Annotated in this window: 41 protein-coding genes, 3 tRNA genes and 1 pseudogene (1 of these 45 running past the window's edge); 29 read left to right on the top strand and 16 right to left on the bottom strand. The window is 58.2% G+C overall.

Annotation, left to right across the window (positions count from 1 at the left end):
* From LW884_00225 to LW884_00185, 9 genes are all read left to right on the top strand, one after another.
* A protein-coding gene (locus tag LW884_00225) for a restriction endonuclease (protein MCE3006763.1) crosses the window boundary here: on the top strand, positions 1-395 show its end. It extends 436 nt beyond the left edge of the window; only the last 395 of its 831 coding nucleotides appear in the window; its start codon lies off the left edge, out of view; it ends in the stop codon at positions 393-395.
* 81 nt (positions 396-476) lie between these two features.
* Entirely contained in the window at positions 477-1,559 is a 1,083-nt protein-coding gene (locus LW884_00220; protein ID MCE3006762.1) for a hemin-degrading factor, read from the top strand.
* A gap of 34 nt (positions 1,560-1,593) precedes the next feature.
* Positions 1,594-2,829, top strand: a complete 1,236-nt coding sequence (locus LW884_00215) for a glycosyltransferase (GenBank protein MCE3006761.1) — start codon at positions 1,594-1,596, stop codon at positions 2,827-2,829.
* Between the two features lie 9 nt (positions 2,830-2,838).
* Positions 2,839-4,539 (top strand): RecQ family ATP-dependent DNA helicase, encoded by a 1,701-nt coding sequence (locus tag LW884_00210; protein MCE3006760.1) that lies wholly within the window; start codon positions 2,839-2,841, stop codon positions 4,537-4,539.
* A 30-nt stretch (positions 4,540-4,569) separates the two neighbouring features.
* Positions 4,570-4,642, top strand: a tRNA-Thr gene (locus LW884_00205).
* A gap of 1 nt (position 4,643) precedes the next feature.
* Positions 4,644-5,693, top strand: coding sequence for a DUF4421 domain-containing protein (locus LW884_00200; GenBank protein MCE3006759.1), 1,050 nt, complete (start codon positions 4,644-4,646; stop codon positions 5,691-5,693).
* A 116-nt stretch (positions 5,694-5,809) separates the two neighbouring features.
* A complete protein-coding gene (locus LW884_00195) occupies positions 5,810-6,484 on the top strand; it encodes a YdcF family protein (protein ID MCE3006758.1) in 675 nt (224 codons plus the stop codon).
* Positions 6,485-6,506: 22 nt separating this feature from the next.
* Entirely contained in the window at positions 6,507-7,073 is a 567-nt protein-coding gene (locus tag LW884_00190) for a Maf family protein (GenBank protein MCE3006757.1), read from the top strand.
* A 295-nt stretch (positions 7,074-7,368) separates the two neighbouring features.
* On the top strand, positions 7,369-8,535 hold the full coding sequence (locus LW884_00185; GenBank protein MCE3006756.1) for a hypothetical protein: 1,167 nt from the start codon (positions 7,369-7,371) through the stop codon (positions 8,533-8,535).
* A 60-nt stretch (positions 8,536-8,595) separates the two neighbouring features.
* Here the strand turns inward: LW884_00185 and LW884_00180 are convergent, their stop codons facing one another.
* Positions 8,596-9,498, bottom strand: coding sequence for an ABC transporter substrate-binding protein (locus tag LW884_00180; GenBank protein MCE3006755.1), 903 nt, complete (start codon positions 9,496-9,498; stop codon positions 8,596-8,598).
* A gap of 217 nt (positions 9,499-9,715) precedes the next feature.
* Here LW884_00180 and LW884_00175 point away from each other — a divergent pair, with 217 nt between their 5' ends.
* The 3 genes from LW884_00175 (at position 9,716) to LW884_00165 (ending at position 14,135) form a co-directional block, all read left to right on the top strand.
* Positions 9,716-11,272 (top strand): Ppx/GppA family phosphatase, encoded by a 1,557-nt coding sequence (locus LW884_00175; protein MCE3006754.1) that lies wholly within the window; start codon positions 9,716-9,718, stop codon positions 11,270-11,272.
* A gap of 112 nt (positions 11,273-11,384) precedes the next feature.
* Entirely contained in the window at positions 11,385-12,923 is a 1,539-nt protein-coding gene (locus LW884_00170; protein ID MCE3006753.1) for a YifB family Mg chelatase-like AAA ATPase, read from the top strand.
* A gap of 132 nt (positions 12,924-13,055) precedes the next feature.
* A complete protein-coding gene (locus LW884_00165) occupies positions 13,056-14,135 on the top strand; it encodes a type I restriction enzyme HsdR N-terminal domain-containing protein (protein MCE3006752.1) in 1,080 nt (359 codons plus the stop codon).
* 151 nt (positions 14,136-14,286) lie between these two features.
* Here LW884_00165 and LW884_00160 read toward each other — a convergent pair whose 3' ends face one another.
* From LW884_00160 to LW884_00135, 6 genes are all read right to left on the bottom strand, one after another.
* Positions 14,287-14,733 (bottom strand): glutathione peroxidase, encoded by a 447-nt coding sequence (locus LW884_00160; GenBank protein MCE3006751.1) that lies wholly within the window; start codon positions 14,731-14,733, stop codon positions 14,287-14,289.
* Between the two features lie 128 nt (positions 14,734-14,861).
* Positions 14,862-15,356, bottom strand: a complete 495-nt coding sequence (locus LW884_00155; GenBank protein ID MCE3006750.1) for a glutathione peroxidase — start codon at positions 15,354-15,356, stop codon at positions 14,862-14,864.
* 142 nt (positions 15,357-15,498) lie between these two features.
* Complete coding sequence (locus LW884_00150) at positions 15,499-16,806, bottom strand: aminotransferase class I/II-fold pyridoxal phosphate-dependent enzyme (protein MCE3006749.1); 1,308 nt, start codon at positions 16,804-16,806, stop codon at positions 15,499-15,501.
* A gap of 70 nt (positions 16,807-16,876) precedes the next feature.
* Positions 16,877-18,229 (bottom strand): TolC family protein, encoded by a 1,353-nt coding sequence (locus LW884_00145; protein ID MCE3006748.1) that lies wholly within the window; start codon positions 18,227-18,229, stop codon positions 16,877-16,879.
* The gene (locus LW884_00140; GenBank protein ID MCE3006747.1) at positions 18,201-21,464 is read right to left on the bottom strand and encodes an efflux RND transporter permease subunit; all 3,264 of its coding nucleotides are present in this window, start codon (positions 21,462-21,464) and stop codon (positions 18,201-18,203) included. The genes LW884_00145 and LW884_00140 overlap by 29 nt, the downstream gene beginning before the upstream one ends.
* On the bottom strand, positions 21,461-22,534 hold the full coding sequence (locus LW884_00135) for an efflux RND transporter periplasmic adaptor subunit (GenBank protein ID MCE3006746.1): 1,074 nt from the start codon (positions 22,532-22,534) through the stop codon (positions 21,461-21,463). Before LW884_00135 ends, LW884_00140 begins: the two co-directional genes overlap by 4 nt.
* 201 nt (positions 22,535-22,735) lie before the next feature.
* On the opposite strand from LW884_00135, the gene LW884_00130 reads away from it, so the two are divergent.
* Positions 22,736-26,086, top strand: a complete 3,351-nt coding sequence (locus LW884_00130) for a S8 family serine peptidase (GenBank protein MCE3006745.1) — start codon at positions 22,736-22,738, stop codon at positions 26,084-26,086.
* Between the two features lie 310 nt (positions 26,087-26,396).
* On the opposite strand, the gene LW884_00125 is transcribed toward LW884_00130, so the two are convergent.
* A complete protein-coding gene (locus LW884_00125) occupies positions 26,397-27,467 on the bottom strand; it encodes a TerC family protein (protein ID MCE3006744.1) in 1,071 nt (356 codons plus the stop codon).
* Positions 27,468-27,627: 160 nt separating this feature from the next.
* Between LW884_00125 and LW884_00120 the strand changes: the two genes are divergently transcribed.
* From LW884_00120 to LW884_00075, 10 genes and pseudogenes are all read left to right on the top strand, one after another.
* A complete protein-coding gene (locus LW884_00120; protein MCE3006743.1) occupies positions 27,628-28,554 on the top strand; it encodes an SPFH domain-containing protein in 927 nt (308 codons plus the stop codon).
* Positions 28,555-28,718: 164 nt separating this feature from the next.
* Positions 28,719-29,858 (top strand): tRNA 2-thiouridine(34) synthase MnmA, encoded by a 1,140-nt coding sequence (gene mnmA / locus LW884_00115; GenBank protein ID MCE3006742.1) that lies wholly within the window; start codon positions 28,719-28,721, stop codon positions 29,856-29,858.
* Between the two features lie 95 nt (positions 29,859-29,953).
* A complete protein-coding gene (locus LW884_00110; protein ID MCE3006741.1) occupies positions 29,954-32,092 on the top strand; it encodes a S9 family peptidase in 2,139 nt (712 codons plus the stop codon).
* Between the two features lie 126 nt (positions 32,093-32,218).
* Positions 32,219-34,945 carry a PD-(D/E)XK nuclease family protein gene (locus LW884_00105; GenBank protein ID MCE3006740.1) on the top strand — a complete coding sequence of 909 codons (2,727 nt, stop codon included), beginning with the start codon at positions 32,219-32,221 and terminating at the stop codon, positions 34,943-34,945.
* A gap of 157 nt (positions 34,946-35,102) precedes the next feature.
* Positions 35,103-35,849: pseudogene (locus LW884_00100) on the top strand (peptidylprolyl isomerase).
* A 12-nt stretch (positions 35,850-35,861) separates the two neighbouring features.
* Positions 35,862-37,784, top strand: a complete 1,923-nt coding sequence (locus LW884_00095) for a M23 family metallopeptidase (protein ID MCE3006739.1) — start codon at positions 35,862-35,864, stop codon at positions 37,782-37,784.
* Between the two features lie 55 nt (positions 37,785-37,839).
* Positions 37,840-39,450 (top strand): RNA-directed DNA polymerase, encoded by a 1,611-nt coding sequence (locus LW884_00090; protein MCE3006738.1) that lies wholly within the window; start codon positions 37,840-37,842, stop codon positions 39,448-39,450.
* A gap of 256 nt (positions 39,451-39,706) precedes the next feature.
* On the top strand, positions 39,707-40,726 hold the full coding sequence (gene gap / locus LW884_00085) for a type I glyceraldehyde-3-phosphate dehydrogenase (protein ID MCE3006737.1): 1,020 nt from the start codon (positions 39,707-39,709) through the stop codon (positions 40,724-40,726).
* A 78-nt stretch (positions 40,727-40,804) separates the two neighbouring features.
* Positions 40,805-41,992: a phosphoglycerate kinase gene (locus LW884_00080; GenBank protein ID MCE3006736.1), complete on the top strand. Its 1,188-nt coding sequence runs from the start codon at positions 40,805-40,807 to the stop codon at positions 41,990-41,992.
* Between the two features lie 70 nt (positions 41,993-42,062).
* Complete coding sequence (locus LW884_00075; protein ID MCE3006735.1) at positions 42,063-42,725, top strand: hypothetical protein; 663 nt, start codon at positions 42,063-42,065, stop codon at positions 42,723-42,725.
* Positions 42,726-42,771: 46 nt separating this feature from the next.
* On the opposite strand, the gene LW884_00070 is transcribed toward LW884_00075, so the two are convergent.
* Together LW884_00070 and LW884_00065 are read right to left on the bottom strand one after the other, a co-directional pair.
* Positions 42,772-45,009 carry a TonB-dependent receptor gene (locus tag LW884_00070; GenBank protein MCE3006734.1) on the bottom strand — a complete coding sequence of 746 codons (2,238 nt, stop codon included), beginning with the start codon at positions 45,007-45,009 and terminating at the stop codon, positions 42,772-42,774.
* Between the two features lie 270 nt (positions 45,010-45,279).
* Positions 45,280-45,657 carry a hypothetical protein gene (locus LW884_00065; GenBank protein ID MCE3006733.1) on the bottom strand — a complete coding sequence of 126 codons (378 nt, stop codon included), beginning with the start codon at positions 45,655-45,657 and terminating at the stop codon, positions 45,280-45,282.
* A 271-nt stretch (positions 45,658-45,928) separates the two neighbouring features.
* Between LW884_00065 and LW884_00060 the strand changes: the two genes are divergently transcribed.
* Positions 45,929-46,792, top strand: coding sequence for a CAP domain-containing protein (locus LW884_00060; protein ID MCE3006732.1), 864 nt, complete (start codon positions 45,929-45,931; stop codon positions 46,790-46,792).
* Between the two features lie 13 nt (positions 46,793-46,805).
* On the opposite strand, the gene LW884_00055 is transcribed toward LW884_00060, so the two are convergent.
* Complete coding sequence (locus tag LW884_00055) at positions 46,806-47,546, bottom strand: sulfite exporter TauE/SafE family protein (protein MCE3006731.1); 741 nt, start codon at positions 47,544-47,546, stop codon at positions 46,806-46,808.
* A gap of 279 nt (positions 47,547-47,825) precedes the next feature.
* Complete coding sequence (locus tag LW884_00050) at positions 47,826-49,310, bottom strand: Do family serine endopeptidase (GenBank protein MCE3006730.1); 1,485 nt, start codon at positions 49,308-49,310, stop codon at positions 47,826-47,828.
* 260 nt (positions 49,311-49,570) lie between these two features.
* Here LW884_00050 and LW884_00045 point away from each other — a divergent pair, with 260 nt between their 5' ends.
* Complete coding sequence (locus LW884_00045) at positions 49,571-50,464, top strand: DnaJ domain-containing protein (GenBank protein MCE3006729.1); 894 nt, start codon at positions 49,571-49,573, stop codon at positions 50,462-50,464.
* 9 nt (positions 50,465-50,473) lie between these two features.
* Here LW884_00045 and LW884_00040 read toward each other — a convergent pair whose 3' ends face one another.
* The 4 genes from LW884_00040 to LW884_00025 form a co-directional block, all read right to left on the bottom strand.
* A complete protein-coding gene (locus LW884_00040) occupies positions 50,474-50,629 on the bottom strand; it encodes a hypothetical protein (GenBank protein MCE3006728.1) in 156 nt (51 codons plus the stop codon).
* Positions 50,630-50,685: 56 nt separating this feature from the next.
* Positions 50,686-52,707: an FAD-dependent oxidoreductase gene (locus LW884_00035; GenBank protein MCE3006727.1), complete on the bottom strand. Its 2,022-nt coding sequence runs from the start codon at positions 52,705-52,707 to the stop codon at positions 50,686-50,688.
* Between the two features lie 222 nt (positions 52,708-52,929).
* A tRNA-Glu gene (locus LW884_00030) sits at positions 52,930-53,007 on the bottom strand.
* A 255-nt stretch (positions 53,008-53,262) separates the two neighbouring features.
* Positions 53,263-54,120 carry a universal stress protein gene (locus LW884_00025; GenBank protein MCE3006726.1) on the bottom strand — a complete coding sequence of 286 codons (858 nt, stop codon included), beginning with the start codon at positions 54,118-54,120 and terminating at the stop codon, positions 53,263-53,265.
* 141 nt (positions 54,121-54,261) lie between these two features.
* On the opposite strand from LW884_00025, the gene LW884_00020 reads away from it, so the two are divergent.
* The 4 genes from LW884_00020 to LW884_00005 all read left to right on the top strand — a co-directional run.
* A complete protein-coding gene (locus tag LW884_00020) occupies positions 54,262-54,990 on the top strand; it encodes a superoxide dismutase (protein MCE3006725.1) in 729 nt (242 codons plus the stop codon).
* Positions 54,991-55,084: 94 nt separating this feature from the next.
* A complete protein-coding gene (locus LW884_00015) occupies positions 55,085-55,516 on the top strand; it encodes a peptidylprolyl isomerase (protein ID MCE3006724.1) in 432 nt (143 codons plus the stop codon).
* Positions 55,517-55,590: 74 nt separating this feature from the next.
* Positions 55,591-55,662: transfer RNA gene (locus LW884_00010), tRNA-Met, on the top strand.
* A gap of 219 nt (positions 55,663-55,881) precedes the next feature.
* Positions 55,882-57,671, top strand: a 1,790-nt coding sequence (locus tag LW884_00005; GenBank protein MCE3006723.1) for a class I SAM-dependent DNA methyltransferase, incomplete at its 3' end; no start/stop codon positions are given.

The raw sequence follows: 57,671 nt of genomic DNA, 5'->3' as shown, positions 1-57,671 counted from the left end.
GTGCTTTCAAGCAGATAGGAGATTTTAATTTATATGGAAAAGAAATTGTTGTTGGTGTATTTTATGGAAATGAATCCTCACTTACTAACAAGTATGAGATATTAAGGGGTATAAATCCAAGGCAACAATCACAATTTGTAGTTCTAGACTATGTCCGGGTTTTGGCAGGAAAGGATTTTTGGTCTTGGCTAAACGGGGGTGAGGAAAGAACCCAAGAGTGGGTACTAGAGGGAACCCAAGTTGGTTCGTCAAAGGTATTAAGTTCTAATGAGGATGTGGCAAAAATTGTCCGGAATGCTCCGGAACGACTAAAATATGAGCTCCAGGAGAAATATGATCTTGATTTTGATAGCGAAATAGATTGGCTTAAAATTCTATTCGCCATCAATAACTAGCCGACCAAAATCAGTATAGAGAATTCTGAGTAATTAATGCTTCTTCAAGATTCATCTTTTGAGCTATAATTTCCTTAGTGTATGGCTACCCCCCTATCCCCCGACCCCAACCAGCTGGCAGCCGCCTGGCAACAGCTGGCAGCTGCAAATACGCGCCTGCGCATACGCGATGCTGCCGATACGCTGGGGGTAAGCGAGGCCCAGCTGCTGGCCACCCAGGTGGGTGGGCAGGCTGTGCGCCTGCTAGCTACCGACTGGAAAGAGGTGGTGGCTGCCCTGCCAGGCCTGGGCGAGGCAATGGCCCTGACACGGAATGAGGCCGCTGTGATAGAAAAGGTGGGCACCTATGCCTCCCCCAGCTTCATGGGGCAGGTGGGCCAGGTGGTAGGGCCACACATAGACCTGCGGCTCTTTATGCAGCACTGGGCCCACGGCTACGCCTGCCAGCTGCCCATACACGGGCAGATGACCTCTAGCCTGCAGTTCTTTGACGCGCAGGGGAATGCCCTGCACAAGGTATATGCGCGCCAGCCCGAGCACCAGGCTGCCTGGCAGGCACTGGTAGATCGATTTCGGCACCCGCAGCAGGCGCGGAGCCTGCAGCCAGCTGCCGCACCCCCGCCGGTGCCCGCCCGCCCGGATGCCGAGGTGGAAGCCGAAGCCCTGCTGGCAGGCTGGGCTCAGCTGCAAGACACGCACGACTTCTTCCAGCTGCTCAGGGCACACGGGGTAGGCCGGCTGCAGGCCCTGCGGATCGCCCAGGGTCGCTTTGCCTTCCCCATTACCCCCGAGGGATTTTATCAGGCTGCTACAGGGGCGGCAGACCAGGCGGTGCCGGTTATGTTCTTTGTAGGAAACCCCGGGGTGATTGCCATCCACACCGGCCCCATCCGGCGCATTGTGCCCATGGAGGGGTGGTTTAATGTGATGGACCCCGGCTTCAACCTGCACCTGCGCACCGACCTCGTGGCCCAGGCTTGGCTGGTGCTAAAGCCCACCCAAGACGGCCTGGTAACCTCTATCGAGCTGTATGACGCACAAGAGGCGCTCATCCTGCAGATGTTTGGCACCCGAAAGCCCGGCCATGCCGAGCTGGCCGAGTGGCGTAGGCTGGTGCAGCAGGCTACGCAGCACACCTTTTCCTACCCCAATCCCGTAAACTAAGTACCACAATCGGCTAAACCTCAGGGATTTTAACATGCCCAATCGCGTCCTCTATATCTCCACCGATGGCATGACCGAGGCACTGGGCCAGAGCCAGGTGCTGGCTTATCTGCGCGTATTGGCCACATACGGCTATCAGTTCCACCTCATCAGCTTCGAAAAGCCCGAGTACTACGAGCAGGAGCGCGCGCACGTGCTAGGCCTGCTGGAGGGCACTGGCATCCACTGGCACCCCCTGCCCTACCACAACCGCCCACCCATACTGGGCACCCTGAGAGACCAGCGCGCGGGCTGGCAGCTGGTCCGTAGCCTGTGGGCGCAGCACCCTTTTCAGCTGGTGCACTGCCGCAGCTACCTGCCCGCACTGCTAGGCCTGCGGGCCCAGAAGAAGTGGGGAGCCCGGTTCATCTTCGACATGCGGGGCTGGTGGCCCGACCAGCGGCTGGAGTCCGGGGCCTGGCGTTCGCCCCTCTTCCGGCCCGTGTATCGTTATTTCAAACAGAAGGAGCGACTCTTTTTCAGCAAAAGCGACCTTACCGTAAGCCTCACTTACGCCGGCCGAGACGAGATTGTGCGGCTGGGCTACCGCCTGCCCGAAGACATCCTGGTAGTGCCCACCTGTGTAGACTTTCGCAGCTTCCCGCCGCCCACCCTGGCAGATAGGCTGGCCATACGGGCACAATACGGCATATCGGCAGAGCAGTATGTGGTGATAAACAGCGGCAGCCTGGGTGGCAACTATCCGGTGCGCGAGGTATTCGATATTTTTCAGGGCATCCGGCTGCAGCGGCCCGATGCGCACCTGCTGCTGCTGACCAAGACTCCGGCCGAGGAGGCACAGGCCGCCTATCGTGCCTATGGCCTGCCAGACCAGGCGGTAACCGTGGCCAGCGTGCGCTACCACCAGGTGCACCGCTACCTGGCTGCTGCCGATGTAGGCCTGTTTGTATACCGCCCCCTGTACAGCAGCCTGGGCAGCAGCCCCACCAAGCTGGGTGAATACTGGGCCATGGGCCTGCCGGTACTCTCCACCAGCGGCGTGGGCGATGTAGACCAGATACTGGCCACACACCCGGGTAGTGGTGTATCCATGCCCCTGGGGCTCAGCCCGGCTGAGATAGCCCCCTATGCAGCCCGGCTGGAGGCCGAGCGGGCAGGCGCAGCTACCCTGCGGCAGTATGCGGTGCAATACTATAGCCTGGAAGCAGGCTGCCAAAAATACAGCGAAGAATACGCGCGCATGCTGGCGTTGCCCCCACGCAGGACGTAACTTGCTGCCATGCAAGCCCTGGATCAGCTGCTGCACCAGTACTGGGGCTACCCCCACTTCCGCCCCCTGCAAAAGGAGATTATCCTGAGCGTGCTACAGGGCCAGGATACCCTGGCGGTGCTGCCCACCGGCGGCGGCAAGAGCCTGACCTACCAGCTAAGTGGCCTGGTGCTTGAGGGCCTTACCCTGGTTATCAGCCCCCTGATTGCCCTGATGGAAGACCAGGTAGCCGACCTGCTACGGCGCGGCATACCCGCCACCGCCATCAATAGCCAGCTAAGCCCGGAAGAAACCTGGGCGCGGCTGAACGACTGTCTGGGTGGGCACTACCGGTTCTTGTACATGAGCCCGGAGCGGCTGGATAGCCAGCTGATGCGCCAGCTGCTGCCCCAGCTGCCCATCCGCCTGCTGGCCGTAGACGAGGCCCACTGCATCAGCCAGTGGGGCTACGACTTCCGGCCCGCCTACCGCAAGGTGCAGCAGATACGCCCCTACCTGCAGGCACCCGTGCTGGCACTGACCGCCACCGCCACCGCCGAGGTGCGCCGAGACATAGCCCGCCAGCTGCAGCTACGCAAGCCCCGGGTGCACCTGCAGAGCTTTGCCCGCCCCAACCTGAGCTTTGCCCTACAGTATACCGAGCACAAAGCCCAGGCCCTGCCGGCGCTACTGCGGCCAGACGAGTGCGCCCTGGTGTATGTGCGCAGCCGAAAGGGAGCCGAGCAGGCCGCCCGCTACCTGCAGGCACAGGGCTACAGGGCCGAGGCCTACCATGCCGGGCTGGCTGCAGCACGGCGCAGCGAGCTACAGCAGGCCTGGATGCGCAACGAGCTGCCCATCCTGTGCGCCACCACGGCCTTTGGCATGGGGATAGACAAGCCCGATGTACGCACCGTGGTGCACTGGCAGCTGCCCGCCGAGCTGGAGAGCTACTACCAGGAGGCCGGACGCGCAGGCCGAGACCAGCTGCCCGCCCGGGCCATTGCCCTACTGGGCCCGGATGAGCCCGCACGTATGTGGCAGTTTCTGCACATGCAGCATCCGCCCGTTGAGCAGGTGCAGGCCCTGTACGAGGCCCTGTGCGCCCACTACCGGATATCCAATGTGCAGGCCCCCGCAAGGGACTACCCGCTGGACTGGGAGCTGATAAGCCTGCAGGCCGATCTGCCCCAGCTGGCCTGCCACGCTGGCCTGCAGGCCCTGGCACAGCAGGGCTACCTGGCCTACCAGGAGCAGGCGGGGCCTAACCCCCAGGTGCAGTTTCGGATGGCTGCCACCCGCCTGACACAGTGGAAGCTGGAATACCCACAATACCTGCCTACGCTGGACGGGCTGCTGCGCCTGCTGGGCGGCGAGCTGTTTGAGCGGCCCCTGCCGCTGGAGCTAAAGGCCCTGGCCAAAGCCTGCGAACAGAGCAAGGCTGAAACCGAAACCCTGCTGATCCGGCTGGATGCACTGGGTGTGCTACACTACCTGCCTGGTGCCCAGGGGCCGGGCCTGCGCTTCCTGCGGCCCTACACCCCCCTGGTGGATACCGACCCCGCCTGGCAGGCATACGCGCACCGGCGGCACCAGGCCGAGGTGCGGCTGCAGGCCGTGCTGGACTATGCGGCCAATACCACCCTGTGCCGCCAGCGGCAGATATCGGCCTACTTTGGCGAGGAACTGACAACCAACTGTGGGCGGTGCGACCTGTGCCATTCAGACTAAGAATCCTGCTATATTTGCCCCCTCCAAGCAGCCACCTTAGCTCAGTTGGTAGAGTGGTACTTTCGTAAAGTATAGGTCGCCGGTTCGAGTCCGGCAGGTGGCTCATGCACTGGCTATTTACAACCCTGACGTGCCTTCTGTGCCTGCCCGTGCTGGCACAGACGCGGGTGGAGCTGAGTGCAGAAGACCGGCTGGCGAAACGGAACGCTTTCGACAGCACCTACATACAGCCCTACTACCGGGGCCTAACCCTGAGGCCGCGTACGCAAGGCTACGGGCATGCCATTAATATAGCGTCGCGAAGAGCTGGCACATCCAGCTTTTTATACGAACCCAACCTGCTTGCCACCATCGGGCTACACGGTAGCTACAATGGGCTGGGCTTTGGCATAAGCTACAAGCTACCCAATAGTGCCTATGAGCCGGCAAAATATGGCCGTACCAGGAAACTAGACCTGAGCCTGGACTTTACCTCGCGTCGCTGGCTTGGCGAACTCACGTTTACGGGCATACAGGGTTTCTACCTGCCCGACCCTGGCCGCTTTTATCAGCCCGAGCGTGCACTACCCCCCCTGGTGCGCCCCGACATGTTTACGGCCCAGATTGGCTTTGGATATACACGCATCTTCAATCCTAAGCGGTTTACCATCCGTGCCCTCTTTGGCCAGACCGAGGTGCAAACCCGATCGGCGGGCAGCTTTTTGCTACAAGGGCAGGCCAACGTGTTTGGCATCACGTCAGACAGCAGCCTTGTTCCAGGCCCACTCCGGCCCTCCTATCCCGAGCTGGACAGTGCCACCAACATTAACCTATCCAGCCTTGGCGTCTCCCCTGGTTATGCGCATACGTTTGTTTTGCATCGGTTTAGCCTGGGCGTGATGGCCCTGCTTGGGCCAGGCCTGCAGCGTAGTGTGGTAAAAGACGGGGAGGATGTCCATATATATGGGCGGCTGTACTACAACTTGGAGTGGCGCACCGTGCTGAATTATGCCCGGCCGCGCTGGTTTGCCGGCTTCAGCATCTCCGGTCGATCCAGCACCTTCAGGCTGCATGGGGCAAACCTTACACACGGCCGGGTGCAAACCGAACTTTACTTTGGCTATCGCTTCCCGCAGGTGCGCCTGCTCAAAAACTGGCGGTGGCTGGATAGCTAGTACCCCGGCCCATACTGGCCACCCTCCCCCCCCCTCAGACTGTGGGGCAGCCGGTAAGGGACTAGCGGTGGAGGGCAACTTTCTGTATATGCAAAATACCCTATATTTGCCCACCAATGCGTGTACGGGCCATTCTCTCTTATCCACGTGGCTGGCGTAGGGCTCTCCGCCTACTCAGCTTGCTGTGCCTCCTGCTGCTTGGCCTTGCGCTAGCCAGCTACTACTGGGTGCAGGCACAGGCCGAGCCGTACCTGTACCGGCAGATAGAACAGGTGCCCTACACCCGCATAGCCCTATTGCCAGGCACAACCCCCTTGCTACGCAGTGGCAAGCCCAATCCCTACTTTCAGTACCGCATCCAGGCGGCAGCGGCGCTTTTCCGGGCTGGCAAGATTGGGCGGATACTCGTGAGCGGGGATAACCAGACCCGCTACTACAACGAGCCCAGGGCCATGCGCAAGGCCCTGGTGCAGGCCGGGGTTCCGCCAGACTCGATTGTGCTGGACAAGGCCGGCCTGCGCACCCTGGACAGTGTGCTGCGCAGCCACCAAGTGTTTGGCCACCGGCGGGTGCTCTTCATCAGCCAGGGCTGGCATGCGGCACGGGCCCTGTACATAGGGCGCGCACACGGCCTGCACACCTGGGGCTTTGCTGCCCAAAACCCCGCCGACCACTGGCAGCGCAGCACCTGCTACCGTGAGTATCTGGCACGGGTACGGATGCTACTGGACGTACACCTGCTGGGCACACGGCCTACCTACACAGGCCACCCCGATGGCCTGGCCCGCTAGCTTTTGTGCGTATCTTGCCACTATGCAGCTCCCTCCCCTCATTCTGGGTTCCAAAAGCCCCCGCCGCCAGCAGCTGCTGGCAGCGGCAGGTTTCCGGTTTCGTGTGCAGGTGCAAGACGTGGAGGAGGTATGGCCCCCCCACCTGCCACTGGCGGAGATTCCGGCCTACCTGGCCCGGCTAAAAGCCGAAGCCCTGGAGCCGCTTAGCCAGGATGAGCTAGTGATTACGGCAGATACCACCGTCATACTAGGGCAGCAGGTGCTAAACAAGCCCACCAGTGCCGAAGAAGCCATACAGATGCTGCTGGCCCTGAGTGGGCAATGCCACACCGTAGTAACGGGTGTGCATCTGCGGTATCGGGGTAGGCAAACGGAATTCTCGGCCCACACACGGGTATACTTTAGGCCCCTGGAGCTGGAGGAGATTACCCAGTATGTGGCGCAAAGCCCTCCGCTGGACCGGGCCGGCGCATACGGCATTCAAGACACGATAGGCCTGCGGGGCATACGGCGTATAGAGGGAGACTACTACAACGTGATGGGCCTGCCAGTGTGCCAGCTGGTAGAGGCACTACAGCAGTACAGATAAGGCTACGGCTCTACCGCCAGGCATCCGGTGGGTAGGGCCGGGCGGTCTCGCTTCTTCGGCCATTTGCATCAGCAGGGTGTATGTCTTTCATGCGTAAATTCCGAAGTATGAAAGGCCGTGTAGCTACTATACACGCGGAGAACTGGGACGTATGCAAAGTGGGCCCGCCTCCGCTGTGTACTGTTATTGGGCTGCGTAGTCATTTTTTTAGCAATTTTTCTATCCGTGTCCCACAGGCAGTGGGGGCCGGGCTAGGCCCCTGTTGTGCCGGGCACCACCTTTTTCCACCTTCGCTATGGCAAAGATACTTCTACTCCTACTACTGGCCCTGCATGGGCTGATACACCTGCTGGGAGCCGCCCGCTGCTGGGGCTGGGCCCGTATACCCCAGCTCACAGGCCGCAGCCTGTGGCCCATGGGCTGGCTGCCCGACTGGGTGCAGGGCATGGCCTGGGGCCTGGCAGCCAGCCTGCTGCTACTTGGGGCTGCCCTGCTGCTGGCCGATACGCGGACGTGGCCCTGGCTGGCAGCGGTGGGCATAGTGCTGAGCCAGCTGCTGGTGCTAGCCTACTGGCCCGAGGCCAAATGGGGCACACTGGCCAACGTGCTACTGCTGCTACCCGTAGCTGCCGGACTGGGCGAGGCCCGGATGGAAAGAGAAACAGAGCAGTATGCATACCACCTGCTACACAAGCACCAAGAGCAGGCTCTTGCTACGGTATCTGCGGCAGAACTGGCCACCCTGCCGCCCTGTGTGCAGCACTGGCTGAATGCCGCCGGTGTGACTGGCCACCCCAGGGTACGCAGCGCATACCTGGTGCAGCGGGGACGCATGCGCCTGAAACCTGATGCCAGCTGGATGCCGTACGAAGCACGGCAGCTCACTACTACCAGCGTACCCTCCTTCCTATGGAACGCACGGGTGCAGATGCTGCCTGGGGTACAGCTGCTGGGTAGAGACTACTACACCCAGGCGAAAGGCCACATGTACATCCGCCTGCTGGGCCTGCTCCCGGTGGCAGATGCCCGTGGCCCCTACATAGACCAGGGCAGCCAGCTGCGCTACTTGGCCGAAATGGCCTTTTACCCTACCGAGGCCCTGCAGCCCTACCTGCGCTGGGAACAGCTGAATGACAGCACAGCCCGGGTGTATATGACCCAGGGCGCTGAGGAATGCCATGCCGACTTCATCTTCAATGCCCAAAATGAGCTTTGCCGCATAACAGGGCCCCGCTACTACGAAGAGCAGGGAAAGTGGACCAAACGCCTATGGCAGATAGACCTGGAGGGGGTGCAACAAGCAGACGGGCTGAGGGTACCCGCACGGGCCACCCTGAGCTGGCAGCTACCTGAGGGGCTGTTTACCTGGGCAGAAATGACGATAACGCAGCTACAGTATAATGTCGACCAAAAGCCCCTCTTTGTTCGGAGCCTGCCGAGCCTGCTGGGTCTGTACGAATGAAGGCAGGACACGGCCTGGCACTGTGCGCGGGGCACACACAGCACAGAACCCACAACAAGGCTAGGGCCGTGCACCTGCCTGCAGCTCTGGGTGCAGCTGGTGGATCAGCTGCTTCAGAAAGCGGCCTGTCTCGGCATTGGGGCCGAAAAGGTGTACGCGCTCAATGACCACCACCTGGCCTTTCTGGGCTGCGGGGCTATTCTTCAGCAGCGGATGGGCTCGTATGCCGGCTATTCCCCCCAGGTATTGCTCGGTCTCTCGGTCTATCAGCAGGTAGTCTGGGCTGGCAGCCAGCAGGCTCTCCTTGCCTATCTCCTTCACCCCTTCTACCACCAGTGCAGGGCGGGCCTGGGTTTCGTCTAGCAGGAACTGCACCGCCGTGCCCGTGCCGTTAATGAACAGGCTACCACCCCGTGCGCGGCTGTGGAAGCTGAGCACCTGGGGGATCTGCGTACAGGCGCCCTTCAGGCTGTCCAGTTCGGCATACTCGGCCTGCAGGCTTCGTATCAGCGAGTCGGCCTCCGTCGGCTTGCCAATGAGGCCACCCAGCGTGCGCATCTTGGCCAGCAGGGCCTTTCTATCCATTTTATTGTCCAGCACCTCCACCTTCAGGCAGGCGTGCTGCAGCTTGTTTATCACGGGTGCAGGGCCATTTTCAGGCGTTAGCAGCAGCAGGGTGGGGTTCAGGCTCAGTATGCCCTCATCACTCAGGGCGCGCATGTACTTTACGCTGGGGATGCGCCTGGCGGCCTCGGGCCAGGTGCTGCTTTGGTCTCGCCCCACCAGCTTGTCTTCGGCCCCCAGGGCATAGATCATCTGCACCAGGGTGGGGTGTACGGCCACAATCCGCAGGCTATCGGCGGCGGCCCTGTCCGGGTCGCAGTCCTTTACCAGCCGGGCACAGCCCAGCAGGGTCAGGGCGGGCAGCAGCAGGGCACAGCATAGGTTCCGGCTAGGTGTCATATACAAGATGGGGAATGCGTGCGCAAAGGTAAAAAAGATCGTGTGGTAGGCTGCCCCAGCCGCTACCCTTTTGTAGCGGGATGTACACCCCTGGCAGCACATTTCCGTATCGTTGCGCTCGCACCCCCAGGCAGGGCCACCCTGCGGCATCGCCCGGAACAAAAGCGCAAAAGCACATGGCCCGGGGGGGCACATTTTTGTACCTTAGCTGCCTGGTATGCAGCCCGAAAACATCGCCATCATAGACCTGGGAACCAACACCTTTCACCTGCTGGTGATTGAGCTGACAGGGCACACCTACCGGATACTGGAGAAGTACAAGGAAAGCGTAAAGCTGGGCGAAGGAGGCATCAGCAAAGGCTTTATTGCCCCCACTCCCTATGCGCGGGGCATACGGACGATGCAGAACTTTCGCAAGATCCTGAAGAGTCGACACGTAACCCATGTGCTGGCTAATGCCACCAGTGCCCTGCGCTCTGCCGAGAATGGGCCGCAGTTTATGGCCGAGGTGCAGGCAAAAACCGGCATACAAATCCGCGTAATTAATGGCTATGAGGAGGCTGTACTGATCTATGACGGTGTGCGGCACGGCCTGCACCTAAGCCCGCGCACGGACTACCTGTTTATGGACATAGGCGGCGGCTCGGTAGAGTTTGTGGTGGGAGACCGACGCTACCCCAAGCTGATACGCAGCCTGAACCTGGGCGGGGCCCGCCTGCTGGAGCACCTACAGCCACAGGACCCCATGACGCGCCAGGACATCATACAGGCCGAAACCTACCTGGCAGAGCAGCTGGACCCGCTGATGCAGGAAGTTCGCAGCTTTGGCATCAAGCAGCTGATTGGCAGCAGCGGCACCTTCGAAACCCTGGGCACCGTCATTGCCCACCAGTCGGGCAATAGGCTGATGGCTGATATGGTGAATGCCTACCAATTTTCGGTGCCCGACTTTTTGCGCCTCCACCAGGATATGATCCGGCTAGACCGTACTGCCCGGCTAGCACTGCCCGGCATGGACCCTGTGCGCGTAGAGATGATCAACATGGGCAGCCTGCTGGTGCAGCACGTGGTGCAGAGCCTGGGTATAGAGACCATTACGGTAAGCACCTTTGCCCTGAAGGAGGGCATCCTCTTCAACTTTATAGCCGAGCGCACCAGCCAGCAGGTGCAGGACCCCCAGCAGATGAATGTGCGCAGCAGCGCAGTGGAGGCCCTGGCAGAGAAATACAAATACGATGCCGCACACGCCCGGCAGACCAGCCAGCTGGCCCTGCAGCTGTTTGACCAACTGGCGGGCCTGCACCACTACAGCACCGAAGAGCGAGAACTGCTGCACTACGCCGCCCTGCTGCATGATATTGGGCACTTTGTAGATCGGAGCGGCCACCACAAGCACGGCCAATACATCATTATGAACAGCAAGCTGCCAGGCTTCAGCAGCGATGAGCTGCTGCTGATGGCAAACATGGTGCGCTACCACCGCAGGAGCATACCCAGCTACGAGCACATGCACTACAACCTGCTGTACAAGGAGGACAAGCAAAAGGTAATGGTACTGGGTGGCATGCTGCGCCTGGCCGTAAACCTGGACCGCGCACACCGGGGCCTGGTGCAGCGGCTGGAGCTACGCCTTAGCCCCAGCAAGCTATCCATCACCGTCTACTCGCCACAGGATGTGGAGCTGGAGATACGCCACGCACGCGAGGCTACCGACATGCTGCAGCAGGCCCTGGACCGAAAGATAGAGCTGCAGGCCCAGCTGCTAACCGCCTAGCTGGCGCACACGGGCACAGTCTCACACCCATTGCCAGGATGGGCAGCAGGATGCTCCCCGCTTTTCGCCCCCTCAACCTTGCCGCACGGGTGCAGATAGCGTAATTTGCAGCATGCTGGTAAAAGCCTTTGCGAGCGCAGTAAGTGGCGTGGATGCCCTCACCATCACCATAGAGGTGAACCTGGGGGGTATGCACGGCTTTGCCCTGGTGGGCCTGCCAGACAATGCCGTGAAGGAAGCCCGCGAGCGTGTAGAGGCTGCCATCAAGAACAGCGGCTATGACTACCCCCGGGGCAAGCTGGTGATCAACATGGCACCGGCCGACGTGCGCAAGGAAGGTGCTGCCTACGACCTACCCCTGGCCCTCGCCATCCTGGCGGCTAGTGGCCAGGTGGATGCCGACCGCCTGGGCCACTTTGTGGTAATGGGAGAACTAAGCCTGGATGGCGGCATAAAGCCGGTAAAGGGCTGCCTGCCCATAGCCATACAGGCCCGGAAAGAGGGCTTTGAGGGCTTCCTGCTGCCTACCGAGAATGCCCGCGAAGCGGCCATTGTAAACCAGCTGAATGTGCTGCCCCTCACCAACCTGATAGAGGCCGTAGACTACCTGAATGGCAAAGAACTGCTGATGCCCCTGCACATAGACACACGCGAGATTTTTCAGGCCGCTAGCACAGACTATGCCCAGGATTTCTCGGACGTGCGCGGCCAGGAGCATGTAAAACGGGCCCTGGAGGTAGCAGCTGCCGGCGGGCACAACGCCATTATGATAGGCCCCCCGGGTGCCGGCAAGACCATGCTGGCCAAGCGCCTGCCCACCATACTGCCGCCCCTCACGCTGCAAGAGGCCCTGGAGACCACCAAAATCCACAGCGTGGCGGGCCACATGGGCGGGCACATGGGCCTCATTGCCACCCGCCCTTTCCGCAGCCCCCACCATACCGTGAGCGACGTGGCCCTGGTGGGCGGGGGAAACCACCCCCAGCCGGGCGAGATCAGCCTGGCACACCATGGCGTGCTCTTCCTGGATGAGCTGCCCGAATTCAAGCGCACAGTGCTGGAGGTGCTGCGCCAGCCCCTGGAGGAGCGAAACATCACCATCAGCCGGGCCAAGTTCAGCGTGGAATACCCCGCCAGCTTTATGCTGATAGCCAGCATGAACCCCTGCCCCTGCGGCTACTACAACCACCCGGATAAAGAGTGCCTGTGCCCCCCGGGGGCGGTGCAGAAGTATCTGAGCCGCGTGAGCGGCCCGCTGCTAGACAGGATAGACCTGCACATAGAGGTAACGCCTGTACCCTTTGACGAGCTGGCCGAAAACCGCCCGGCAGAGCCCAGCAGCCAGGTACGCCAGCGGGTAATGGCAGCCCGAGAGCGCCAGCAGGCCCGCTTTGCCGACCAGCCCCAGCTGTATGCCAACGCGCAGATGAGCACCCAAATGGTGCGTAGCCTATGCCGCATCAGCAAAGCCAGCGAGACACTTCTGAAGGCAGCCATGACGCGCCTCCAGCTCAGTGCCCGCGCCTACGACCGCATCCTGAAGGTATCGCGCACCATAGCCGACCTGGCCGACAGTGCCGACATACTGCCCGAGCACGTGGCCGAGGCCATCCAATACCGAAACCTGGACCGAGAGGGCTGGGCTGCCTAGGGCACAGACGGTATTTCGCCCATCTCCCCAAGCACGGGTCGCCTTTTCTTGCCTATACTGTCCCCAGTCAGGAGTCCCTCCCTAGCCACCGTATGGCTCAAAAAAAAGATTAATTTTGAAAAAAAACTGACCATGGAGTTTAAAGACCAAATCAAAACACTCAGCGAGCGTGCCAAAACACTGAAAGACCAGGTAGCCACCGAGGAGGCGACCAAGAATGCGCTCATCATGCCATTCCTGCAAGTACTTGGCTACGATGTATTTAACCCGCAGGAGATTGTGCCCGAGTATGTGGCCGATATAGGTACCAAAAAGGGGGAGAAAATAGACTACGCCGTCTTAAAGGATGGCCAACCCATCATCCTGGTAGAGTGCAAGCACATAGCCCAAAACCTGGATATACACGATGGCCAACTGCTACGCTATTTTCATGTTTCCAAGGCACGCTTTGCCATTCTTTCCAATGGCCTGCTCTATCGTTTCTATTCCGATCTGGTGGAGCCAAACAAGATGGACGAAAAGCCCTTTCTGGAGTTCAATATTCTGGAGATAAAAGATAATCAGGTAGAGGAGCTGCGCAAATTTCATAAGGCCAGTTTCGACGTAGAAAGCATTACCAGCACCGCCAGCGACCTGAAGTATACCAGCGAGCTGAAGGCCCTGCTGAACCAGGAATTCGCTAACCCCTCCGATGACTTTGTACGTTTGCTTACCCGACAAGTGTATCCCAAGACCATAACCGCCAAAGTGCTGGAGCAGTTTTCCAAGCTGGTGAAGCGCTCCGTGCAGCAGTACCTGAGCGATACGGTAACCGAGCGCCTAAAGACCGCGCTGAGCAAGGAGGATGAGGCTGATAAAGCAGAGGCACTGGCGCTGGCAGTAGAAAAGGAGGAAACCAGGAATAAGATTGTAACCACCGAAGAGGAGCTGGAAGCCTTTGTAATCGTAAAAAGTATTCTTCGTCAAAAGCTGAACGTGAATCGCATTGCCCACCGGGATGCGCAAACGTACTTTACCATTCTGCTAGACGACAACAACCGCAAGACCCTGTGCCGCCTGTACCTGAACGGGGGCAAAAAGTACCTGGCTGTGCTGGATGCAGACCGAAAGGAAATACGTAAAGAGCTAACCACCCTGGACGACCTGTACCAATATGCAGACCTGCTGCTGGAGGTAGCCGACAGCTACGAGCAGGCAAAAACAACCGCCTAGGGAGGAATAAGCCCACGCCCACACAGGAGCAGATACCCGACCTGCCTACTTGGCCCAGCAGGTAGGCAGAGGTGGGTTATTTACAGAAACAGAATTTATCAAGCACTAGCTGCCTAATGAACCGCCAGTGTGCGGGGTTAGGAATTTGGCACTACAGCAGCTTGGCCACCGCCTCATCAAATTCGGGATCGCCGGGCTTTACGCCACTCTTGAAGTGCGCCACAGGCTTGCCATTTTTGTCGATCAGGATCTTGTTGAAGTTCCAGCTGATAGACGCACCCACGGCCTCGGTCAGATAGGCATACAGGGGGTGGATATCCTTGCCCTTCACACTAATCTTGCTAAACATGGGGAAGGTAACGCCATAGTTTTTCTGGCAAAAGCTCGCTATCTCTTCGTCCGTACCCGGCTCCTGGCCCATGAAGTTATTGGCCGGGAAACCCAGCACCACCACACCCTTATCCTTGTTTTGGGTGTAGAAGCGCTCCAGGTCGGCATACTGGGGGGTATAGCCACACTTGCTGGCCACGTTTACCACAATCACCACCTTGCCCTTATAGGCGCTTAGCGGCTGTTCTTTGCCATCCAGGGTAGTCATGCTGAAGTCGTAAAAGCTGGTTGCCGACTGAGCGGCCTGGGGCTGATCTGCGGTAGTGTGGCTCGGGCCTGGCTGCGAGCTGCAGCCGGCTGCCACCAGGCAGAGGGCTAGTAGGGATGCGAGTAGTTTCATGGTCGGAGTAATTGATCGATTTGACGGGTAATTCTTTGACTGGTGGGCTTTACAAAGGGTAGGTATACCCGCTGTAGGCGGCCCTGCTTATCTATCAGGTATTTTGTAAAATTCCAGAACGGGCGGAAGCCATTTCGTCCGTTCAGTGCCCGGCTGGTGAGGAACTGAAACACGGGCTGCGCCTGCGGGCCACGCACATGGCCTTTGGCGAACATCGGGAAGCTAACCCCATAATTACGCTGGCAGTAGGTACCGATCTCGGTATCGGTGCCCAGCTCCTGGTTTTTGAAGTCGCCACTGGGGAAGCCCAGCACCTCAAAGGCCTGGTCCTTATAGCGCTGGTGCAGTTGCTCCAGCTCCTTCAGCTGCGGGGCAAGGCCGCAGTGGCTGGCCGTGTTTACCAGCAGCAGCACCTTGCCCCTGTACTGATCCAGCGGAACAGGGGTGCCCGTTATCAGGTGGGCGGTGTAGTCATGCAGGGTTTTTCGCATACGGGGGTTCGGTAGGGGCCTCTGCCTTGCAACGGGATTTCGCTCTTCAAGATTCCATCCCGCCGCATTTTGTTACCGGAGGCGGGTTCTTCGGGTCCGTTCGGTCTCGGTTGGGGGCCTCTGCCTTGTATACTCCGTTGTACTATCGGTTGCCGGTCCAGCTTAGCTGCTCCAGGGCCTTGGGCAGGCGCTTCAGGGCCTCGTCTATGTCCGCATCAGATAGGCCCCCGACCGAGAGGCGGCACCAGCCCTCGCTTTTCCGGTCTCCGAAGGCCTCGAAGGGCACCACGGCGGTATCTGCCTGGTGCAGCAGGTAGGCGCGCATCATCTCTGCATTTTTTATAACGGCACCATCGGGCTGCCTGTATCCCTTTATGTTGAATAGCACGCTCAGGTACAGGCCTCCCATAGGCTCCACACTGTCTACCGGCAGGCCTGCCAGCTTCCAGGCCTGAAAAGCCTGGTGTATTTTATTCAGTCGGGCACTCACCTTGGCGTTCAGCTGCCGGATATAGCCGCGCAGGCTGTCCTCCATCTCCAGAAAGGTGCCCACGGCTAGCTGCTCAGGCCGGGGTGCCCATGCACCCATGTGGCCCAGCAGGCTGCTCATTTTCTGGATGATATTAACCGGGCCAATGGCCCAGCCTACGCGCACGCCCGTGGCAGCCAGGTACTTACTTATCCCGTCTATGTAGATGGTATAGGGTGCCATCTCGGGCCGCAGGCCCAGGGGATGCACATGGCGGTGGTTGCCATAGGCCATCAGGTAGTACATCTGGTCAAACATGACGTATACGGGCTTGGCCCCACGCCGCTCGCGCTGCTCATTCTCGGCCAGAATCAGGTCGCAGATGTCGGCCAGCTGGGTGGCCGTGTACAGGGTGCCCGTTGGGTTGCTGGGGGTATTGAGGGCCACCAGCACCACCTCCTCTATGTACGGTGCCAGCTCTTCGGCCGTGAGCAGGAAGTTGTTTCTCCGCTGTGTATCTACCTGCCGGGGCACTGCACCGGTTATGTGGCAATAGTGATTGTTGTTCCAGCTGGGCACGCCATACACCACTATATCGCCGGGGTCTAGCAGGGTGGTGTATAGGCCAAAGATGGCGGGGCGGCTGCCGCCTGTTATCAGCACATGGTCTTGGGTATACTCCAGTCCCAGCTCATGGTTTACAAAGCGGGCTACGGCCTGGCGCAGGCTAGCCTCGCCTGTGCTGGGCGGATAATTGGTATGGCCCGCCTTGTAGTGTTGAATAATCAGATCCGTCAGGGGGTCGGGGATGCGGAATTCCCCTGCCTGAAAGTCGCCTACCGTAAAGTTCAGAATATGCTTGCCCGCAGCCTGCAGGGCTTTTACCTCCTTGGATATGGCGAGTATCTCGCTGCCTATCAGGTTGTAGGCCATCATGCTGACCTGTACTTTTCGGGTGTGGGCTTCGGGCGCTTCACTCATGGCTAGGGGGCTTTGTCAAAATATCCTCAAACTAAGTAAAAAAATACCGTTTGCCGGGTAGGCGCGTAGTTCAGGGCAGATTCTCCAGCTCGGCTGCCAGGGTTCCGGCCAGGGTCTTCATCCGTATTTCATACAGCTTCAGGGTGTAGCGGGCCATCAGTTCCTCATTGGCAGCCTGCAGTACGCTGATCTGGGCCGTGCGCAGGTCCAGCTGGCTGGCCCGGCCCAGTCGGTATCGTTCCAGGGCAATATCCAGGTTCTCTGCAGCCAGGCGGATGTTGCTGCGGGTTATTTCCCATTGGTCCAGGCCACGCGTATAGCCCGCCCAGGCCTGCCACAGCTGGCTCTCTACGGCTATTTGCTGCTCGCCCAGGCTCAGCTGCTGGATGTCTGCCGCCACCTCGGCAGCCTTCATCTGGCGCTGCAGGTTGCGTCCGTCCCACAGGGTTACGCTGGCAGTCAGGCCATAGTTCAGGGCTATGTTTCGGTTTTCGGTAACGAAGCTGGCGGGGTTGCTACTGTTCAGGTAGCCCGGGCCCAGGTTCAGCTGCAGCTCGGGCAGGCGGCGGGCGCGTGCCTCGTTCAGTGCGCGGATGCTGATCTGGCGGTCATTCTCGGCCAGCAGCAGGTTGGGGTTCTGGCTGGTAGCCAGCTCCATCAGGCGCTGCAGCAGCAGGGTGGTATCGGGCTGCAGGGGGCTCAGGGGTAGTATCTCCAGGCTATTGCGCTCGCCCAGCAGCTGTGCCAGGGCCAGCTGGGCCTGTGCCACGGCCAGCTGCTGGCGTGTTTGGGCTGCGCGTATGCTGTTTAGGTCTACCTGTGCCTGCAGCCAGTCCGACTTTCCGGTTCGGCCGCTTTCATACTGCGCCTGGCTCAGCGCCGCCCGCAGGCTGCCCACTGCCAGGTTGCTATCCAGTATAGCCTGGGCCTGCCGGGCCTGCACCAGCTGGTAGTAAGCCGTAGCCACCTCCGATGCCAGGTCGTTCTCCCGGCGGGTATAGCCCAGCTGGCTGCTGCGTAGCTGTAGCTGCTGGCGGGCGAATAGCTGGCGGTTGGCACCAAAGCTATAGAGCGTCCAGTCCAGGTTCAGGCTGGCGCCGTAGCTGGTGGCATTGGCCCCATTGTTTTCAATGGTCTGTCCGTTGGCGAGGCCTAGTTTGGTGTAGTTAACCGCGTTGCGCGTAAATGCCTCCAGGTTCACCTCGGGCTCCAGGCCTGCAAAGGCCGGGCTGGTAAGCAGGGCAATGCGTGCACGCTCCAGCCCGGCTATTTTCAGGCCTATATTCTGGCTGCGTGCCAGCTGCCACAGCTGGCCCAGCGCCAGCGGCTGCTGGGCATGTAGCCCCAGGGCAAGGCTGCACCCCAGCAGGATGAGCAGGGCCCTATGCCCATGGCTACTTCTCTTTTCGCGGACTGTCGTCATCCTTCTGCTTTCCTTTTTTTGCCTTTTCGGATTTTTGCTTCTCTTTCTTCGGCTTGTCCTGTTTTTTGGGCTTCCTTTTCTTTTTCTTCCCGGGAGCCTGTTCATCGGCTGGCGGGGTGGTTGCAGTTTCTCGTGTTTCTGGCCACACATCGGGCAGGCCTGGGGCCATGGCCACGGTGGCAGGTGGCCGCTGGCCACGGCTGAGCAGCAGGTACATGCCCGGAACCAGGAAGAGGGAAAGGAAGCTGCTAATGCTGACCCCCCCCACTACGGCTATGCCCATACCGATGCGGCTCTCGGCCCCGGCACCCAGGGCCAGGGCGATGGGCAGGAAGCCCAGGGCCGTGCAGAGCGAGGTCATGAGAATGGGGCGAAAACGCGCCACAGCAGCCTCGCGCACGGCATCCAGGCGCGAGTGGCCATCTCGCCGGCGCTGGTTGGCAAACTCAACGATCAGGATGCCATTCTTGGTTACCAGCCCGATGAGCATGATGATACCGATCTGGCTGAAGATATTCAGCGTCTGGTGGAAGTACCACAGGCTGAGGACGGCCCCCATAAGGGCGGTGGCAACATTCAGCAGAATAATGACCGGGTCGCGCCAGCTTTCAAACTGGGCTGCCAGCACCAGGTATACCAGCACCAGGGCCAGCACAAAGCTGAGTAGCAGGTTGTTGTTGCTGTCCTGAAAATCTCTGGAGGTGCCGCTCAGGCTGGTCTGGAAGTTTTCGGGCAGCACCTCTGCCGCTATTCGGTCCATCTCGGCCAGTGCCTCGCCCAGTGTGTAGCCGGGTGCGGGGTTGGCGCTGAAGGTGGCCGATGGGTAGCGCTCGTAGCGAAAGCGAGAGGGGGTGGTGGCACTCTCCTGGGTGGTTACCACGTTGTCCAGCTGAACGAGCTTGCCTGCGGCGTTTGCCACATACAGGCTTCGGATGTCGGCGGGGTCGTCGCGGTCAGTCCGCTGTAGCTGGCCAATCACCTGGTACTGCTTGCCATTTTTCTGAAAGAAGCCGTACCGGCTGCCACTCAGGCCCAGCTGCAGGGCCTCGCCTATGTCTCTCACGCTCACGTCCAGGTCTCGGGCACGCTGGCGGTCGGGCGTAATGGTCAGTTCGGGTTTGTTCAGCTTCAGGTTTACATCCACAAAGGCGAAGTGGGGGCTGCGGCGGGCACGCTGCAGAAAGGGGTCGAGCGCGGCCCGCAGGGCCTCGTTACTAGGTGCCTTGAGCACATACTCTACCGGCGCGCCAAACCTGCCGCCAAAGGTCTGCTGCTGGATAACGGTGGTACGGGCACCGGTAAAGGGCTGCAGGGCCTGGCTAAGCCTGTCGGCCACCTCGGCTTGTGTAGTGCCTGGCCTGCGCCGGGCGGGGTCCAGCAGGTTTACAAACATGAATCCCGAGTTGGCCGAGCTGTTTGCCCCAAAGGCGGGAGAGGTAACCGAGATGGTGGCATCGCGCACACCCGGCGGCACCTGCCGGCGGATTTCGTCTATCAGCGCATCCATATACCGGTCCATATACTCATAGGTGGCACCCTCGGGGCCTTGTACATTTACCAGCACGCGGCTACGGTCTTCCATGGGGGCCAGCTCGCTTTTCAGCTGGCTACCCAGCAGCAGGAAGAGCGCTAGGGAGGCAGCCAGCAGCACGGGCGACAGCCAGGGGCGGGCCAGCACGGCCTCTAGCCAGCGGCCGTAGCCTTCGTTCAGCTGTATAAACAGGGGCTCTGTCTTTCGGTACAGCCAGTTGTGCTGCGCCAGCGGGCGTAGCAGCCGGCTACTCGCCATGGGCGTAAGGGTGAGGGACACAAAGCCGGATATCAGTACCGTAACGGCCAGCACCACGCCAAACTCGAAAAACAGCCTGCCCACCAAGCCCTGTAGGAAAAGCACGGGCAGAAAGACCACCACCAGCGAAATGGTGGTGGCAATAATGGCAAAAAACACCTCGCGGCTACCGGCTATGGCAGCCGCCTGCGTCGGCTCGCCCCGCTCTATGCGGCTATAGATGTTTTCCATCATCACAATGGCATCATCTACCACAATGCCGATGGCTAGCACCAGGGAAAGCAGCGTGAGGATGTTGATGGAAAAGCCCATCAGATACATAACAAAGAAGCTGCCCACCAGCGAGATGGGAATAGCCAGCACGGGTATGAGCGTGGTGCGCCAGTCGCGCAGAAAGAGGAAGATGATGAGGGTAACGAGCGCAAAGGCCACAAATAGTGTCTCGGTTACCTCATCTATGGCCTGGGCTATGAAGCGGGTGGTGTCGAAGCCAATGCCGATCTGAATATCTGCGGGTAGGTCCTTGCGTACCCGGTTCAGCCGGTTGTAAAACTCGTTGGCGATCTCCAGGTGGTTTGCCCCGGGCTGTGGGTACAGGGCTACACCCACCATCTGTATACCGTCTCGCTTCAGGCGGGTGCGCTGGTTCTCGGCATCCAGGGCGGCACGGCCAATGTCTCTCAGGCGGATGGTGCGCTGGCCTACCTGGCGGATAGGCAGGTCGTTAAATGCTTCTACGGTCTCCAGCCGGCCCAGGGTACGCACCGTAAGTTCGGTGCTATTGCCTTCCACACGGCCCCCGGGCAGCTCTACATTCTCTCTTGCTACGGCCTGCTGCACATCTCGGGGGGTAATGCCCTGGGCAGCCATGCGCTCGCGGTCTAGCCACAGGCGCATGCTGTACAGCTGGCTGCCCCAGATGGGTACCAGGCTTACGCCCCGGATGGTCTGTACCTGCTGTTTGAAAATCCGGTCGGCCACCTCAGTCAGCTCCATGGGGGTGCGCTGGCTGCTCTGTACGTTCAGGAAGATGATGGGGCTGTTGTTGTCATCCTCCTTGGCCACAATAGGCGGGTCGGCATCGGGTGGCAGCTGGCGGAGCGACCGGGTTACTTTCTCGATCACATTGTTCGCCGCATCATTCAGGTCTACCCCCAGCTCAAACTCTACGCTGATGGTGCTGCGCTCCTCGCGGCTGATGGAGCTGATCTGGCGGATGCCATCTATGCCACTTATGTATTCCTCCAGGGGTTCGGTTATCTGGCTCTCTATCACCTGGGCGTTGGCGCCGGTGTAGTTGGTGGTTACGGAGATAACGGGCCGGTCTGTAGTAGGAAACTCACGTATGCCCAGAAAGAACAGGCCGATGACACCCAGCAGCACCACCAGCAGGTTGATTACCAGCGTAAATACGGGCCGGCGGATGCACAGTTCGCTCAGGTTCATCGTTTCACTACTTTGGCCTGTACACGGGCACCGGGGCGGGCCTGCAGTATGCCGCTCACCAGCACCTGCATACCGGGCTTCAGGCCTTTCACGATCTGCACACGGGCGCCGGTGCGCACACCGGTTACCACAGGCTGGGGCTGCAGGCTGTCGCCCTGCACCAGCCACACCAGGTCTCCGGTGCTACCGGGCACCACGGCCTCGGTGGGCACCATAATGGCGTTCTCCAGGGTCTCGAGTGGCAGCAGCACATCGGCAAAGGCGCCGGGCTTTAGCAGCCCCTGCGGGTTGGGCACCTGTGCGCGTGCGCGGATGCTGCGGGTTTCGGGGTCTATGCCTGGCTCCAGCGCGTATATACGTGCGGTATGCTGGCCGGGCTGGCCGGGCGTGGCAAAGCGCACGCTGCGACCTGTATGAATGCGGGGGCCATATTTCTCGGGTAGCTCAAACTCCAGCTTCATGGGGTGGGTGCGCTGCAGGTTGGCCATATTGGTGCCGGGGCTTACGTATGCGCCGGGGCTTATGCGCCGCAGGCCTATGCGGCCCGAGAATGGGGCGCGTATGTGCAGTTTATCTAGCTGGGCCTGCAGTAGTAGCAGTTCGCTCTCGCGCACGGCCACTTCGGTTACAGCCTGGTCGTACTCCTCCTGGCTCACGGCCTGCTTCTTCAGCAGGTCAGCTATGCGCTGCTGGGTGGTCTTGGCCAGCTTTAGCTGCTGCTCGGCCTTGGCCTGCTGGGCCAGCAGGTCCTGGTCGTTCAGCTTTACCAGCAGCTGCCCCTGCTGTACATAGCTGTCCTCGGCAAAGTAGATGCCCACTACCCGGCCTGCCGTCTCGGTACTAAGGGCCACCCCCTCGTCTGCCAGCAGGCTGCCGCTCACCGTCAGCTGGTCCGTCAGGGTGTCGTAGCGGGTCTGTATTACCTCTACCTGCAGCGGGGGGGCTCCGGCAGCACCCTTGGCTCCGGCAGCGCCCTTGTCTGCCTGTCGGCTATCCCACAGCCGGGGCACGAGTAGCACCAGGAAAAGTGCCATGAGGGCAATGGGGGTGAGATATTTTCTTATCTTCATAGCCGGTACCTTAACAATGTGCTACCTATTCCGTTCAAATTCCGGGAGTCTTTTGTACCGAAATCCGGAACTGCCGGGCCTTTCATCCGTACCATACCGAGTGAAAGCCCGTTCTGCTGCAAAATAAAGCGGAAAGTGGTGCATTTTTGTGCTGAATAGCGTTAAAGGGTTTTACAAAAGGAATTAAGAAGCTGAATCTGCATGCGAATCAATACCTGCCTATACATTTCCTTGCTCTGGATCATCGGGTCGTACACTTCTATATCCCGGGCGCAGCAGCCCGACCAGCAGCCTGGGTGGATACCCGGCATGGCAGTGCTGAAGGTTAGGCCCGAACACCGGAGCCATTGCGCCCTGAATGACATTTCGCTCCCTGCCGTTCAGCTTGCATTTCAAAAGCTGGGCGTAGTACGGGTGGAGAAAAAGTATCCGAGGGCACCAGCGATTAGCGATATCCAGCTGAAGCGGAACCCCCGGCTGGTAGACCTGACGCTTACCTACAACATCTACTTTGACGAGCAGGCTGATGTGCTGCGGATCTGCCAACAGCTGACCAAGCTGGGGGTCCTTGCCTACGCAGAGCCGGAATACATAAGCTACCCCCTGGCCTATGTGCCAAACGACCCACTGGTGGGGTCTAGCGGGCAGGCATGGCTGAATGTGGTGCAGGCCACGCAGGCGTGGGACCTGGCCCGGGGCGACACAAACATTGTGATCGGCGTAGTGGATGCAAGCTGTAACTGGGACCACGAGGACCTGAACGGATCGCTGAAGCGCAACAGCCTGGACCCCATAAATGGGACAGATGATGATAACGATGGCTACATAGACAACTACGCCGGATGGGACTTTGTGGGTACCGATGCAAGGGCCGTACCGGGTGCGTTCATTACCATTTTGCCCGACAACAACACACGGGTGAACCCCACACCGCCTGCCGGTAGCACGCTGTCGCCAGTAGTAAACCATGGCACCGCCACTACCAGTATTGCAGCCGCAAAGACAGACAACGGCATCGGCATGGCGGGTGCAGGCTTCAACTGCAAATTTTTGCCCACCAAGCACATGCACGACTACAACGGAGGGGGGCTGTATTTCACTACCGACGGCATCTTCTATGCCGCTACCCATGGGGCACATGTCATCAACATGTCTTATGGATCCCGTGCTTATAGCCAGAATACCCAGGACGTGGTGAACTTTGCCACCTTCAACGAAGACTGCGCCCTGGTAGCAGCTGCCGGAAACAGCATAACGGAGCAGGTTACCTATCCGGCTTCGTACGAGAACGTGCTCTCTGTTACCTCCACCGATAATTCGGACGTGCTGACCAATGCGTACGGCCCACGTGTGGATGTGAGTGCCCCCGGGGGTACCACCACAGCGGGCTTCAACAATGGCTACGGGGGGGGCGGCGGCCAGTTCACCTCCTTTTCGGCACCTGTGGCAGCCGGCCTGGTGGGCCTGGTGCGCGCCCGGTTTCCCACATACACCGCCCTGCAAGCCCTGGAGCGGGTGCGGGTTACGAGCGATGATGTATATGCCCTGAACACCAACCCCGCCTATGCAAACAAAATGGGAAAAGGAAGGGTAAATTTCCTGAAAGCCCTAACCCTGAGCTCGCCCAGCATTCGCCTTATCCAGCACGCGTTTCGGGATGGAAACGACAACTATATACAGCCCGGCGAGGCTTTTGAGATACGGGCCACCTTCAAGAACTTTCTGGACCCGGCAAGTAATGCCACCATACAGATAACCACCACCGACCCCTACGTAAGCGCCCAAAGCACCAGCTACACTGCCGGGGCCTTTGCCGCGCTGGCCGAAAAGGTAAGTCCAAACGGAACCTTCGCCTTCACAGCAGCGGCCAACACGCCCCGCAATCATTCGGTTACCTTCCGCATCACGTATCAGGACGGGTTTTATACCGATTTCGAGCTGGTTACCCTCCGGATCAATGAGGTTTTCCAAACCGTTGCCTCGCGCAACGTTTCCACCTCTGTGGGGGTGGACGGAAAATGGGGGCAAAACCCTTACAGCCCGAATCAATGGCTGGGACGGGGATGGCAATACGAGGATTTTTCGGACTACCTGTGGGAAGGTGGCTTCCTGCTAGGCACCGGCCCTACGGAACTGGCGAACAACCTGCGCATAACCGGCGGGAAAACCGATAGCCACTTTGTGGCGGCGGGCAACCCCCTGCCGGTGCTGAACCCGCTACGCTCGGACGTAGAGATCCGGACGCAGTGGAATGACAGCCGGCTACCTACAAACCCGAAGGAATTCCAGGTATCGCACTACGCCTATGGCTTTGACGAAGAGGTGTTTGGCCGGATGGTGCTCTACCGCTACGTGATAAAGAACCCCAAGGTATTCAGTATCAGCAATGTGTATGCTGCCCTGGCTGCCGACTGGGACTTTAACAGCAACGCCCTGCAAGACACTGCCGGCTACGACGCGGGCAGGCGCCTGCTGTACAGCTGGGGGGTGGACAACATTGGCCAGCGCGAAGGCTGTAATGCCTACATGGGCATGGTGCTGCTAACAGATGACTACCCGGTACAGGCCCGCACGGTAGACGTGAGCACCTTTTCCTTCAATATGGCAGACAAGTTTGCCGCCATCAGCAGTGGTACCAGCCAGGCCAGCCGGCAGGGTGTGGATGTATATCAGTTTTTGGGGGTAGGGCCCACCACAGTCTTTGCCAACGACAGCATAGAGCTGGCCTATGCCCTCATATCGGCCTGTAGCCTGGCCGAGCTGCAGGACCTGGCCGATACAGCCCTCTTCCGATACGGCTGCCTGTTCAAGCAGAACGCGCTGACGGTAGTGGTGCCACAAAACCCCACAGGCTGCGAAACTGTGACCGTGCAAATGAACACGCCCGGTGCCACCCGCCACACCTGGAGCCCGGGTACGCTGCCCGAGGGGAATACCCAAGTGTTTCACACATCGGGCATCTACCGGGTTCAGGCCCACGACGCAGCCGGGTGTGTGGTAGAAAAGGAAATACAGGTAACCGTATTGCCCACGCCACAGCCCAGCATTACACTGAATGACACCCTGCTTAGCATGGCCGATGGAGCTGTGCTCAACTTCTCCGAAGGGGCAGACCCCTCGCTGAGCCGTACCTGGAGCTTTGGCAATGGCTTTGGCTTCTCGGGCAGGAGTGGCAGCTACGCGTTCTCAAGGCCGGGCAGCTACACCGTAGCCGTAACCGTAGGCAATGGCACCTGCACCGCTATGCGCGACACCACGGTGCGTGTAGTACTGAGCAAGACGACAAGCCGAACCAATGCCACAGGGGCACGCAGCCTGCAGCTGTATCCCAACCCTACGCAGCAGCGTAGCTTCTTCATACAGCCCCCGCTGCCCGGTGCCGAGGCTACCATGCTACTGGTAGACGCGCTGGGGCGGGTAGCCTACCAGCAGGTACTAGCCCCTGCCACACACCACGAGATCCAGCTGCCGGGGCAGGTGGCCGCAGGGGTGTATCAGGTAGTGGTGCGTCAATCGGGCATACAGGAGCAGGCCCGGCTGGTGGTGCAGTAGGCAGATGCTGGATGAGAACACAGGGGGGAAATCGGGCATTCGGCCCGAAGAACGGGCTCGTGTGTAGCCCAATGTTACGCCAAAAAGCGTAGGGCCAAGCGGATTTAGGCCTGCTCGGCCCTACGTTGTTGGTTTAGTCCTGCATTTTTAGCCGGCAGAATTTGGGCACAGCGGGGCCGCGTTGATCGTCCGGAGCCACCCGCACCGCCAAAGCAGGCAGCGCCACAAGCCGGATAAAACAGCCAGCCACAACCAGCAACCGTAAGCAGAGGGGGAGAGAAACCCGGCACCGTGCAGGGCCCGGCACCCGCTAGTTCTTAACCTGGGCAGACTCCGAAGGCTTTGGCAGCGGCTCTGCGTCCGGGTCCTGCTCGGGCAGGGGCTCGGGCAGCAGAGAGCCCTCTTCGTCCTTTTTGAGCGGATTCAGTACGCTGGCCAGAATAGCCACCGCCAGGATACTACCCACAACCAGAAGGGAATAATGGGTGTCGATCTTGTACCCAAAGCCCCGTTCTATCAAAAAGTCCATGGCCAATATCATCTTGAGGCCAATGAATATCAGGATGACAGAAAGTCCGATGTTCAGGTAACGGAAATAGCGCATAATGCCAGCCAGGGCAAAATAGAGGCTCCGAAGCCCCAGTATGGCCATAATATTGGAGCTGTAGATGATCAAAAAGTCATTTGACATGCCCAGTACGGCAGGAATGGAGTCCAGGGCAAAAAGCAGGTCGGTGCTCTCTACCAGGATAAGAACGAGAAACATGGGTGTGGCGTGGCGCACCCCATTGTAGCGGGCAAAGAAACGACCGCCGGAATACTCTGTAGTGAGGGGCATAATGCGCCGCGCCAGCTGCAGAAAGGGGTTTTTCTCCAGATCTATCTCGGGCTCGCTCTCCTTCAGCAGCTTGAAGCCCGTGTAGATCAAAAAACCGCCGAAGATATACATCAGCCACTCAAAGCGGTGGATGAGCTCCACACCGGCAAAGATGAAGGCCACCCGCATGATAATAGCGCCCATAATGCCCCAGAACAGCACCTTGTGCTGATAGGCAGTTGGGAGGCGAAAACGGGAGAAAATGATGAGGAAGATGAAGAGATTGTCTACGCTCAGCGATTTCTCTATCAGGTAGGCAGCCAAAAACTCATGGGCTGCATCCTGGCTGGTACGCCCCGGCTCCAGTGCCACCCAGTCTCCGTAGTAGAAATAAATAAGTACGTAGAGCCCCAGAGACAGCACGATCCAGAAAGCGGTCCAAATAAGGGCCTCGCGCACGGAAACAACATGACTCTTACGATGGAAAACAAACAAATCCAGCATAAGCAGGGTAAAGACCATCACATTGAAGAAGCCGAATAACTCTAGATGCTGAATATCCATGAAGACAAAATATGGCTAAATATATGGAGACGAGATGGTTTTCTTATTCGATCGGCCCAGCGAGAGAGCGTACACTTCCCCCACGGCCCGTACGGTGCTCCAAATTTCGTACCAAATAATTAATTAATTTTGACTAATAAAAATTTTATAAGCCATACCTATGATCGAACAAATTGTTGTATACGCACTGCTGGCTCTTCTGGGCCTTATTGTTGTTTTTGGCAGCTTCTACATCGTTACGCAGCAGACGGTAGCCATCGTGGAGCGCTTCGGACGCTTCCGGGCGATAGGGCGGCCAGGGCTAAACCTGAAGCTCCCGCTGATAGACCGCGTAGTAGCCCGCATGTCCATGCGGGTAATGCAGCTGGAAGTAACGGTGGAGACCAAAACCCGGGACGATGTGTTTGTAACCATACAGGTGAGCGTGCAGTACCTGGTGATGCCCGAGCGTGTGTATGATGCCTACTACCGCCTGAGCAATGTGCACGACCAGGTAACGAGCTATGTATTCGACGTAGTGCGTGCCCGTGTACCCGAGATGCCGCTGGACGACGTTTTTGGCAAAAAAGACGAGATAGCCACCGCCGTGAAGGCAGAACTGGAAGAAACCATGAACGACTTTGGCTACCGCATCCTGTATGCCCTGGTTACGGACATCAATCCGGACGATAAGGTGAAGCAGGCCATGAACGAGATAAATGCGGCTACCCGCCTGCGCATAGCCGCCAATGAGAAAGGCGAGGCCGACAAGATCCTGAAAGTGAAGGCCGCCCAGGCCGATGCCGAGAGCAAGGCCCTGCAGGGAAAAGGGGTGGCAGACCAGCGAATGGCCATCATAGAGGGCCTGCAGCAGAGCATACAGGAGTTTGAGGCTACCATAAAGGGCAGCAACGCCCAAGAGATCATGACCCTGGTGCTGATGACCCAGTACTTTGACACCCTGCAGGCCGTGGCCGAGCACAGCAACAACACCACCATCATGATACCCAGCACGCCCGGTGGCCTGGGAGACCTGACAGAGCAGATCCGTAGCACCCTCATCATGGCAAACCAGGTGCCTGGGCCAGGCACAGCGGGCAAAGCCTAGCGGGATAGGAGGGGTGGGCCTGCGGCCCTGCGTTGCGCAAGGGCACCATCCTGCCTACCTTTGTGTATAATTACGCGTAGAGATACACGAAACGGAACGAGGCAGGGGCAGAAGCCCCATTACAAACGCGTATAATGCGCGTATAACAGAGGCAAGAGAGCTACATGAAAGGGAGAGTACTGGTAGCCATGAGCGGGGGCATAGACAGCAGCGTAACCGCTGCCCTGCTACACCACGCCGGCTATGAGGTGATCGGCATCACCATGAAAACCTGGGACTATGCCCAGAGCGGGGGAAACAAAAAAGAAACCGGCTGCTGTAGCCTGGATAGCATAAATGATGCGCGGCAGCTGGCTGTGGATCTGGGTTTTCCGCACTACATCATAGACATCCGCGAGGAGTTTGGCGACTCGGTCATCCAGAACTTTGTAGACGAATACATAGCTGGGCGAACCCCAAACCCCTGTGTGCTATGCAATACCCATATAAAGTGGGAAGCCCTGCTGCGGCGGGCCGATAAACTGGGGTGCCACTACATAGCCACCGGCCACTACGCACAGCTGAAGGAGATAGACGGCCGTATAGTAATCCACAAGGGCGTAGATGCTGCCAAAGACCAGAGCTATGTGCTCTGGGGCCTCGGCCAGGCTGTTCTGCGGCGCACCCTGTTCCCCGTAGGGGGATACGAAAAGACCAAAATACGCCAAATGGCCGCCGACTGGGGCTATGCGGCCCTGGCCAGCAAGCCCGATAGCTACGAAATCTGCTTTATCCCCGACAATGACTACCGGGGCTTCCTTCGGCGGCGAGAGCCCGAGCTCGCCAGGCTGGAGGGCGGCCCGCTGGTGCGGGTAGATGGTAAGCCGATGGGCACCCACATGGGCTACCCCTTCTACACGGTGGGGCAGCGCAAGGGCCTGCCTGCCCTGGGCGAACCCTACTACGTGGTGCGCATAGAGCCAGACAGCAATACCGTGGTGGTAGGGAAGGAAGAAGACCTGCTGGACCATAGCCTGACTGTGCGGCGGCTCAACCTGGTTAAGCTGGCCGAGATTCCGGCAGAGGGCCTGGCCACCCGCACCAAGATCCGCTACAACGACCCCGGTGCCGCAGCCACACTCTATCCGGGTGCTACGCCGGATACCGCCCGTGTCGTCTTTGAGGAACCCGTAAAGGCTATTACCCCCGGCCAGAGTGCCGTATTCTATGCCGGAGACCAGTGGGACGAGGTGGTGGGCGGCGGCTGGATTGAAAACAGCACGCGGGTAGCCCGCCCCCACCTAGGGCAGTATGTGCAGCAGTAGCCGCCGGGGGTGGAGATTGGCACAGAGGTTGTATCTTGTGGACCAGAAGACCATTCGCCATGAGACAATCCGTTTGCCTAGTTTGCACACTTTGTATGCTCCTGCCCGGCATACTACCCGCCCAGTCCAACCGCATGCAGCTGCCGGACATATTCAACCCCCAGCTGTATCCCCGGGGCCTATCGCAGCTGGGCTGGCGGGCGGATACAGATGCCTATAGCTACCAGCAGGGAGACAGCCTGCTGTGGTATATGGCAACCGACAAGGCCGTGCCGGGCAAACCCGCTGGCACACTCAGCCTGGCCCAGCTAAACGCGGCCCGCAAGGGGAAGGCCATGCCAAACCTGCCTGTGCTGAGCTGGCTGGATGCCCAGCGGCTCCAGTTCAGCTTCCAGGACACACTATGGGTATACGACCTGACCACCCAGGCACTTCGTTTCGTAAATACCGTGCCGGCAGCTGAGCAGCCCGACCTGCACCCACAGACCCTGGCCTACGCCTATGTGGATGGGGCAGACCTGTACATACAGGAAGCCGGACAGGCACGAAACCTGACGCAAAACCAGCTGGAAGGGGTAAGCTACGGCAGGGCCGCGCACCGGCAGGAGTTTGGCATCACCAAGGGCACCTTCTGGAGCCCCAGGGGCAGCCTCCTGGCCTTCTACCGCATGGACGAGCGGCCCGTGAGCGACATGCCGATGATAGACATTACCCAAACACCGGCCTTAAACAAGCCATTCAAATACCCCATGGCCGGGCAGGCTACCCAGCTGGTGACTGTGGGCGTATATGCCCTAAAAAGTGGACAGACCGTGTATCTGCAAACACCCGACCCCAAAGACACCTACCTGACCAACATAAGCTGGGACCCGGAAGAACGCTATGTGTACATAGCCGAGCTGAACCGAGACCAAAACCACCTGCAGCTGGTGCAGTACGATGCCCGAAGCGGACAGCGGCTGCGGGTGCTGCTGGAGGAGCGCGATGCCAAATATGTGGAGCCCGAGCACGGGCCCATCTTCTTCCCCAATGATCCTACCCGCTTCCTCTGGTTTAGCGAGCGCGATGGCTGGCAGCACCTGTATCTATACACCACCGAGGGCAAGCTGCTGAACCAGCTGACGGAGGGTAGCTATGAAGTAACCGAATTCCTGGGCTTTGCCAACGGGGGCGAAACCCTGGTGTACACCTGCACCGCCAACCGGGGGATGGATAGGCAGCTACACTACCTGCCCCTGAAAGGACGGCCACAGGCAGAGAGTACAAACAGGCAGCCACAGTCTATAACAAGTAAAGCAGGTGTACACAGCGGACAGCTAAGCCCCAGCGGGCAGTTCCTGCTCGATACCTATTCCGGCCCGGAGATGCCCCTACAGCAGCAGCTACTAAGCCTGCAGGGTAGGCAGCTGAAAAGCCTGAAGGAGGCAAAGAACCCACTGGCCAACTTTGCACCCTGCGAGGTATCGCTGCTAGACGTGGAGGCCCCGGATGGCACCCAGCTAAATGCGAAGATCCTGCTACCCGCCGGCTTTGACCGAAACCAGCGCTACCCGGTGCTGGTGTATGTATACAACGGGCCGCATGTGCAGCTGGTGCAGAATAGCTGGCTCGCAGGTTTTAACTACTACCTCTATTTCCTGGCCCAGCAGGGGTACATAGTGTTTACGGTAGACGGCCGGGGCAGCCAGTACCGAGGGCTGAACTTTGAGCAGGCCACCTTCCGCCGGCTAGGCCAAACGGAGGTAGACGACCAGCTGGCCGGGGTGAAATTCCTGAAAGGGCTGAGCTATGTAGACAGCAGCCGGATAGCCGTGCATGGCTGGAGCTATGGGGGCTACATGACCACCCGCATGCTTACCCGGCACCCAGGGGTATTTGCCTGTGGCATAGCGGGCGCACCGGTTATAGACTGGAAGTACTACGAGATTATGTACACCGAGCGGTACATGGATACACCCGAAGCCAACCCCAAGGGCTACGAAGCCGCGAGCAACCTGGTATCGGCCACCGGGCTACAGGATCCGCTGCTGCTGATACACGGCACGGCAGACGATGTGGTGGTGTGGCAGCACACACTCAGCTTTCTGCAAACCTGTATTTCGGCCGGGGCTACGAATGTAGACTACATGGTATACCCCGGGCATGGCCACCATGTGGGGGGGCCAGACAGGCGGCACCTGTACCAGTATATGTATCGCTACCTGCAGCAGCACTGCCCCGCAAATGCCCGGTAACGCTTCCGAGGCTTTCCCCCGTCCGCACGCGCACGTGCTTGCCCGGCATACAGGGCACCTGTGCGCGGGGTGCAGGTCGGCAAACAGGAGCTTGCTCAATAGCCTGACTAAACCATACCTTTAGGCATGCTAGATGCCCTGATGCAACAGCTGGCCGCGCTACCCGTGGCCGAAGTAGACCAACTGCAGATCCTGCTGCCCACCCGGCGGGCCGTGCTTACGCTACAGCGCGGGCTAGTGCAGGCGGGCTGTAGCTGGCTGCCGGGCATAGATACCCTGCATGGCTGGCTAGAGGGCTGCGTGGAACTGCCGGTAGCAGATCCCCTAGCCTGCCAGCTGCTCATCTGGGAGGCTGCCAACCGGCCAGTGCCTTTTTCGCTATTCAGGCCAGAGGCCGCCCTGCTGCAGCAGCTGTACGAAGAGGTAGATGGCTCGCTAAACGAAATAGCAGGGGTGGCCGAGCTGCTACCCGATGCAGAACTTGCACAGGACCACGCTGGCCCACTAAAGCACTTTGAGCAACTGCACCTGGACACGCTGGCCCGGACAGCCCACATCTACACGCGCTACAAGGCCCTGCTGGCCCAGCAGCAGCGGCTGGACAAAGGCCAGGTGCTGCGCCAGGTGGCCGAGCGGCCTGCGCACTACCTGCCCACGCAGCCGGTGTGGCTGGTAGCCCCCGACCGCCTGGGCAAGGCCGAGCGGAACATTCTGATGCATCTGGCTAGCCGTGCACAGCTACGCATTTTTTGGGAGCTGGATGCCTACTACCTACAGCCTACCCACCACAGTGCCGGGCACCTGTACCGCAGCGTACAGGCAATGGCACCCGCCTTGGCCCACTCGGCCCTGCCCGTAGGCCGCAGGCTGGCAGAAGCCCCCTACGGGGTGCAGCAGCAGGCCTGCGCTACAGACCTGGGGCAGGTGTATGCCCTGGGGGCCGAGCTGCACCGGCGGGTGCAAAGCCTGCAGCAGCAGCAGCCCACCACCTGGGCCGATACGCTGAGCAAATGGGCGGTGGTGCTGCCAGACGAAACCCTACTACCCACCCTGCTGGAGGCCCTGCCGGCCGTGCTGCCCGCAGTAAACGTATCTATGGGCTACCCAGCCAGGGCCTGTAGCCTGCATGCCCTGCTGCACAGCTGGCAGCAGCTGCACCAGGGTAGGAAGCCGGAGGGCTTTTACCACAGCCCCCTGCTACAGCTGCTGCGGCACCCCCTGCTGCAGCTGCTGGCAGGCAAGGAGAGCCAGAGCCTGGTGAACAACACCCAGCAGTACAACCGCATCTACAGCTGGCCACGCACCCAGCACCCACTGCTCGCCAGCCTGCTACGGCCCATCGATACAGCAGCCGACTGGCTGAGCCACACCCCGGAACTACTGGGCCTGCTGAACAGCCTCTTGCCCCAATCTGCCAGCTACGACCACGCCTACCTGGCGCAGGCGCAGCTACGGGCCGGGCAGCTGAAACAGCTGGCCACAGGCCAACCCCTGGATGCCAAGAGCCTCGGAGACCTCTTTATCCACCTGCTGGGCCAGGATAGGCTGGCCTTTGCACCCACAGCGGGCAAGGGCCTGCAGGTAATTGGGCTACTGGAAACCAGAGCCATGGACTTTGAGGAGGTATTTATGCTATCCGTGCAGGAGGGTAGCCTACCCCCCAGCCCAAGGCCAGACAACCTGCTAAGCCCCAGCGTACGCACCCGGCTGGGGATGCACACACCCGAGGACCTGGAGGGGCAGTATAGCTATGTGTTCTGGCGACTACTGGCCCAGGCGCGGCGCATCCATCTGTTTTATACCGAAAATGAAGCCGAGGGCATAACTGCGAGTCGCTACCTGGCACAGGTGCGCCTGGAGTGGCGCAGCCAGAACCCCCAGGTGCAGCTACATAGCCTACGGCCCCACCTGGGTGCCACCGGACTGCAGCCGCAGCCCATCGTGCTGAACCCCGAACGCAGCTGGCGGCTGGCACGGCTTACGCGTAGCGTAGCAAATGACGAGGAAGCCCTGCCCACCCTATCGCCCACAGCCCTCAATCAGTACCAGGCCTGCTCGTTACAGTTTGCCTTCCGCTACCTGTATGGGCTGAAGCCAGCCGAAGCGGTGGACGAAGATCCGGACCAGCGCGTCTTTGGTCTGGTGCTGCACAAGGCGCTGGAGCTGCTGTACGCCCCCTGGCAGGGCCAGTATGTAACTGCGGAGCAACTGGCCGCTATGGCACAGGAGCCCACCCTGGATAGCGCCCTGAAACAGGCATGCCTGCAGGTGCAGCCCGATGCCGAAACCGCCCATGGCAAGCTGAGCCTGGATATTGGCATCATCCGGCACCTGGTGCGGGCCGTGCTGCAGCAGGATGAACAGCGGGCCCCTTTCCGGCTAATAGACCTGGAGCAGAGCCTGAACGCACGCATCCGCCTGGGCGAGGATGCCACGATACGCCTGTATGGCACAGCCGACCGCGTGGAAGAGCAAGCTGGACGCGTGCACATACTGGACTACAAAACCGGCAAGCTGGATGAAAAAAAGGCTTTCGTACTAAAGGTAGCCGAGCTGGAGCCAGGGGCCGCCCTGGGCAAACAGGCCCTGCAGGGGCTGGTATACGCCTGGCTGTATGCCAGCCAGCACGGAGGGGGCCAGCTGCCTGAAGTGGGCTTCTACAAGCTAAAGGCCCGCCTGCCCGAAATACAGACCCTGGAAATGAATGAGCTGGACCACAGGCTACTAAACGAATACCTGGCCCGGCTGCTGGAAAAGATGCTGAGCGAACCCTATGCGCAAACCCCGGATAAAGGCACCTGCACGTACTGCGACTATGTGGGGATCTGCCAGCGAGATTCTGTATCTTCGTAGCATGAACCGTATGTTACTCATCGCCCTGGCCTGCCTGTTCGGCCAGGCCTTTGCTCAGGCCAAGAAGGAAGCACCCATGATAGAGGTACCCGTGCTACTGGTGGATACCGGCGCGGCCAAGCCTGCAGAGGTACACCTCTGGCTGTATGAAGATACGCCGCTGCACCGCGAAAACTTTTTGAAACTGGCCAAGGAAGGCTTTTATGACAGCACCACCTTTCACCGCGTCATTCCAGGTTTCATGGTGCAGGGGGGCGACCCAAATAGCAAGGACAGCGATGACATGAATGATGGCCTTGGGGGGCCAGACTACACCATCCAGGCCGAGATACGGGACAAGCACCCACACTATCGGGGGGCACTGGCCGCTGCCCGCCGGGGCGGACCCGACAACCCGGAGATGCGTAGCTCGGGCAGCCAGTTTTACCTTGTGCAGGGTAAAACCCTGGGCGACGAAGAGCTGGAACAGTATACCGAACAGTACCGCATGCGCAAATATCAGGCCTATTTTACCGGCGAATGGATTGCAAAACCCGAAAACCAGTGGGTGCAGGAAATAGACTGGGCCACGCTGAGCCAAACTGACCGAGACTCTGCCATTGCCCTCAGCCAGCAGATCAACCAACGGTTTCTGGCCGAGTACGACAGCCTGTTTGGCCAGCCAAACGCACCGCAAGCGGTACTGGAGCACTACAAAACCATAGGCGGTGCCCCGCACCTGGACGGACAGTACACCGTGTTTGGCCAGGTGATACGCGGCATGGAGGTGGTAGACTGGGTTACCCGCCAGCCCACAGGCACCGGAGATCGGCCCGAAAAGAACATCCGCATGCAGGTGGAGATCCGCAGCTACAAGGATAAGCAGTTCGAAAAAACCTACCCCAACTTCCAGAAGCCCGAATAAGCCACCGGGCACATGGGTACATGGGGTATACTGCCGGGTGTGCTAGGCTGGGTGCTAGGCTGCCTGGTGGGTGCCACCGGCATACTGAAGGCGCAATACCGCTGGCCGATACCGGATAGCCCGGGCATAACCGGCACCTTTGGCGAGATGCGCTGGGCACACTTCCACCCCGGGCTAGACATTGGCACCTATGGCAAAACTGGCCTGGATGTGGTGGCTGCCGCCACGGGCTACATCAGCCGCATACGCGCCAGCCACACCGGCTACGGGCGTGCCCTCTTCATAACCCACCCCAATGGGCAAACCACCGTGTATGGCCACCTGCAGCGCTTTGCCCCACAGCTGGAGGCATACCTGCGCACAGCCCAGCAGCGGTCTCGCCGCTTCGAGCAGGACCTGTTTCCCCCCAAAGGGGAACTGACCGTGCTGGCAGGAGAGATCATTGCCCAGAGCGGTAACACCGGCGACAGCGGAGGGCCACACCTACACTTTGAGGTGCGCGATGCCGAGGGGCACATCCTGAACCCCCTCCGATACTTTCGCGATAGCCTGGCCGACGAACTGCCGCCCACCCTGCACCGCCTGCGGTGGCAGTGCCTGGGCCCACACAGCCGGGTGAACGGCCAGTATGGCTGCCTGGAACGCACCCCCCTGCGGTCGGAACAGTACTACTACCACACAGACACCCTGCTGCTGCTGGGCACCGTGGGCCTGGAGTACGTGGCCTGGGACAAACTGACCGGCACGGCCAACGTGAACGGCCACTACCAAACGCAGCTGTACCTGGATGATAGCCTGGTATATGCCTACCGGATGGACCGCATGGCTTTTTCGGACATGCTGTATGTGCACCGGCACTGTAGTTTTGCCGAGAAAATGGCCACGGGCAGCTGGATGCAGCGGGCCTACCGGGTGGCGGGCAATGGCGCACCCATCTATACCGGCCTGGTAAACGAGGGGGTGCTATTCCGGGCCGATACGGCGGTGCACCGGCTGCGCCTGCTGCTCACTGACTACCACGGCAATGCGGCCACCTACACCCAGGCCGTGCGCTGGCAGGCCGAGGCACCCCGCTATGTGGATGCTGCGCACCCCCACGCGGGGCAGCCACCACAGTGGCAGCTGGCGGGCAGCACCCTAGTGCTGGATGGGCCGCTGCTGCCAGCGGGCGAGGGCCTGGCCCTCCGCTACTCCGATGGGCAAACCAGCAGCCTGGCACCCAGCTACCAGCATCCCGGCCGGGCCGTGTGGGTGCTGCCCCTGCACGGGGGCCGCTGGCCGGTGCAGGCCAGCCACCCTGCCTGGCCCCAGGCACTGGCCCTGCCCCTGGTGGGCTACGTGGATGCACGCAGGGCCCTGAGCCTGGACACCCTGGGCTACCGGCTGCAGATACCCGCCGGGGCGGTGGCCGAGCCACACTACCTGACTGCCGAGCTGCTGCCCGACAGCCTGGGCCTGGGCAGTGCCCATGCGCCCCTGCTGCAGCTGGGGCCGCCAGGCACCGCCCTCTTCCGGCAGATGAGCCTGCAGCACGCCAGTGGCCCCTGCCTGGGCGAGCGCACCAGCCCCACCCGGGCCGACTACCTGAGTGCGGGCCGCAGCGCCAGCAGCCTTACGCTGGGCACCTACTGCACCCTGGAAGCCGACACCCTGGCACCCACCCTACTGGCCGACAGCCAGACCGACACCCTGCAGGCCGGCCAGCCCCTGCGCTACACCCTGGCCGATGCCGACACTGGCATAGACCCCGCCCGTGTGCGGGTAGAGCTGGATGGCCAGTGGATGCCCGCCGAGTACTACCCCTACACCAAAATGCTGGTATGCTGGCTGCCGGCAGGCCTGGCAGCCGGCCCACACCAGCTACGCATCCGCTGCCAGGATAGAGCCGGAAATGCGGCCGAACACAGCCAGAACCTGCACCTGGAAGCGCCATAGAAAAGGCCAACACAGTGGCAGGCTAGGAAAGAAATAACTATAATAAATTGCCGATATGGGCAAAGAAAAAGTACTAAGGAAAAGCATACTGGAGCTAACGCATGATGAGGCGAGAGATTTTTTCCTCAGCGGGGATGCCTATTTTTCCGAGAAATTACCGCCCTATTTTGATTTCGAAGGGTTTATTTCTAGTATTTATGAAATTATAGACAAACGCAAATTGAAGGACTTATTATTGAAAAAAGGTATTTTGCCAAGTAAGTTTGAAAAAGTGAATCATGTTATATATCACAACAAAGACGGGAAATATGCCTGGAGACCTCTTCAATTAATAAATCCAGTATTGTATATATTACTGGTAAGAATAATAACAGAAAAAGATAACTGGAAATTGATTTTAAAAAGATTTGAAGATCTAAAAATAGATCAAATAGAATGTACCAGTATGCCTGTTTGTCCTATTAAGATCGATAAAAAAAGCGAAACATTAAAAGGAGCTAGTATATCAGAGTGGGTAGAAAGAAACGAGCAAAAATCTCTTAGCTTGGCTCTTAATTATGAATATGTACTACACACAGATATCGTCGATTGCTACGGTTCTATCTATACGCACACTATCGCCTGGGCACTACATGACAAGGAGACGGCAAAGGAGAATAAAAACGGAACAGTGAAAGAGTCTCTGGTCGGCGATGAGATAGATAAAACTATCCAAGGGATGCAGCACGGACAAACCAATGGTATCCCTCAGGGTAGCGTTCTTATGGATTTTATTGCCGAGATGGTACTGGCATATGCGGATAGTCTGCTAGAAAAGGAGCTGAAAAAGGAGCTGTCTCAGGGACCTGTGCTCAATTTCAGAATTCTTAGGCACCGGGATGATTACAGAGTTTTTGCCCAAAATTCTTCAGATCTTGAAATGATAATGAGGAGTCTTTCGAAAATTCTTATGGAACTTGGAATGAAGTTAAACAAAGAAAAAACCTATATTTCGAATAATATAATATCCAGTTCACTCAAACAGGATAAGAAGGACTGGATGGTATATGAAAAAGAAAGTAACACAATATTTCGAAAACTTATTTCCTTGCATGAGTTTAGCCTGACACATACAAATGCTGGAACAATAGCGAGAGTACTAAGCCAAGTATACAAAGATATCAGAAGAAAGCGACGATTAAGTTTGGATGCACAGATAAATGAAATAGGTGAGAAAAAAATTAGGATGCGAAAAGTCGATATATTTAAATTAAGCGATATGGAAAAACTTTGCTCAATTCTTGTTTCTATTATGACCAGAAACTCTAATATATATTCGATTGGCTGTGCTATATTGAGTCATCTATTAGAAATGGAGCGCGATGAAGGAAAAAAAGAAGCACTAAAGTCTAAGATAATTGAAAAATTGAGGACGATACAGAATTCAGGGATTCTTGAGCTTTGGCTGCAACGGATTTGCCTTCAGAATAAGGATATAATTTGGAGTGAAATGCTTACAAAAAAGGTGAATGAAGATGAAATTGAAATCTGGAATTTTGATTGGGTGAAGGAAGATATCTCAAGCAACATAAAAAAGAATCTATCTTTCATTGATCAAAAAAAGAAAAATAAATTAGGTAAAAAAGTATCGTCCGACGAAGTAGAAGTATTTTCACAGTACAACTAGTGATCATGTCTAAAGTGATTGCAACAGCAAAGCCCGTACAATCAGGCCCTATACGAGCAGCTGCTGGCCGCCCGCTATGCCGAGATAGCCGCCCTGAAGGAAACCATTGCCCTATACCGCCGCTTGCACCCCGAGCGGAGCTAGCCCGCCGCCGCACACACCGCCGTACACGGCAAAAAAGCTGGCACCAGCCTGGGATATTTCGTACCTTTGCAGCTAATTTCGATTTAGCAAACCCTATCTTTTTTAACACAGCATCATGGCGATAAAAGTTGGCATCAATGGCTTTGGCCGCATAGGCCGCCTGGCAGCGCGAAATCTGCTGCGCCTGGAGGGCGTAGAGATCGTAAAGATCAATGACCTGACAGACAATGCCACCCTGGCACACCTGTTCAAGTACGACTCGGCCCACGGCCCCTGGCCCGGCACCATCGGCCACGACGAGGCACACCTGTTCATAGACGGCAAAAAGATCATCGCCAGTGCCGAAAAAGACCCCGCCAACCTGGGCTGGGGCGCACTGGGCGTAGACGTGGTGATAGAAAGCACGGGCCGCTTTGTAGACCAGGCCGGGGCCGGTAAGCACCTGCAGGCCGGGGCCAAGAAGGTACTGATAAGTGCACCCGGCAAAGACGTGGACTACACCGTGGTACTGGGCGTAAACGATGCGGGCCTGACCCCAGACATGAAGATAGTGAGCAATGCCAGCTGCACTACCAACTGCCTGGCACCCATGGCCAAGGTGCTGCACGAGCTGGCAGGCATCCGGGGCGGCTTTATGACCACCGTACACGCCTATACCGCCGACCAGAACCTGCAGGATGCCCCGCACAAAGACCTGCGCCGTGCGCGGGCTGCTGCCCACAGCATAATACCCACCAGCACGGGTGCTGCCAAGGCCGTGGGCCTGGTGCTGCCCGAGCTGAATGGCAAGCTGGACGGCTTTGCCGCACGCGTGCCCGTGATAACCGGTAGCCTGACCGACCTGACCGTGGAGGTGGAGCGCGAGGTAAGTAAGGAGCAGATAAATGCTGCCATGAAAGCCGCCGCCAGCGGTGCGCTGAAAGGCATCCTGCAGTACAGCGAAGAACCCCTGGTAAGCGCCGACATAGTGGGCAACCCCTACAGCTGCATATTTGACGCCGAGCTGACCAACGTAAAAGGCAAGCAGGTGAAAATAGTAGGCTGGTATGACAACGAATGGGGCTATGCCAGCCGGGTGGCCGACCTGGTGCAGAAGCTGGCCAGCCTGATAGGCCAGCCAGCGCGTGTATAAACCTGCAGTGCGAAACACAAGGGCGGATACTCCGCCCTTTTTTTATGTAGACCCATTCTCCCCCTACCCCCTACTTTCATGAAATCGATCCACCAAACCAGCTGGCAAGGCAAACGGGCACTGGTACGCGTAGACTTCAATGTGCCCCTGAACAGCCAGTACGAAATAACCGATGACAAACGCATCCGCGCTAGCCTGCCCACCCTGCAGCACATCCTGCAGGAGGGGGGCAGCCTGGTGCTGATGAGCCACCTGGGCAGGCCCAAAAACGGACCGGAAGAAAAATACAGCCTCCGGCACCTGCTGGCCCACCTGGGCACCCTGCTGTGGCGCGAAATCCTGTTTGCCCCAAACTGCATAGGCCCCGAGGCCGAGGCCTTTAGCCGCAGCCTGCAGCAGGGCCAGGTGCTGCTGCTGGAAAACCTGCGCTTCCACCCCGAGGAGACCAAGGGCGACCGCAACTTTGCAGCCCAGCTGGCACGGCACGGAGACGTGTATGTAAACGATGCCTTTGGTACGGCCCACCGTGCACACGCCAGCACGGCCATTGTAGCCGAATTTTTTGAAGAAAAATACGCAGGCGACCTACTGGCTAGCGAAGTAGCCAATGCCGAGCGCGTACTGAACCAGGTGCAGCACCCCTACGTAGCCATCATGGGCGGAGCCAAGGTGAGCGACAAGATACTGGTGATAGACCAGCTGCTGGAGCGGGTAGATACCCTCATCATAGGCGGGGGGATGACCTATACCTTCCTGAAGGCACAGGGCAAAGCCATAGGCAGCAGCCTGGTAGAAGAAGATAAACTGGAGGTGGCACGGCAGGTACTGGAAAAAGCCAAGGCCAGGGGGGTAAAACTGCTGCTGCCTACGGATAGCGTGGTGGCAGACCGCTTTGCCGCAGAGGCAAATCACCGGGTGGTGAGCAACGAGGCCATACCCGACGGCTGGATGGGCCTGGATATCGGCCCGGAGAGCATAGCTGCCTATCGGGCAGCCATAGAGCAGGCCAGGCTGGTACTGTGGAATGGCCCCATGGGGGTATTTGAGCTGGAGCCCTTTGCCCAGGGCACCCTCGCAGTAGCCGATGCCCTGGCGGTAGCTACCCAAAAGGGCGCATACACTATTGTGGGCGGCGGAGACAGTGCGGCGGCCATTGCCCAGGCGGGCAAGGAGGATGCCGTAAGCTATGTGAGCACAGGCGGGGGGGCACTGCTGGAGTACCTGGAGGGAAAAATACTGCCCGGTGTAGCAGCCCTGAACGCCTGATGTGCGCAGCCAGGCACAGGTCCTACGCACAGGGCCGCAGAAGGGCCGTACTTCAGCCCACCATTGCCACATGAAACCGCTGTACCTATACGGGGCGGGCCAGCACGGGCGCGTGCTGCTGGAAGCGGCGCGGCTGCTGTGGCCCCAGCGTGTGTATTTCTTTGTAGATGCCGATGCCAGCCTGTGGGGCGGGCGGGTGGACAAGACACCCGTGCTAAGCGAGGAAGATGCCCTGCAAAGCGCAGAAGCACCCGAGGTGGTACTGGGCATTGGGCACAATACCACCCGGCTGGCCCTCATGCGCCGCCTGGCTACAGCGGGCTGCCAGTTTCCGGCTCTGGTGCATCCCCGGGCGCAGGTGGCAGCCAGTGCCCGGCTGCAGGCAGGCTGCGTGGTACTGCCCGGGGCAGTAGTGCACAGCCGTGTGCGGTGCGGGGATGCCTGCCTCATCCACCCGAATGCTGTAGTGGAGCACGACTGTGTACTGGCAGCGGGGGTGCAGGTGGGGGGGCTAAGCTACATAGGTGCCGAATGCCAGCTGGGCGAGGCCACCTTTGTAGGTGCTGGCTGCACCCTGCTACCCCGGCTACAGCTGGCCCCCCAGACCGTGCTGGGTGCAGCCAGCCTGCTTACCCAAACCGTAGAGGCGGAATACGAACTTTGGTATGGTCATCCGGCACAGTTTCAGCGAAGAGTAGACTCATTTTTTAATCCACTAAGTGAAAGAGCTTAGTCTTCTACTGGCTATTGCGCAATACCAATAGAACGTTCTTCATCTGCTAAAATCGATAGGTCAACTGCGCCCTAACTGAAAGGGGCGTGCCTGGGGTAAAATGAATCTCCTCCACGGGCTCTGTCTCATCCTTTAGGCGAGTAAGTGTTGAAAACTGGGTCTCATTCCAGTCTACGTCGAAGAGGTTTTCAATTTGCAGCTCTAGGCCCAGTCTTGCAGCCTGGTAGCCTCCGGAGAGGCCAAAAATGGTATAGCCCCTGGCCACCACCGAGTTTTTTTCATTTGCAGGTCTATCCGCCAGGTTCCGCATCCTTATACTGGCATACATACCAGAGCGCATACGAGCACTCAAACTTCCGGTGAGCGTGAATGTGGGTGCAAGCGGAATTCTGTCCTCTCCGGTGGTAGCTTCCGTTAGTCGGGCAAAGGTATATGTGGCATCCAGGTTGGCAATCAACCACCTTAGCGGTTGGTAACGTAGGTCTAACTCTGCACCCTGCCGTTCAGTCTTTCCTGCGGGCTCCACTATTCCTTCGTCTCCTACGTATACAAATTCTTGCTCAAGAAATAGATGCCAATACGCCATGCTCACGAATAGATTGCGACCAGGCTTCCAGATATAACCAAGGTCCGCACTGTATGCAGCAGGAAGTGTCTTCTTTGCATCCTGCTGTGTAGCCACTTGAGCACTGTTTGAGTGGAAACCTTTACCGGCTTTCAAAAATAACTGAACCTGCCGAGCGGGAGAGTATAGTATGCTCAGCTTAGGGCTCAGCAAGGCTGCTGTGTTACTTTTCGGATTATAGGTAGGCTCAAGCGCATTCCTGTAGAGGAAGTCCAGGTAATCCACACGTATAGCCGGACTCACAACCCAGCACCCCCTTGTTAGCTTAGTACTAAAATAGCTAGCATAATTAGTCTGCCGAATGTCTCCATACTGGATTCTGCTAAGGGTGGTATCTCTATTTTTTGTACGTGAAAGTTCGGTGTTATTCACGTTGTCATGCCTGAGATACAGCCCCAGTTCGGTGTGTACGGAGAAACCAAGTAGTTTAAGATCATGCTGATAAACACTCTGCATTCCAATCATATTTCTTTGCTCCCTTTGTCTTATTTGGTCACCATTTACCGGATCATTCAGATAAAATGTGAAGTTTGAATATAACAAGAAATTATAGTGCGTGTAAAATAACTTGTTTGAAATTCTGCTGTGATCAGATAGCCACTTGTCGTGGTCAACGCTTATTTGGGATCTCTGGGTTATTCCGCCCTCTGTATCGTCTATTGCGCCAAATCTGGAGATAGTACCACTATCTATTGCCCGCTGGGGAATCTGGCCCGAGGCATCCCAACTGCTAAAGAAGTGGGAAGCCGTTAGGCCGATCAGATCTGTATGAGAGGGGGTAAAGGTTATTTTGCCAAATCCATTTATACGATTCAGGTTTTGCGAGCTCTCGAAGGGTCCATCTGCTTCCTGGTATTCTGTAGCCAGGTATGACTGTACCTCCTTCCTATCTGCCAGCTTTAGCATTGCCAGTATACGCCGGTGGCCAAACATCCCCGCTTCTGCACGTATAAGCGAGCTATCTAGCTGCCTGCGTGTAGAAAAGTTTACATATCCAGCTGTTGCAAAATCTCCTTTGCTCGCCTCGTATGGACCCTTTCCCCAGTCTAGCTTTTCCACTGTTTCGGGTATCAGGAAATGCAGATCTGCATAGCCCTGGCCATGCGCATGCGACACCATGTTCACCGGCAATCCGTCTGTTGATATAGCCACATCTGTACCGTGATCTACGTCAAAACCGCGTAGAAAAATCTGCTCTGCCTTTCCGCCTCCGGCATGCTGGCCAGTAGTAAGACCCGGCACCAGTCTCAGTAGGTCTTGAGATGAGTTCACCGGAAAGTTGTTCAAGTCAACCTGGCTCATATTATTCAATGCATCCAGATTTGCCTCCACTTCAATATTTTCTAGTATCAATTCAGTTTGGGATAGTTGTATGTATATGATCGAGTCTTCTGCTAGTACTACGTAAATCTTGTTCTTGTAATACAGGTGCTCTACGATTAGGCTATCTCCTGTTAATACGCCGGTCAAAACAAATTCTCCCTGCCGACCCGTATGCACATGTGTACCTCCATTCAGCACTTTTGCATTATAAACCGGCGAACCCGTTTCGGTCAAAACAAATCCCGAAATTTGTCGTGCATTTTGTCCTAGTCCATTGGAAAACAGCAGAGCACCGAGAATAGTGAATATAAAACAGTTAACCTGATAGGAATTCATGTGGAACCTTTCCCATTATTTCTTGCTCTTAGACGATGGAGGGGAGGAAGGTTTAATGTGTGATCCAGATCAGTAGTTCAGGCTTACCTTGTTTGGGCGATAGAGACCGGTGATTTCCTGTCCCTCTATCCAGCCTAGTTCACACAAAATCTATCCATCCAGCTTTTGTTTATTCAGGAAAACAGCAGGACAACTCTTGCACGGTTTGCTTTTCGCACAGCTGCCGCACAAAAAAAGGGGCCAAGGCCCCTTTTCGTCTGTGTGGTATGCTTACTTCTTCACCGGGCGGCGAAACAGGTAGCGAGTAATAAAGAGGCCCGTGCTATTTTCGGCAGAGTAGGTGCCACTGGTTATCTGGTATAGCTCCCAACCCTCAACGCTCAGCTCGTTGATACGATTGGCTATCACGTTGTCGTTGTTCCGGATGTTCTTGAAGTTGATACCCGTAAGACTGAAGAAGTTTTCCAGCTCCTTCTCCTGCAGCTGGCCCTCCGTGGTGGTGGTGATGAGGCGGCTGCGGCCCAGACCCCCAGGCACTACTGATTCTACGGTAGACATCTGTACATACTCGTACACAACTCCGTTCTGGGCCTGCGCGTAGCCCAGGCTGCCTAGCAGCAGGGCAAAAACAAAAAATAGTTTTTTCATGTAAAGAAAAAAATGGATTAGTGAATGGGTTGAAACTAGCAAAGTCTGTGCCAGATTTGAAGAAGAAAGAAGAAATGTTTCCTGGCTCTCTGTACGGGCCCAATAGCAGCCCCAATAGGGTTTTCGATTCAGACAGTTGTCTTGGGCAATCGGTACACAGGAGGAGACATACAGGCTGGCAGGAATGTTCTGTCGGTAGCACTTGTAGGTGGGTATAGTAGCAGAGGCAGGTCTTTATGGTCGGGCCTGCCTCACGAATGTGCCACCATGGATGGAAACCCGAGCAGAGAATACCCTGAAACTGATATACGGGCAAAGTGGTATTTTTGGCACCCGGATGAGCCTGCCTTCTCGCACCTATTTATTCCTGCTGTGCCTAGCCCTGGGCCTACCGGCGGGTGTGCGGGCACAGGAGCTGGCTGCCGACTCGCTGGCTACCCTACTGCTAGGCCAGATCAATGCACGCCGCACTGCTGCCGGCGTGGCCCCACTGGAGCGGCACCCGCTGCTGGATGAGCTGGCGCGCAGCCATAGTGCAAATATGCGCGAGTACCGTTTTTTCGGCCTGATAGACCAAAACGGCGAAGACCCCCAGCAGCGAAAGGACTACGACTACCCCGAGATAGTGGGCAGCGTGGGGATGGCCATTGCCTTTGAGTACGGAAGCAGAGCAGCGCCTGTGTGCCAGAAGGTAATGGCGGCCTGGACCGAAAAAGGCAAACACCGGAAGAACATGACAGACCCTGGCCACAACTACATCGGCCTGGGTGTGGAGCCCTATCTGGACGGGGTGTATGTAACGGTGGCCTACGGGGCCCTGCTGGCCGAGCTGGTAACCAGCCTGCCACCAGACACGGTACTGGTGGGCGATAGCCTCAGCCTTATCTACCGCTATCTGTCTTCGGCTCCGCGCAATATGCTTAGGGTAGCCCTGCTGTACCCGTATCCACGGCCGGGCAGGCAGGCAAAGTATGTGGGTGTGGCAAACCTGACCCCCAGCTGGTACGATCAGTATTTTCGGATCGGCTTTCGCTGTAGCTATGGCCCTGGCCGCTACAGTTTCCTGATTGGTATGGGCAGGGAGATGACCTCGGGCGGCCTGCTGCTACAGGCCGTGCCCCCACCTGGGCAGTAGCCTGGGTGCTGTGCTAGCCCAGCCAGCCTAGCACACTGCGAACAACCATGGAGAGGCCAATGCCCAGCAGCAGCAGGCGTACCCAGATGCGAAAACGCGCCTCGGGCACACGCCGAAGCAGAATGCGCCCCAGCCAGCTGCCCACTATACCAATAACCAGGAGCAGCGGCACCAGCACATAGAACTCGGGGCGCAGGTAGCCCTGGTACAGGTACACAACGGCCCGCCCACTGTCGGTAAAAAAATCGGCCAGCGCACTGGTGGCAACAAAGGTTGCCTTGTTTAGCGGAAAAGCGAGCAAACCTGCAGCACGTATGGCCCCGCCAGTGCCCAGCAGGCCCGTAACAAAGCCGGCAATGCCCCCCGCCACCAGGGCTGTGCCTGTGCGGGGCTGCAGCCTGTAGCTGGAGCCAATGCCCAGCAGCTGCGCACCCGCATAGCTAGCCAGCAGTACACCCAGCAGAAGCTCGAAGAGCGAAACATCCAGGTACTGGCTTAGCCAGGCACCAAGCACCACCAGCAGCAGGCCCGGCCCTACAAACAGTAGGGCCAGCCGCCAGTTGGCATCCTTGCGAAACAGCAGCAGCTTGGCAGCGTTGCTAAACACATGCAGCACGGCTGTGATGGCCAGCACAGTCTGAAAATCGACCAGATAATGGGCCAGTGGCACAAAAAAAGTACTGCTGCCAAAACCCGCCAGGGTGCCCAGCACCTCGGAAACCAAGGCCAGCAGTAGCAAGAGCACCGTATGCATACGTAGCGGATAGATCCACAAGATGCAGAAAAAAAGCACGGAGTTGCTCACTCCGTGCTCAACACAATACCTGACTGAGTGCCTACTACCCAAAAGAGACACCCGAAAGACTGGCGAAGCGGCCCAATGGCACACCTGGCAGCCACGTCCGAAAGATGGGAGGTGCTGCCGCCCCAAACCATGATTTTTGTCAGAAACCGGGACGTAGACAAAAAAAGCCGCAAACGCATCGGTCAAGATGGCTTGCGGCTCATTCTCTGCACTACCTACTGAGGGCTATTAGAAATAGAAGCTGTACACCTCTTTTTCTCCCTTGGTGTAGTATCCCTCTATAGTTACCAGTGCGCCGGCCTCCAGGCCCTGTAGCTGCTGCTGTATGTCGTCTGCCGTATGCACCGGCCTGCGGTTCACCTCGGTGATCACAAAACCCTCGCGGATGCCCTTGTAGCGCAGCTTTCCGGCAGTTAGTTTCTGCACCCTTACACCATGGTCCAGGCCCAGCCGTTTTTTATCGTCGCCGTCCAGGGGGGCAAAGTCGGCCCCTAGCCACTGCAGCCCCTTGGTTGCTTCCTTCTTTACCAGCTGGGTGGTGCCGCTCTGGTTTTTCAGGATAACCGTCAGGTCTTTCTCCGTCTTTCCGCGCATCAGCTTCAGGCCTACCTTGTCTCCCGGGCGGTGCCGGCCAATGGTTTCCTGTAGCTCGCTGCTGGTCTTTATGGGGTGTCCGTCTACGGCAATCACTACATCACCGGCCTTTATCCCGGCGGCATCGGCGGCGCTGCCATCATTCACCTCCTGTACATAGACTCCCCGGGTGCTTGCCAGGTCCTCGGCCTGGGCCAGTGCTGCATCCACGTCGCGTATCTGCACACCCAGGAATGCGCGCTGCACGGTTCCGTACTGCATCAGGTCGTCTACCACCTTCCGCACGATGGTAACCGGTACGGCAAAGCTGTAGCCGCTGTAGGAACCCGTGCGCGTAGCTATGGCGGTATTGATGCCTACCAGCTTACCCTCGGTGGTTACCAGTGCCCCCCCGCTGTTTCCGGGGTTCACGGCAGCATCGGTTTGTATAAAGCTCTCGATGCGGTATTTGTCCTCCACAATACCCAGGTTGCGGCCCTTGGCGCTCACAATGCCGGCTGTTACGGTGCTGGTCAGGTTGAAGGGGTTGCCCACGGCCAGCACCCACTCGCCCACCTCCAGGGCATCACTGTCGCCAAATGGCAGAAAGGTGAGTGCCTGGGCATCTATCTTCAGCAGGGCCAGGTCGGTGCTGGGGTCGGTGCCAATAACCCGGGCCGGGAAGGTTTGGTTGTCAAACAGGGTTACTTCCACCTTGTCTGCATCGGCTATCACGTGGTTGTTGGTCACAATATACCCGTCCTCGGTCAGTATCACCCCACTACCGGTGCCCATGCGGGGGCCCTGGGGCATATCGGGCATGCCAAAGAAACGATGAAATTCCTCCATGCCCTCCGGCATGCGCTGCGACCCCTCGGGGCCCCTGGCGCCGGGCTCTTGGCCAGCGGTGCTCTTAATGTGCACCACAGCGGGCATGGCCAGGGCCGATGCCGCCTTGAAGTTGGTGGGTGCACTGGGCATGTCGGCCACGTTTTGCAGCTGGGCAGCCAGCTGCATTTCGCTAATCGTTCGGGGAGAACCGGGGCCAAAGGCCCAGCTGTACAGGGCCAGCATAAGCAGACCGCCCAAGGCACCTGCGCCCAGGCTAATCAGGTTTCTGCGTTGGATCAGTTGTTTCATGGGTTGCTTCCTATTTTTAATTATCGTTTCAGTTTAAATCCGGGGGCACGGCCATGCCATACCTCCGCATGCTGTAACGACGAATTTCGTGCCAATGTATCAATCTGTCTGGATGGCTTAACAACTCTTAACTATTACGCCAGAATGACAGCAGGCCAGGTGCCACATGCGTCTACCTGGGTTTAGAATGATTTTTGCAGGGCTAACTAACAGCCACTGCACCAGGCAGATGGGGGAAGCAAGAATAGGGGACAAGAAACATGGAATACCGCGACTACTATAAAATACTGGGGGTGGGCAAGGGTGCCACGGCAGACGATATAAAGAAAGCCTACCGGCAGCTGGCGCGCCAGTACCACCCCGATACGAACCCGAATGATGCGGGTGCCGAGCAGAAGTTCAAGGAGGTGAGCGAGGCCTATGAGGTGCTGAGCAACCCCGAGAGCCGCCAGCAGTATGACAAACTGGGGAGCAACTGGAAACAGTATGGGCAGGGCGGTGGCCCACGGCAACAGCAGCAGTGGGAACCGCAGGATGGCGGCTTTGCGCATACCCACGAGGGCTTTGGCAGCGGGTTTAGCGACTTCTTTCGCACCTTCTTCGGCGGGGGCTTTGGGGCCGAGGCAGGGGCACGGCAGCAGGGCCGGCAGGGCGACCTGCGGGCTACGCTCAGCATCAGCCTGGAGGATGCCTACCGGGGCGGTACCAAAACGGTAGGACTGGGCGAGGAGCACTTCAGCCTGAACCTGAAGCCCGGGCTGAGCGATGGTAAAGGCCTGAAAGTAAGGGGCAGGGGCCGCAAGCGCCCAGACGGAAGCCGCGGAGACCTGCTGCTGAACATACAGGTAGTACCCCACCCCCTGTATGAGCGGGATGGAAATAACCTGCACCGCGAGGTAGCCCTACCCCTGTACGATGCGGTGCTGGGCGGCCCCTACGTGCTGGATACCCTGGGGGGAAAGGTAAAGCTAAACCTGAAGGAAGGTACCCAGCCTGGCGGGGTGCTGCGGCTAAAGCAAAAGGGCATGCCTGTGTATGAACAGCCCGGACAGTACGGAGACCTGTACCTACACCTGGGGATAGCCCTGCCACAAAGGCTGAGTGCCCAGGAGCGCAAACTCTTTGAACAGCTGCGTAGCCTACAGAAAAACTAGGAGCGCCGCTTACCCAAAGTGTTCTACAACTATCTGTTCCGCTGGCACACGGGCGGCTGCCATCAGGTCGTTCATGCCCTTCATAAAGCTGGAGGTGCCGATCAGATAATAGTCGTAGGCCTGTAGATCGCCCAACTGCTGCTGCAGCGTGTTCAGGGTCATCATACCCTCCGTATCTGAAAAAATGGGGTGATAGTGGAAACGGTCGTACGTGATGGCCTTCAGCTCTTGGTGGTAGGTCGTCTTGCTTTCTGTATAGTTGGTATAGAAGAGATGAATCTTCTTGTCAAACTTTTTTTTTCCAGCTCGTGTAGCAGGGGCATAACGGGGGTGATGCCAATACCTGCGGTAAGGAAAACAACAGGCCTTCCGGTGGGTAGTATACGGAAGTCTCCTGTTGGTCCATAGAGGGTAACCGTATCTCCGGGCTGCATGGCCAGGCAACTACGCTTAAAGCTGCTGCTGCTCATGCGCATGGCAAAACGTAGGTGGGTCTCGTCGGGGTGCGAGGCAATGGTGAGCGGCCTGTGCTCCATATCCAGCTCGGTATACTGTGGCTTGTTTAGCGCCAGAATGGCATACTGGCCAGGCCGATGCTGAAAGCCCTTGGGTTTGGGAAAAACCAGTTCAAAGGTTCCTTCGGCTATTTCTTTACGCGCTAGTAGGGGCACTACCCGTTCGTCGGCCAGGAGCTGTCCCTTAGCCTGGCTGTGCTTTAGCTTGCGGTTCACCTCAATAGCGCAGTCATACCCACCAGCTATTACACCCGTAAAGCCCGAACCGGGGTTTGTCCAGGCCGAGGCAAAATACAAGCCAGGGATGGGCGATCTGTGTTCAAACCCCTTCAGTCCCGACTGCTCGTTCAGCTGCGCATACCCATAGGCAGTGCCCTGTGGGTTGGCTGTGTAGCGTGCCAGGGTACGGGGTGTGGCCAGCTCGTAGTGCTCTATGTGCTGCACCACACCGGGGAAGTGCTGCTCCAGTCGTTTTAGTATAATCTGGGTTACCTTCGCCTTCTTCAAGGCATAGGCCTGCTCGTCCAGCCCCTCCCAGTTGCACATGTAGTCTAGTGAGCCCATAGTAACAAAGGACTTGCCCGGTGGGCACAGGTCTGAATCCAGCTGGCTATAGTCCATAAAGTCGAGTGGCTTTGTCTCCCAGTCATCGCCCTGCAGAGACGCCAGAAATGCTTTCATGTTCCTGGCACTTGGGTGAAACAAGAAGGTAGCATAGTTCTGATTGCCCAGGTCCTTCTTCAGGTCTTTATTGAACCCTATATACAGGCAGGTAATGCTGCTGGCTATGGCGCGATGGTCTATTTTTTTGCCCAGTTTGGCCGCCAGGGCAGGGGGTAGCATCTGCTTCACCAGTGGGGGGGCCGCATTGGCTATGGTGATAGGTGCATGCACCTGCACGGCAGGCAGGCACTTATTGTGGGCATCCTCGTACTCTACGCCTGTTGCCCTACCCCGTTCGGTGAGGATGTGTGTAACGCGCTTGCCCAGTAGCACCTGGCCGCCGTTTTCCGCTATCACACTAGCCAGATAATCAGAAAGCCGCTGCGACCCCCCCTTAATGTAGTAGCCGCCCCCCGCTATGTAGCCGGATTGGGCTGCGCAGAAATAGATGAGCGAGAGCGAATAGGCATCATCATGATAGTATCCCAGGTTTGCAGCCAAGATCACTTTGAGTTCTTCGTTCCGTATATGCTGATCTAGCCAGCTACCCAGGGTGTGGCGAGATGCCCTCAGCACATGCGGGTACAGCAGTGGGAACAGCGGCAACAAGAGCTTGGCCTTCCAGCCCTGGGGCATTCGGTAGAGCTCCTTCTGCACGGCCAGTATAAAGCCCACAAAGTCTTCTATACCTTTTGCCTCCTCTGGGTAGGCCCTGCTGAGTGCCTGGATATAGGCATCCCTGCCGTGTGGCACCACAAAGTCCAAACCCTCTGTCTTAATGCGGTAAAACTCCGGGACGGGTACAAATTGTACCTGCTGGGTTACCCCCAGCAGGTCAAAGGCATGTCGCTTGAAGTCCTGTTCGTGCGGGCCATCTATCTCGTGCAGGGCTACTTCCATCAGGTAGTCCCGCCGCTTGAAGGTGGTGGCGCAGCCACCCGGTATGTAGTGCTGCTCGAGTAGCAGTACTTTTTTTCCCAGCTTGCTGAGCGTGGCACCGGCGGTTAACCCTCCAAGCCCACCGCCTATTACAATAGCATCGAAGTCCATTTTTTCAATTAACATTGAACATAAGTTTATCGCCAATTATAAGCATAGGCGCGGGCGGAATCAAGGCCATTTGGTTAAGAAATTCGCGGCGCGCTATGGTTATGCAGGTATAAATGCGCTGCGCCGGTGCCCGAGCGGTGCCTGGGCACTCAGGGAAAAGATGGACTGTGGGTAGTGCCGGGTGCTGCCGAGTGGTACTCCTGTAACGCAAAAAGCCGACTGATAGTCGGCTTTGGCTGGTAGCGCGTACGGGATTCGAACCCGTGTCGCCTCTGTGAAAGAGAGGTGTCCTGGACCTGGCTAGACGAACGCGCCAAATGGGAGGACAAATTTAATGCAAATCTTACAACACACAAATCTATGCCGAAAGAAATTTTTGGGGCGGCCTTGCCCGGGGGCTCGCAAAGCCGGGAAGGCGAAAGGGCGTACCACCACATACCTGCTACGCCCAGAAACTGTGGCGGCCCCAGAGGGAGTCTAAACCTACAGACAGGCAAAAGCCCGACCAGCTGGTCGGGCTTTTGCGGCGGGTAGCTTCGGGGGCATGGGGGGGTAGCCCAGCCCGGGGTACTAGTTGCCTAGGCGTAGGGTAAACAGCGGGGTAGCCAGGGTGCTGCTCAGGTCCTCGGCTATGCTACCTTTCAGCAGGTGGCCTATGCCGGTGCGCCCATGGGTGAGCATGGCCAGCAGGTCGGCATTCACCAGGTGCACCAGGTCCTGTATGCCCTCTTCTACGCTGTGGTCGTTGTGCACCACCAGCTCCACCCGCTCATAGGGGTATTTCCCCTTCAGTTCCTCATAGGCCTCGTAGGCCTTGCGGCTGGTAGAAAAATTGTTCTGCGTATTGATAACCCCAATCTTGATGGCAGCGCCCTTCAGGCGGGCCAGGTCTACCACCTTTGGGTACACATCATCCAGCGGATCCTTGAAGTCGGTGGCAAAAAGGATCACCTTCGTATCCGTAAAGCCCGCCCCCTCCGGCACACTCAGCACCGGTATGTGCGAGTGGCGAATTACTCGCTCGGTATTGGTGCCCACCAGGCCACCATGCAGCAGGCCGGTTACGCCCCGCGTACCCATCACAATCAGGTCTATCTGCGTGCCCTCCAGCTCCTCGTAGAACCGCCACACGGGTATGTCGGCTATCAGCTTGCTATAGAAGTGGATGCCTTTCGCCTCGGGCCGCTGTGTCAGCTCCTTCATCTGGTGCGTGATGTGGGTACGCATGTGGTCATTCTCGGTAGCGTCTATGGCGTAGGTAATGCCACCGGCACTACCGGCCACGCTGTAGTAGCTGCGCTCGTACACATGCACCAGGTGCACCCGGCTGCCATGCCTGCGGGCCAAGTCGCAGGCGTACTTAAAGGCGTTCAGGCTAGACTCCGAAAAGTCTACAGGTATGGCAATGTTGTCAAACTTCATGGTCATCGGTAGGTTAGGGTCAAAACTGTGTAGCCGAAATACGGGTTAAGTCTACTAAAAAAATCGATAGATTGTAGGCCTGTTTTCACTTTAATTATTCCGCCACGGCCCGGTGCCAACCGGAAACTGCATTAAGCCCGATACTACATGAAGAGACGAGAATTCTTGCAGAAAACAACCCTGGCAGGGGCGGCAGCGCTGCTGGGGGGCAGGCTGCTGGCCCACAGCCAGGCCTGGCCCCACACAGAGGCGGCCACAGGGGGCACCTACCTGCAGCCGGCACTGGGCTACGCCTACGGTGCGCTGGAGCCCTACATAGATGCCCGCACCATGGAGATACACTACAGCCGGCACCACGCGGGCTATGTGCGCAAGCTGAATGATGCACTGGCCGGAACCCCCTGGGCAGAGAAAAGCCTGGAGGAAACCCTGAGCCAGCTGGATGCACTGCCCGAGGCCCTGCGGATGAATGTGCGCAACAACGGTGGCGGAGCCTGGAACCACAGCCTATACTGGCAATGCATGAGCCCCAGGGCCGAAGACCACGCCATACCCGAGCCCCTGCAGCAAGCCGTGGTGCGAGACTTTGGCAGCTGGGCACGCTTTCAGGAGGCATTTGATGCTGCAGCAGGCACACACTTTGGCAGCGGCTGGGCCTGGCTGGTGCAGCAGCCCAGTGGACAGCTGGCCATAACGGACAGCATGAACCAGGATAACCCGCTGATGAACCACATGCCCGTGCGGGGCACCCCCCTGCTGGCGCTGGACGTGTGGGAGCATGCCTACTACCTGAAGTACCAAAACCTGCGAACCGACTACATTACCGCCTTTGGCAAATTGGTAAACTGGCAGTTTGTGGCTAGCCGGCTGGCCTAGGGCAGCACCCCTGGCGCATGCCTCCGCCAGCCTGGGCTGTGGGCTGGCGCGCACAGGCTTGCGGCACATACGGCCCCTGTGCTATATTGCACCCATGACCAAAGGAGAAATACACACGGACCATGGCGTGATGCACATCGAGTTCTACGACGAAGATGCGCCCAAAACGGTACAAAACTTTGTGAAGCTCGCCCAGGCGGGCTTCTACAACGGCCTCACCTTCCACCGGGTGATCCCCAACTTTGTGATCCAGGGCGGATGCCCGCGTGGCGATGGTACCGGCGGGCCGGGCTACCAGATAGACTGCGAGCTGGACGGCAAGCTGCAGTACCACGACCGTGGCGTGCTAAGCATGGCACATGCTGGCCGAAACACCGGCGGTAGCCAGTTCTTCATCTGCCACAGCCGCCAGAACACCAGCCACCTGGACCGAAACCACACCTGCTTTGGCCGTGTGACAGACGGACTGGAGCTTATAGACCTGGTAAAGGCCGGCGATAAGATAAACCAGGTGGTGATCCACTAGAATTGGGCAAAAATCCGAAACCGGCCCATCAGCGCTTGCTTTTACAAAAATATTCACTACCTTTGCATCCCTATCGCGGAGTGGAGCAGAGGTAGCTCGTCGGGCTCATAACCCGAAGGTCGCAGGTTCGATTCCTGCCTCCGCAACGGTAAGAATCGTGTCAGCTGAACAAAGCAGAAGCCCGGGCCCACAGCTCGGGCTTTTTTTTCGCCAGAAAGACACATCCCACTGCCCGGGCGGGGTGCCGCGCTGCTATGCTTTTCCGGCCCGCACTGCCTATATTGATGCCGGATAGCCAGGCAAGCCGTACGCATGCCCACAGCCAAATCTGATAGACAGACACAAGCGCCTAATAAGAAACAGATATGTCGTTAAGCTGGAACGAAATACGAAGCCGTGCCACACAGTTTATACACAAGTGGCGAGATGAAAGCCGCGAAGAAGCCGAGGCAAAAAGCTTTTGGGACGACTTCTTCGATGTATTTGGCCAGAAGCGCCGTGCCCTGGCCGCCTTTGAGGCACCGGTAAAGAAGGCAGACGGCAACTATGGGTTTATCGACCTTTTTTGGGAAGGGGTGCTGCTGGTAGAGCACAAAAGCCGAGGCAAAAGCCTGGACAAGGCCTACGACCAGAGCCTCTCCTACTTTGCGGGGCTAAAGGATAGCCAGCTGCCCCGCTACGTGCTGGTGTCCGACTTTGAGCACTTCCGGCTATACGATGTGGAGGAGCAAACAAACACGGATTTTGCCTTCGGCGAGCTGCTAAGCCACCTGCACCTCTTCGGCTTCATGGCAGGCTATACGCGGGTGAAGCTGCGCGACGAAGACCCGGCCAACCTGCAGGCCGCCGAGCTGCTGGGCCGCCTGCACGACGAGCTGGAAAAACAAGGCTATGTGGACAAGGAGCTGGAGCTTTTTATGGTGCGGCTACTCTTCTGCCTGTTTGCCGACGATACCGGCATTTTTCCCAAGGACAGCTTTACCTACTACATAGAAAACTACAGCCAGGAGGATGGCCGGAACCTGGGCTCGGTGATCAACGAGGTGTTTAACATACTGGACAGCCCGGAGGGCAGGCGGCAAAAAACGGTAGACCAGGACCTGGGCCAGTTTCCGTACGTAAACGGCGACCTCTTCAGCGCCACCCTGCGCCCGCCCATCTTTGAGCGGGCCGGGCGCCAGGCCCTGCTGGCCTGTTGCTACTTCGACTGGAGCAAAATATCGCCCGCCATCTTTGGCTCCCTTTTCCAGAGTGTGATGAACCCCAGGGAGCGCCGAAGCCTGGGAGCCCACTACACCAGCGAGAAAAATATCCTGAAGGTGATCAATAGCCTCTTTATGGATGACCTTCGGGCGGAGTTTGAACGGGTAAAGAACAATGCCCGGCAGGTGGTAAGCTTTCATCAAAAGCTGGCCGGGCTAAACTTTCTGGACCCCGCCTGCGGCTGTGGCAACTTCCTTATCATGGCCTACCGCGAGCTGCGCATGCTGGAGATAGAGGTGATAAAGGCCCGCTACAAATGGGTGAGCCAGGTGCGCGGGGGCGGACGCTTCAACGTGCAGCGCACCCTGGACGTGGCCGACCTCAGCCAGCTCTACGTCAGCCAGTTTTATGGCATCGAGATCGAAGAGTTTGCCGCCCGCATAGCCGAGGTGGCCATGTGGATGGTAGACCACCAGATGAACCTGCTGCTGAGCGAAACCTTTGGCCACTACTACCGCCGCCTGCCCCTGCGCCACAGCCCGCACATCCACCACGGAGATGCGCTGGCGCTGGACTGGAAAAAACACATAGCCCCCAAAGCCCTGAGCTACATGATGGGCAACCCGCCCTTTGTAGGCAGCAAGCTGATGGAACCCAAGCAGCGAGAGGGCCTGCTGGCTGCACTGCCCGGTGTAAAGGGGGCCGGTACACTCGACTTTGTGAGCGCCTGGTATGCCAAGGCGGCCCAGTACATACAGGGCACCGACATACGGGTGGCCCTGGTGTCTACCAACTCCATTACCCAGGGCGAGCAGGTAGGCATCCTGTGGCAATACCTGCTGAAAATGGGCGTGAAGATCCACTTCGCCCACCGCACTTTCAAGTGGACGAATGAGGCACGGGGCAAGGCCGCCGTGTACTGTGTCATCATAGGCTTTGGCCTGCAGCCTGC

Source organism: Bacteroidota bacterium (genome assembly GCA_021300195.1).
Classification (GTDB): domain Bacteria; phylum Bacteroidota; class Bacteroidia; order J057; family JAJTIE01; genus JAJTIE01.
Note: the sequence above shows the minus strand (reverse complement) of the source record. Positions and strands in the feature narration are given on the sequence as shown.

Bases quoted from the DNA above. Each gene is read 5' to 3' on its own strand.
- LW884_00080 (MCE3006736.1), top strand. From the start codon at position 40,805: ATGAAATCGATCCACCAAACCAGCTGGCAAGGCAAACGGGCACTGGTA.
- LW884_00145 (MCE3006748.1), bottom strand. From the start codon at position 18,229: ATGACGACAGTCCGCGAAAAGAGAAGTAGCCATGGGCATAGGGCCCTG.
- LW884_00035 (MCE3006727.1), bottom strand. From the start codon at position 52,707: ATGTTAATTGAAAAAATGGACTTCGATGCTATTGTAATAGGCGGTGGG.
- LW884_00070 (MCE3006734.1), bottom strand. From the start codon at position 45,009: ATGAATTCCTATCAGGTTAACTGTTTTATATTCACTATTCTCGGTGCT.
- LW884_00060 (MCE3006732.1), top strand. From the start codon at position 45,929: ATGGAAACCCGAGCAGAGAATACCCTGAAACTGATATACGGGCAAAGT.
- LW884_00210 (MCE3006760.1), top strand. From the start codon at position 2,839: ATGCAAGCCCTGGATCAGCTGCTGCACCAGTACTGGGGCTACCCCCAC.
- LW884_00150 (MCE3006749.1), bottom strand. From the start codon at position 16,806: ATGAGTGAAGCGCCCGAAGCCCACACCCGAAAAGTACAGGTCAGCATG.
- LW884_00055 (MCE3006731.1), bottom strand. From the start codon at position 47,546: ATGCATACGGTGCTCTTGCTACTGCTGGCCTTGGTTTCCGAGGTGCTG.
- LW884_00045 (MCE3006729.1), top strand. From the start codon at position 49,571: ATGGAATACCGCGACTACTATAAAATACTGGGGGTGGGCAAGGGTGCC.
- LW884_00195 (MCE3006758.1), top strand. From the start codon at position 5,810: ATGCGTGTACGGGCCATTCTCTCTTATCCACGTGGCTGGCGTAGGGCT.
- LW884_00160 (MCE3006751.1), bottom strand. From the start codon at position 14,733: ATGACTACCCTGGATGGCAAAGAACAGCCGCTAAGCGCCTATAAGGGC.
- LW884_00155 (MCE3006750.1), bottom strand. From the start codon at position 15,356: ATGCGAAAAACCCTGCATGACTACACCGCCCACCTGATAACGGGCACC.
- LW884_00175 (MCE3006754.1), top strand. From the start codon at position 9,716: ATGCAGCCCGAAAACATCGCCATCATAGACCTGGGAACCAACACCTTT.
- LW884_00110 (MCE3006741.1), top strand. From the start codon at position 29,954: ATGCTCCTGCCCGGCATACTACCCGCCCAGTCCAACCGCATGCAGCTG.
- mnmA (MCE3006742.1), top strand. From the start codon at position 28,719: ATGAAAGGGAGAGTACTGGTAGCCATGAGCGGGGGCATAGACAGCAGC.
- LW884_00200 (MCE3006759.1), top strand. From the start codon at position 4,644: ATGCACTGGCTATTTACAACCCTGACGTGCCTTCTGTGCCTGCCCGTG.
- LW884_00165 (MCE3006752.1), top strand. From the start codon at position 13,056: ATGGAGTTTAAAGACCAAATCAAAACACTCAGCGAGCGTGCCAAAACA.
- LW884_00215 (MCE3006761.1), top strand. From the start codon at position 1,594: ATGCCCAATCGCGTCCTCTATATCTCCACCGATGGCATGACCGAGGCA.
- LW884_00220 (MCE3006762.1), top strand. From the start codon at position 477: ATGGCTACCCCCCTATCCCCCGACCCCAACCAGCTGGCAGCCGCCTGG.
- LW884_00040 (MCE3006728.1), bottom strand. From the start codon at position 50,629: ATGATGACCCTGAACACGCTGCAGCAGCAGTTGGGCGATCTACAGGCC.
- LW884_00050 (MCE3006730.1), bottom strand. From the start codon at position 49,310: ATGAAACAACTGATCCAACGCAGAAACCTGATTAGCCTGGGCGCAGGT.
- LW884_00180 (MCE3006755.1), bottom strand. From the start codon at position 9,498: ATGACACCTAGCCGGAACCTATGCTGTGCCCTGCTGCTGCCCGCCCTG.
- LW884_00130 (MCE3006745.1), top strand. From the start codon at position 22,736: ATGCGAATCAATACCTGCCTATACATTTCCTTGCTCTGGATCATCGGG.
- LW884_00185 (MCE3006756.1), top strand. From the start codon at position 7,369: ATGGCAAAGATACTTCTACTCCTACTACTGGCCCTGCATGGGCTGATA.
- LW884_00015 (MCE3006724.1), top strand. From the start codon at position 55,085: ATGACCAAAGGAGAAATACACACGGACCATGGCGTGATGCACATCGAG.
- LW884_00105 (MCE3006740.1), top strand. From the start codon at position 32,219: ATGCTAGATGCCCTGATGCAACAGCTGGCCGCGCTACCCGTGGCCGAA.
- LW884_00095 (MCE3006739.1), top strand. From the start codon at position 35,862: ATGGGTACATGGGGTATACTGCCGGGTGTGCTAGGCTGGGTGCTAGGC.
- LW884_00125 (MCE3006744.1), bottom strand. From the start codon at position 27,467: ATGGATATTCAGCATCTAGAGTTATTCGGCTTCTTCAATGTGATGGTC.
- LW884_00190 (MCE3006757.1), top strand. From the start codon at position 6,507: ATGCAGCTCCCTCCCCTCATTCTGGGTTCCAAAAGCCCCCGCCGCCAG.
- LW884_00075 (MCE3006735.1), top strand. From the start codon at position 42,063: ATGAAACCGCTGTACCTATACGGGGCGGGCCAGCACGGGCGCGTGCTG.
- LW884_00135 (MCE3006746.1), bottom strand. From the start codon at position 22,534: ATGAAGATAAGAAAATATCTCACCCCCATTGCCCTCATGGCACTTTTC.
- LW884_00170 (MCE3006753.1), top strand. From the start codon at position 11,385: ATGCTGGTAAAAGCCTTTGCGAGCGCAGTAAGTGGCGTGGATGCCCTC.
- LW884_00140 (MCE3006747.1), bottom strand. From the start codon at position 21,464: ATGAACCTGAGCGAACTGTGCATCCGCCGGCCCGTATTTACGCTGGTA.
- LW884_00025 (MCE3006726.1), bottom strand. From the start codon at position 54,120: ATGACCATGAAGTTTGACAACATTGCCATACCTGTAGACTTTTCGGAG.
- LW884_00020 (MCE3006725.1), top strand. From the start codon at position 54,262: ATGAAGAGACGAGAATTCTTGCAGAAAACAACCCTGGCAGGGGCGGCA.
- LW884_00065 (MCE3006733.1), bottom strand. From the start codon at position 45,657: ATGAAAAAACTATTTTTTGTTTTTGCCCTGCTGCTAGGCAGCCTGGGC.
- LW884_00090 (MCE3006738.1), top strand. From the start codon at position 37,840: ATGGGCAAAGAAAAAGTACTAAGGAAAAGCATACTGGAGCTAACGCAT.
- LW884_00120 (MCE3006743.1), top strand. From the start codon at position 27,628: ATGATCGAACAAATTGTTGTATACGCACTGCTGGCTCTTCTGGGCCTT.